56 protein-coding genes and 1 tRNA gene (2 of these 57 cut by a window edge) are annotated in these 56,330 nt (G+C 60.3%); 25 read left to right on the plus strand and 32 right to left on the minus strand.

Translation table 11 applies throughout. The features are described from left to right. Nucleotides 1–232: the 3' portion of a YdcF family protein gene (locus KQ933_RS17875; RefSeq protein WP_216756104.1), read on the plus strand. The gene continues 482 nt to the left of window position 1, outside the view; the window shows 232 of its 714 coding nt (coding positions 483–714); its start codon lies off the left edge, out of view; it ends in the stop codon at nt 230–232. An 89-nt stretch (nt 233–321) separates the two neighbouring features. Then, nucleotides 322–1,119, plus strand: a complete 798-nt coding sequence (locus KQ933_RS17880) for a 1-acyl-sn-glycerol-3-phosphate acyltransferase (RefSeq protein ID WP_216756105.1) — start codon at nt 322–324, stop codon at nt 1,117–1,119. On the opposite strand, the gene KQ933_RS17885 is transcribed toward KQ933_RS17880, so the two are convergent. Further along, complete coding sequence (locus KQ933_RS17885; protein ID WP_216756106.1) at nt 1,116–1,649, minus strand: gamma-glutamylcyclotransferase; 534 nt, start codon at nt 1,647–1,649, stop codon at nt 1,116–1,118. The genes KQ933_RS17880 and KQ933_RS17885 overlap by 4 nt on opposite strands. A 50-nt stretch (nt 1,650–1,699) precedes the next feature. Between KQ933_RS17885 and KQ933_RS17890 the strand changes: the two genes are divergently transcribed. Then, the gene (locus KQ933_RS17890; RefSeq protein WP_216756107.1) at nt 1,700–2,716 is read left to right on the plus strand and encodes a DUF2125 domain-containing protein; all 1,017 of its coding nucleotides are present in this window, start codon (nt 1,700–1,702) and stop codon (nt 2,714–2,716) included. On the opposite strand, the gene KQ933_RS17895 is transcribed toward KQ933_RS17890, so the two are convergent. From KQ933_RS17895 to KQ933_RS17910, 4 genes are all read right to left on the minus strand, one after another. Next, nucleotides 2,713–3,132, minus strand: coding sequence for a GNAT family N-acetyltransferase (locus KQ933_RS17895; protein ID WP_216756108.1), 420 nt, complete (start codon nt 3,130–3,132; stop codon nt 2,713–2,715). The genes KQ933_RS17890 and KQ933_RS17895 overlap by 4 nt on opposite strands. A gap of 2 nt (nt 3,133–3,134) precedes the next feature. After that, the gene (locus KQ933_RS17900; protein ID WP_253958332.1) at nt 3,135–4,079 is read right to left on the minus strand and encodes a prephenate/arogenate dehydrogenase family protein; all 945 of its coding nucleotides are present in this window, start codon (nt 4,077–4,079) and stop codon (nt 3,135–3,137) included. Further along, nucleotides 4,058–5,167, minus strand: coding sequence for a histidinol-phosphate transaminase (gene hisC / locus KQ933_RS17905; RefSeq protein ID WP_216756110.1), 1,110 nt, complete (start codon nt 5,165–5,167; stop codon nt 4,058–4,060). The genes KQ933_RS17900 and hisC overlap by 22 nt, the downstream gene beginning before the upstream one ends. A 134-nt stretch (nt 5,168–5,301) precedes the next feature. Then, entirely contained in the window at nt 5,302–6,078 is a 777-nt protein-coding gene (locus tag KQ933_RS17910; protein WP_216756111.1) for a class I SAM-dependent methyltransferase, read from the minus strand. A gap of 54 nt (nt 6,079–6,132) precedes the next feature. Between KQ933_RS17910 and gloB the strand changes: the two genes are divergently transcribed. Together gloB and KQ933_RS17920 are read left to right on the plus strand one after the other, a co-directional pair. Further along, nucleotides 6,133–6,903 carry a hydroxyacylglutathione hydrolase gene (gloB, locus tag KQ933_RS17915; protein WP_216756112.1) on the plus strand — a complete coding sequence of 257 codons (771 nt, stop codon included), beginning with the start codon at nt 6,133–6,135 and terminating at the stop codon, nt 6,901–6,903. A gap of 3 nt (nt 6,904–6,906) precedes the next feature. Then, nucleotides 6,907–7,344, plus strand: coding sequence for a cupin domain-containing protein (locus KQ933_RS17920; protein WP_216756113.1), 438 nt, complete (start codon nt 6,907–6,909; stop codon nt 7,342–7,344). On the opposite strand, the gene KQ933_RS17925 is transcribed toward KQ933_RS17920, so the two are convergent. Further along, on the minus strand, nt 7,341–8,234 hold the full coding sequence (locus KQ933_RS17925; protein WP_216756114.1) for a DMT family transporter: 894 nt from the start codon (nt 8,232–8,234) through the stop codon (nt 7,341–7,343). The genes KQ933_RS17920 and KQ933_RS17925 overlap by 4 nt on opposite strands. A gap of 33 nt (nt 8,235–8,267) precedes the next feature. Next, nucleotides 8,268–9,050 carry a DUF3108 domain-containing protein gene (locus KQ933_RS17930; protein WP_183734302.1) on the minus strand — a complete coding sequence of 261 codons (783 nt, stop codon included), beginning with the start codon at nt 9,048–9,050 and terminating at the stop codon, nt 8,268–8,270. Nucleotides 9,051–9,292: 242 nt separating this feature from the next. Between KQ933_RS17930 and rpmB the strand changes: the two genes are divergently transcribed. Continuing rightward, complete coding sequence (rpmB, locus tag KQ933_RS17935; protein WP_183734303.1) at nt 9,293–9,589, plus strand: 50S ribosomal protein L28; 297 nt, start codon at nt 9,293–9,295, stop codon at nt 9,587–9,589. A 137-nt stretch (nt 9,590–9,726) separates the two neighbouring features. Beyond that, nucleotides 9,727–10,362 carry a VUT family protein gene (locus tag KQ933_RS17940; RefSeq protein WP_216756115.1) on the plus strand — a complete coding sequence of 212 codons (636 nt, stop codon included), beginning with the start codon at nt 9,727–9,729 and terminating at the stop codon, nt 10,360–10,362. Between the two features lie 256 nt (nt 10,363–10,618). Here the strand turns inward: KQ933_RS17940 and KQ933_RS17945 are convergent, their stop codons facing one another. The 5 genes from KQ933_RS17945 to KQ933_RS17965 all read right to left on the minus strand — a co-directional run bounded on the left by KQ933_RS17945 (nt 10,619) and on the right by KQ933_RS17965 (nt 16,143). Beyond that, complete coding sequence (locus KQ933_RS17945) at nt 10,619–11,206, minus strand: AAA family ATPase (RefSeq protein ID WP_216758943.1); 588 nt, start codon at nt 11,204–11,206, stop codon at nt 10,619–10,621. 76 nt (nt 11,207–11,282) lie between these two features. After that, nucleotides 11,283–12,281, minus strand: a complete 999-nt coding sequence (locus tag KQ933_RS17950; RefSeq protein WP_216756116.1) for an esterase-like activity of phytase family protein — start codon at nt 12,279–12,281, stop codon at nt 11,283–11,285. 23 nt (nt 12,282–12,304) lie between these two features. Next, complete coding sequence (gene cobT / locus KQ933_RS17955) at nt 12,305–14,206, minus strand: cobaltochelatase subunit CobT (protein ID WP_216756117.1); 1,902 nt, start codon at nt 14,204–14,206, stop codon at nt 12,305–12,307. Nucleotides 14,207–14,218: 12 nt separating this feature from the next. Beyond that, nucleotides 14,219–15,211: a cobaltochelatase subunit CobS gene (gene cobS, locus KQ933_RS17960; protein WP_183806022.1), complete on the minus strand. Its 993-nt coding sequence runs from the start codon at nt 15,209–15,211 to the stop codon at nt 14,219–14,221. Between the two features lie 311 nt (nt 15,212–15,522). After that, on the minus strand, nt 15,523–16,143 hold the full coding sequence (locus tag KQ933_RS17965) for a J domain-containing protein (RefSeq protein WP_216756118.1): 621 nt from the start codon (nt 16,141–16,143) through the stop codon (nt 15,523–15,525). A gap of 102 nt (nt 16,144–16,245) precedes the next feature. On the opposite strand from KQ933_RS17965, the gene KQ933_RS17970 reads away from it, so the two are divergent. Beyond that, a complete protein-coding gene (locus KQ933_RS17970; RefSeq protein WP_216756119.1) occupies nt 16,246–16,530 on the plus strand; it encodes a BolA family transcriptional regulator in 285 nt (94 codons plus the stop codon). Nucleotides 16,531–16,533: 3 nt separating this feature from the next. On the opposite strand, the gene KQ933_RS17975 is transcribed toward KQ933_RS17970, so the two are convergent. The 4 genes from KQ933_RS17975 to KQ933_RS17990 are packed head-to-tail and all read right to left on the minus strand — an operon-like array spanning nt 16,534 to nt 20,099. Beyond that, nucleotides 16,534–17,013, minus strand: coding sequence for a DUF2938 domain-containing protein (locus KQ933_RS17975; protein ID WP_216756120.1), 480 nt, complete (start codon nt 17,011–17,013; stop codon nt 16,534–16,536). A gap of 58 nt (nt 17,014–17,071) precedes the next feature. Next, entirely contained in the window at nt 17,072–18,382 is a 1,311-nt protein-coding gene (locus KQ933_RS17980; RefSeq protein ID WP_216756121.1) for an HlyC/CorC family transporter, read from the minus strand. Further along, nucleotides 18,382–19,512 carry a 3-dehydroquinate synthase gene (aroB, locus tag KQ933_RS17985; protein WP_216756122.1) on the minus strand — a complete coding sequence of 377 codons (1,131 nt, stop codon included), beginning with the start codon at nt 19,510–19,512 and terminating at the stop codon, nt 18,382–18,384. Before aroB ends, KQ933_RS17980 begins: the two co-directional genes overlap by 1 nt. Beyond that, nucleotides 19,509–20,099: a shikimate kinase gene (locus tag KQ933_RS17990; RefSeq protein ID WP_216756123.1), complete on the minus strand. Its 591-nt coding sequence runs from the start codon at nt 20,097–20,099 to the stop codon at nt 19,509–19,511. The genes aroB and KQ933_RS17990 overlap by 4 nt, the downstream gene beginning before the upstream one ends. Before the next feature lie 148 nt (nt 20,100–20,247). Between KQ933_RS17990 and KQ933_RS17995 the strand changes: the two genes are divergently transcribed. From KQ933_RS17995 to KQ933_RS18015, 5 genes are all read left to right on the plus strand, one after another. Further along, on the plus strand, nt 20,248–20,424 hold the full coding sequence (locus KQ933_RS17995) for a hypothetical protein (protein ID WP_007822234.1): 177 nt from the start codon (nt 20,248–20,250) through the stop codon (nt 20,422–20,424). Between the two features lie 4 nt (nt 20,425–20,428). Further along, on the plus strand, nt 20,429–21,382 hold the full coding sequence (xerD, locus tag KQ933_RS18000; protein WP_216756124.1) for a site-specific tyrosine recombinase XerD: 954 nt from the start codon (nt 20,429–20,431) through the stop codon (nt 21,380–21,382). A 62-nt stretch (nt 21,383–21,444) separates the two neighbouring features. Continuing rightward, complete coding sequence (locus KQ933_RS18005; RefSeq protein WP_216756125.1) at nt 21,445–22,398, plus strand: acetyl-CoA carboxylase carboxyltransferase subunit alpha; 954 nt, start codon at nt 21,445–21,447, stop codon at nt 22,396–22,398. 194 nt (nt 22,399–22,592) lie between these two features. Beyond that, nucleotides 22,593–23,819, plus strand: coding sequence for a murein L,D-transpeptidase family protein (locus KQ933_RS18010; protein ID WP_216756126.1), 1,227 nt, complete (start codon nt 22,593–22,595; stop codon nt 23,817–23,819). 5 nt (nt 23,820–23,824) lie between these two features. Continuing rightward, the gene (locus KQ933_RS18015; RefSeq protein WP_216756127.1) at nt 23,825–24,049 is read left to right on the plus strand and encodes a sulfurtransferase TusA family protein; all 225 of its coding nucleotides are present in this window, start codon (nt 23,825–23,827) and stop codon (nt 24,047–24,049) included. A gap of 12 nt (nt 24,050–24,061) precedes the next feature. Here the strand turns inward: KQ933_RS18015 and KQ933_RS18020 are convergent, their stop codons facing one another. Then, complete coding sequence (locus KQ933_RS18020) at nt 24,062–25,219, minus strand: GTP-binding protein (RefSeq protein ID WP_216756128.1); 1,158 nt, start codon at nt 25,217–25,219, stop codon at nt 24,062–24,064. Between the two features lie 9 nt (nt 25,220–25,228). Continuing rightward, nucleotides 25,229–26,362, minus strand: a complete 1,134-nt coding sequence (locus KQ933_RS18025) for a D-alanyl-D-alanine carboxypeptidase family protein (protein WP_216756129.1) — start codon at nt 26,360–26,362, stop codon at nt 25,229–25,231. Nucleotides 26,363–26,517: 155 nt separating this feature from the next. Here KQ933_RS18025 and KQ933_RS18030 point away from each other — a divergent pair, with 155 nt between their 5' ends. From KQ933_RS18030 to KQ933_RS18040, 3 genes are all read left to right on the plus strand, one after another. Next, entirely contained in the window at nt 26,518–27,681 is a 1,164-nt protein-coding gene (locus KQ933_RS18030) for a M20 aminoacylase family protein (RefSeq protein ID WP_216756130.1), read from the plus strand. Nucleotides 27,682–27,753: 72 nt separating this feature from the next. Continuing rightward, nucleotides 27,754–27,830: transfer RNA gene (locus KQ933_RS18035), tRNA-Arg, on the plus strand. Between the two features lie 288 nt (nt 27,831–28,118). Continuing rightward, nucleotides 28,119–28,280, plus strand: coding sequence for a hypothetical protein (locus KQ933_RS18040; protein ID WP_216756131.1), 162 nt, complete (start codon nt 28,119–28,121; stop codon nt 28,278–28,280). 240 nt (nt 28,281–28,520) lie between these two features. Here KQ933_RS18040 and KQ933_RS18045 read toward each other — a convergent pair whose 3' ends face one another. Continuing rightward, nucleotides 28,521–28,811: a BON domain-containing protein gene (locus tag KQ933_RS18045; RefSeq protein ID WP_216756132.1), complete on the minus strand. Its 291-nt coding sequence runs from the start codon at nt 28,809–28,811 to the stop codon at nt 28,521–28,523. A gap of 60 nt (nt 28,812–28,871) precedes the next feature. Further along, complete coding sequence (locus KQ933_RS18050) at nt 28,872–29,519, minus strand: hypothetical protein (protein WP_216756133.1); 648 nt, start codon at nt 29,517–29,519, stop codon at nt 28,872–28,874. A gap of 378 nt (nt 29,520–29,897) precedes the next feature. Between KQ933_RS18050 and dxr the strand changes: the two genes are divergently transcribed. Then, the gene (gene dxr, locus KQ933_RS18055) at nt 29,898–31,073 is read left to right on the plus strand and encodes a 1-deoxy-D-xylulose-5-phosphate reductoisomerase (RefSeq protein WP_216756134.1); all 1,176 of its coding nucleotides are present in this window, start codon (nt 29,898–29,900) and stop codon (nt 31,071–31,073) included. Nucleotides 31,074–31,106: 33 nt separating this feature from the next. On the opposite strand, the gene hemA is transcribed toward dxr, so the two are convergent. After that, nucleotides 31,107–32,321, minus strand: a complete 1,215-nt coding sequence (gene hemA, locus KQ933_RS18060) for a 5-aminolevulinate synthase (RefSeq protein WP_216756135.1) — start codon at nt 32,319–32,321, stop codon at nt 31,107–31,109. A 344-nt stretch (nt 32,322–32,665) separates the two neighbouring features. On the opposite strand from hemA, the gene KQ933_RS18065 reads away from it, so the two are divergent. The 3 genes from KQ933_RS18065 (at nt 32,666) to KQ933_RS18075 (ending at nt 41,309) form a co-directional block, all read left to right on the plus strand. Next, the gene (locus KQ933_RS18065) at nt 32,666–32,920 is read left to right on the plus strand and encodes a YMGG-like glycine zipper-containing protein (RefSeq protein ID WP_183734325.1); all 255 of its coding nucleotides are present in this window, start codon (nt 32,666–32,668) and stop codon (nt 32,918–32,920) included. 173 nt (nt 32,921–33,093) lie between these two features. After that, entirely contained in the window at nt 33,094–35,019 is a 1,926-nt protein-coding gene (locus KQ933_RS18070) for an autotransporter assembly complex family protein (protein ID WP_216756136.1), read from the plus strand. Nucleotides 35,020–35,201: 182 nt separating this feature from the next. Beyond that, the gene (locus tag KQ933_RS18075) at nt 35,202–41,309 is read left to right on the plus strand and encodes a translocation/assembly module TamB domain-containing protein (protein ID WP_216756137.1); all 6,108 of its coding nucleotides are present in this window, start codon (nt 35,202–35,204) and stop codon (nt 41,307–41,309) included. A 23-nt stretch (nt 41,310–41,332) separates the two neighbouring features. Here the strand turns inward: KQ933_RS18075 and KQ933_RS18080 are convergent, their stop codons facing one another. Next, nucleotides 41,333–41,761: an Lrp/AsnC family transcriptional regulator gene (locus KQ933_RS18080; RefSeq protein WP_183734327.1), complete on the minus strand. Its 429-nt coding sequence runs from the start codon at nt 41,759–41,761 to the stop codon at nt 41,333–41,335. Between the two features lie 131 nt (nt 41,762–41,892). On the opposite strand from KQ933_RS18080, the gene rocF reads away from it, so the two are divergent. From rocF to KQ933_RS18100, 4 genes are all read left to right on the plus strand, one after another. Next, nucleotides 41,893–42,828, plus strand: a complete 936-nt coding sequence (gene rocF / locus KQ933_RS18085) for an arginase (RefSeq protein ID WP_216756138.1) — start codon at nt 41,893–41,895, stop codon at nt 42,826–42,828. A 13-nt stretch (nt 42,829–42,841) separates the two neighbouring features. Beyond that, the gene (rocD, locus tag KQ933_RS18090; RefSeq protein ID WP_216756139.1) at nt 42,842–44,041 is read left to right on the plus strand and encodes an ornithine--oxo-acid transaminase; all 1,200 of its coding nucleotides are present in this window, start codon (nt 42,842–42,844) and stop codon (nt 44,039–44,041) included. 80 nt (nt 44,042–44,121) lie between these two features. Beyond that, the gene (locus tag KQ933_RS18095) at nt 44,122–44,385 is read left to right on the plus strand and encodes a hypothetical protein (RefSeq protein ID WP_216756140.1); all 264 of its coding nucleotides are present in this window, start codon (nt 44,122–44,124) and stop codon (nt 44,383–44,385) included. Next, a complete protein-coding gene (locus KQ933_RS18100) occupies nt 44,385–44,861 on the plus strand; it encodes a chemotaxis protein CheW (protein WP_183734330.1) in 477 nt (158 codons plus the stop codon). Before KQ933_RS18095 ends, KQ933_RS18100 begins: the two co-directional genes overlap by 1 nt. Nucleotides 44,862–45,083: 222 nt before the next feature. Here KQ933_RS18100 and KQ933_RS18105 read toward each other — a convergent pair whose 3' ends face one another. From KQ933_RS18105 to soxR, 10 genes are all read right to left on the minus strand, one after another. Beyond that, the gene (locus KQ933_RS18105; protein ID WP_216756141.1) at nt 45,084–46,742 is read right to left on the minus strand and encodes an OFA family MFS transporter; all 1,659 of its coding nucleotides are present in this window, start codon (nt 46,740–46,742) and stop codon (nt 45,084–45,086) included. Nucleotides 46,743–46,835: 93 nt separating this feature from the next. Next, nucleotides 46,836–47,081, minus strand: a complete 246-nt coding sequence (locus tag KQ933_RS18110; RefSeq protein ID WP_216756142.1) for a formate dehydrogenase subunit delta — start codon at nt 47,079–47,081, stop codon at nt 46,836–46,838. Beyond that, a complete protein-coding gene (fdhD, locus tag KQ933_RS18115) occupies nt 47,071–47,898 on the minus strand; it encodes a formate dehydrogenase accessory sulfurtransferase FdhD (RefSeq protein ID WP_216756143.1) in 828 nt (275 codons plus the stop codon). Before fdhD ends, KQ933_RS18110 begins: the two co-directional genes overlap by 11 nt. Beyond that, nucleotides 47,898–50,777 carry a formate dehydrogenase subunit alpha gene (fdhF, locus tag KQ933_RS18120; protein WP_216756144.1) on the minus strand — a complete coding sequence of 960 codons (2,880 nt, stop codon included), beginning with the start codon at nt 50,775–50,777 and terminating at the stop codon, nt 47,898–47,900. Before fdhF ends, fdhD begins: the two co-directional genes overlap by 1 nt. A 3-nt stretch (nt 50,778–50,780) precedes the next feature. Continuing rightward, nucleotides 50,781–52,337 (minus strand): NADH-quinone oxidoreductase subunit NuoF, encoded by a 1,557-nt coding sequence (locus KQ933_RS18125; protein WP_216756145.1) that lies wholly within the window; start codon nt 52,335–52,337, stop codon nt 50,781–50,783. Next, entirely contained in the window at nt 52,334–52,813 is a 480-nt protein-coding gene (locus KQ933_RS18130) for a formate dehydrogenase subunit gamma (protein ID WP_216756146.1), read from the minus strand. Before KQ933_RS18130 ends, KQ933_RS18125 begins: the two co-directional genes overlap by 4 nt. Before the next feature lie 135 nt (nt 52,814–52,948). After that, complete coding sequence (locus KQ933_RS18135) at nt 52,949–53,842, minus strand: LysR family transcriptional regulator (RefSeq protein WP_183734337.1); 894 nt, start codon at nt 53,840–53,842, stop codon at nt 52,949–52,951. 73 nt (nt 53,843–53,915) lie between these two features. After that, a complete protein-coding gene (locus tag KQ933_RS18140; RefSeq protein WP_216756147.1) occupies nt 53,916–54,257 on the minus strand; it encodes a helix-turn-helix transcriptional regulator in 342 nt (113 codons plus the stop codon). Between the two features lie 101 nt (nt 54,258–54,358). Next, nucleotides 54,359–55,129 carry an SDR family NAD(P)-dependent oxidoreductase gene (locus KQ933_RS18145; RefSeq protein ID WP_216756148.1) on the minus strand — a complete coding sequence of 257 codons (771 nt, stop codon included), beginning with the start codon at nt 55,127–55,129 and terminating at the stop codon, nt 54,359–54,361. Between the two features lie 91 nt (nt 55,130–55,220). After that, nucleotides 55,221–55,685, minus strand: a complete 465-nt coding sequence (soxR, locus tag KQ933_RS18150; protein WP_183734340.1) for a redox-sensitive transcriptional activator SoxR — start codon at nt 55,683–55,685, stop codon at nt 55,221–55,223. Between the two features lie 81 nt (nt 55,686–55,766). Between soxR and KQ933_RS18155 the strand changes: the two genes are divergently transcribed. Beyond that, nucleotides 55,767–56,330 carry the 5' portion of an NADPH-dependent FMN reductase gene (locus tag KQ933_RS18155; RefSeq protein WP_216756149.1) on the plus strand. 12 nt of this gene lie beyond the right edge of the window, so only the first 564 of its 576 coding nucleotides appear in the window; the start codon lies at nt 55,767–55,769; its stop codon lies off the right edge, out of view.

Here is a 56,330-nt window from a genome sequence, read left to right on the forward strand (position 1 = left end):
CTACCACATGCCGCGCAGCCTCGCCGAGCTCTCCTATGTCGATCCCGACATCCAATTCATCCCCTATCCTGTCGTCAATTCCGATCTGAAGACGCGCGATTGGTTCACCGATCCGAACGCCTTGCGCGTCATGCTGGCCGAATACGCCAAACTACTGCTGGCCGGCACGCGCAACATCGTCGGCCTGCGCCATACCGGCCTGCGTTCCGCCAACTTGACCGGCCAGAGCTGAGGCTTTTATACGCTCCGGCAATCAGACGCTTTTTATGACGGACAATATCGTGTAGGCCGGTCGGCGTGACCGTGCCTCGGGAAAATTTCATGATCGCCCTGCGTTCCGTTCTGTTCAACACGATCTTCTACGCCAACCTCATCATCAGGATGATCGTGCTCTCCCCCTTCTACTTCATCGCGCCGCGCAAGCTCGCCTACAGCGTTCCCAAAAACTGGGCGCGCTCGAACCACTGGCTGATGCGGGTGATCGTCGGCACTACCTTCGAGATCGAGGGTTTGGAGAACCTGCCTGACGGCAGCTACATCATTTCCCCGAAGCATCAGTCCTTTTGGGACACTTATGCCCTGCTGCCCAACCTCGAGGACCCGGTCTATATTCTCAAGCGCGAACTGATGTGGATCCCGCTTTTCGGCTGGTACGCCAAGAGGCAGCGCATGATCCCGGTGGACCGCGGTGCGCGCGGCAAGGTGATGGTGGAGGTGCTGAAGCGCACCAAGCTGGAGCTCGCCACCGGCCGCCAGCTCATCATCTATCCCGAGGGCACACGCCGCCCACCGGGCGCTGAGCCAGTCTACAAATACGGCATCGCCCGCATGTATCGCGACCTGCAGATCCCGGTCGTGCCCATCGTCATGCATCCAGGCCTGTTCTGGCCGCGCCGCAGTGCCATGCGTTATCCCGGTCATTTCAAAGTGCGGATTCTACCACCCATCATGCCCGGCATGGACCCCGACGCCTTCTTTGCCCATCTGATCGACGTAACGGAAAGCGCCAGCGATCAGCTTCTGATCGACACGGTGGAGCGCAATCCGCATGTTCCACTGCCGCCGACCGCCGTGAAGCGGCTGGCTGAACTGCGCAAAGAGGAAGCCGCGACTGCCTAAGCTGTCGCGCGTAGTCGTGTGATTTCCTCGACCACTTGCTCCAGCCACCGGTCGCGAATACCCATCTCCTTCAGATGGGAAAGCGTATTGAAGACATAGACATCGTTCGGGCCGGACTGGCCGACCGAGACATCGACGACCCGCGCGGCAGCAAGCGCATCCAGTGCACCGGCATATTGCTCGTGGGCGCGATCGACCACATAGGCGACCGCCCGTGCGCTGCGACCATCCGAAAGCTGCAGCGGCAGATGCCGTTCCAGATAGACATTGGTGACGAGTTCGCGGGCTCGCAGATAGTCAATGACCTCGTCCCACTTGTCCGGTGCGACACGGAAAGCCATGCCTCGACAGGCGCCGCCCCTGTCGAGGCCGAGGACGAGACCGGGATTTTCACGATTGCCGCGATGAACGAAGGAACGGACGCAGAGCGAGCGCCGGTAGCCATGAATCAGGGCCTGCGACCGCTCGACGAATTCGAAGCCCGGATTCCACATCAACGAGCCGTAGCCAAATACCCAAAATTCGTCCATATCGCACGCCAGATCAAAATCAGATTTCGCTCTCACCATTGGAGAACATCATGGCAGCGTCAAGCCAATCCGGCAGCGGCCACTATAGCAGCGGCAGGAAATTCTGGTTACTGGGCGGCGCCATTCTTCTGGTGATCGCTCTCTATACGGGCGGCTGGTTCTACGCAGCTTCCGCGCTGAAAAAGACAGTGCTGACCGCCATCGCTCCCCGCGCCGATACCGGCGTCAGCGGCGAATGCTCCGATATCGAATTCCGCGGTTTCCCCTTCCGCATCGGGCTCTTCTGCTCGAAGGTGGATGTCGATGACACTGTCAACGGCATCTCCGCCACCTTCGGTGCGCTCCGCTCCGCCGCCCAGGTCTACGCCCCCGGCCACATCGTCTGGGAACTTGACGCACCGGCTGAAATCCGCACCGCGCAGGGCCTGACGGTCAATGCCCAATGGGACAATCTGCAATCGAGCCTCGCCACCAAGGCGCAGGGCATCGACCGCACCTCGACCGTCATTGACGGGCTGAAGGCCGTGGCCATTTCCTCCTTCACCGGGCAGACCGTCAATTTCGATGCCGCCCGCACCGAGATCCACCTGCGGCAGAACGGAGCGGATCTCGACGGCGCGATCTCGGTCGAAAACGCCAATGCTGTGGTCAAGGACTGGCCGCAGGTCTTCCCGAAATTCTCCGCGAGCGCCGATCTCACGCTGACGGGCAAGGCCGGGATGATCGATGGCACCGACAAACAAGGTATTCACGGTTCTCAGGGCGAGCTTCGCCGTATCGTCGCCGATCTCGGCGACGGCAAGGTGATGACCATCTCCGGCCCCTTCGCCTTCGACGAAAACGGCTTCCTTTCCGGCAAGTTCAAGCTGGAGATTGAACAGCTCGGCCCCTGGGGTGAAAGCATCAAGCAAACCTTCCCCGACATGGCCTCGACCGTCGATACGGCGACGAAGCTCCTGAAGGCGCTTGCCGGTGGTGGCGACAAAGTTTCCGTCGATCTGGTCGTCGATCACGGCAATGCAACTGTGAGCGGCTTCATTCCGCTCGGCAAGATCCCGCCGGTTTAGTCGAGCTTCTTGAGAAAGAAGACTTCCGGCACCGTCTGGATGCCGGGCAGTTCGATCGATCCGGTTTCAGAAAAACCGTTGCGGCGATGCCAGTCCTGCGGACGGCTTTCATCGCACTCGCTCGAGGTCATCAAAAGACGTGCACCGCTCTCGCGCATATCCTTTTCCCAGGCGAGAAACAGCGCCGTGCCGACACCGGACCGGCGATGACGAGCCACCACCCGGATCATTTCCATATAGGGGATCCTGCCCCAGAAGCGGGAGAAGCGCAGGAAGCCGACAATCTCACCTTGCTCGCGGGCGATCAGATATTCGCCGAGATCGATGCAACGCGAAATCCAGGCCTCGCCGACATGGCTGTCTTCGCGAAGCAGCCATTCCTTGTCCGTCTGGCCAGGCTTCGCAATCTCCACCATGACTATTTCTTCTCCAGCGGGTGCGGGCGGCCAAAGTCCGGCGCATCCACGTCCTGGCCGGCCTGGACGATCGAACGGCGGATGGCACGGGTGCGGGTGAAGAGTTCGAAAATCTTGTCGCCCTCGCCCCAGCGGATCGCCCGCTGCAGATAGGCGAGATCTTCCGAAAAACGCGCCAGCATTTCCAGGATCGCATCACGATTATGCAGGCAGACATCGCGCCACATGGTCGGGTCGGAGGCGGCCAGACGCGTGAAATCGCGGAAACCGGAGGCGGAATATTTGATAACTTCCGATTCCGTCACGGTCTCCAGATCGTCGGCCGTGCCGACAATATTGTAGGCTATGAGATGGGGCAGGTGAGAAACGATCGCGAGCACCTTGTCGTGATGCTGGGCGTCCATTTCGTCGACTCGGGAGCCGAGCGCTTCCCAGAAACTGCGCAGCGTCTTCAGCGCGGTCGGATCGGTTCCTTCGAGCGGCGTCAGGATGCACCAACGCCCCTGGAAGAGGCCGGGGAAGCCCGCATCCGGGCCAGATTTTTCCGTACCCGCAATTGGATGGCCGGCAATGAAATGCACATGGCTGGGCATGTGCGGCTGCATCTGAGCAATCACGGAAGCCTTGGTCGAACCGACGTCGGTGACGATCGCACCCGGCTTCAGATTGCCGGCGATCTCTTTCGCCACACTTTCGGAAGCGCCGACCGGCACCGATACGATGACGAGATCGGCATCCTTAACCGCTTCTTCCGAGGAGGTCGTATAGCGATCGCCAAGCTCCAGTTCTTCGGCACGCTTCAGCGTCTCGGCGCTGCGCGTCGCGATGACCACCTCATTGGCTAGGCCCAATCGCTTGATGTCATGAGCAAGCGAAGAGCCGATCAGGCCGATTCCGATCAGGGTGATGCGATTGAACTGCACTGTCATGCCTTGCGTCCCATGAATTCGCCAAGCGCCTCGATGACGCCGCGATTGGCTTCTTCCGGACCGATGCTCATGCGCAGCGAGTTCGGAAAACCATAGCCGCGAACCGCACGCAGGATGTAGCCGCGGCTCGTAAGGAACTCATCGGCATCCGTTGCCCGCTTGCCGTCGACGTCGGGGAAATGGATGAGAACGAAGTTGGCGACCGACGGCGTGACCACCAGGCCGATCGCCTCGAATGCGCTCGTCAGCTTCTCGATCCACATCTGGTTGAAGGAAACGGCCTCCTGGACAAAGGACTGGTCGCGGATCGCCACAGCACCCGCAGCGATTGCCGGCGCATTCATGTTGAAAGGCCCGCGCACACGGTTCAGCGCATCGATAATCTCGGCCGGCGCATATATCCAGCCGACACGCAGCGCCGCAAGGCCATAAACTTTCGAGAAGGTGCGCGTCATGACGACATTGGCGTTCGACGAGACGACTTCGATGCCGGCTTCGTAGTCATTGCGGCGAACATATTCCGCATAGGCTGCATCGAGCACGAGGATGACATGCTTCGGCAGGCCGGCCTGCAGGCGGCGGATCTCGCTGACGGGAATATAGGTGCCCGTCGGATTGCCGGGATTGGCTATGAAGACGATCTTCGTCTTGCCCGTCACCGCAGCAAGGATCGCATCGACATCGACCGTATGGTCCTTTTCCTTGGCCACGACAGGTGTGGCGCCGGCACCCATGATCTGGATCTTGTAGACGAGAAAGCCATGCTCGGTAATGATGCCTTCGTCCCCGGGACCGAGATAGACATGGCATAGCAGGCCGAGCAGCTCGTCGGAACCGTTGCCGCACAGGATGTTTGCCGGATTGAGGCCGTGCACCGAAGCGATCGCCTCGCGCAGCTCGTACGCCTGACCGTCGGGGTAACGTTCGAGATTGCCTGCGGAAGCCTTGAATGCTTCAATCGCCTTGGGGCTGGCGCCGAGCGGCGTCTCGTTGGAGGAGAGCTTGTAGACGCGGACGACACCCGGCGCGTGCTCCTTGCCCGGCACATAGGTAGCGATATCCAAAATACCGGGACGCGGAACGGGCTTGCTCATCTCAACGCTCATGGATCGACCTTGGAAATTGCCGGAAAGCCGGCGAAAGACTTGAGTGCAATTAAAGCGGAATGGCGATTTTGTCGAGGGCTGCAGGGCCTGGAGCGTTTCCTGGTCAGATTGCAGCATTCTGACCAGGAAATGCTCTAGCGGCTGCGCGTGGTCGGCACGCCATGCGGCGCAAGGACCGGCACAAAAACGCGGCGTGAAGCACGCGCGGCAACAGGAAGGCCCTGATAGAGCCGCTTCTGCGCCTCGACGATGATGACGCCCGAAAAAGCTGGCCACAGCGTGCGGCCGATCCGCTCGAAACCGCGGCGCAGGCGCAGCACCGCGCGCAGTTTCGATGGCGGGAAGAACAGCGCCTCGGCTGTGGCGCCTGGCGTGAAATTGGTCTCGCGCAGCAGATGGGTCAGCTGACCGCGCGAATAAGGCCGGCCCGAACCGAAAGGCGTATGCTCCATGCGCGCCCAGACACCACGGCGGTTCGGCACGACGATGATGAGCCGTCCACCCGGCGCCAGCACCCGCCAGAGTTCCTTCAGCGTCTCGCGCGGGCTTTCGGCAAATTCCAGTGAATGCACCATCAGCACCCGGTCGATGGAAGAATCCGGCAGCGGCAATTCCTCGTCGAAGATCAATGCGGTGGAGGAAAGCGAGCCGACAGGCCAGTTCACTGCCCCTTGCCCCGCCGGCATGAAAGCAAACGTGCGTTCCGTATCCGCCTGGAACCGGTCGAGGAAGGGTACGGAATAACCAATGCCCACAAGCCTCTCCTGCGGCAGGCGCACCCAGAGCGACGACAGCGCCATGGCAATCGACTGCTCGGCCATGTGTCCAAGCTCGGAATGATAGAATTGGCGAAGGTCTACGATATCGGCGTGCATTATCCCAAATGTTATCAGTGACCGGTTGGACTTCAAGGCCGGAACCTCTACATTCCCGGTCAGTTCAAGGGATAAGGGATTATTTGAGCAATGAAACCTTTGGAATTAGAAGTTTTTCTCTGCCGCAGCGACAATTTCGGCGTTCTCGTCCATGACCCGGAAACCGGGCAGACCGCTTCGATCGACGCGCCTGATGCGGCAGCCGTGGAAGCCGCAGCCGTGCGCCGCGGCTGGAACATCACCCATATCTTCACGACCCATCACCATATCGACCATGTGGAAGGCAATCTGGCGCTGAAGGAACAATACGACCTGGAGATCATCGGGCCGGTCAACGAAGCGGTGGCGATCCCCGGCCTGGACAAGACGATGGGTGATGGGGACAGCTTCCTCTTCGGCGACCACACGGTCAACGTCATCGAAACGCCCGGCCACACGGCGGGCCATATCTGCTACCACTTTGTCGACGACAAGCTGCTCTTTGCTGCCGATACGCTTTTTGCGCTCGGCTGTGGCCGCCTGTTCGAACGCCCCGCCGCCGACATGTGGCATTCGCTGCAGAAGCTTGCCGTTCTTCCGGATGAGACCGCCGTCTATTTCGGCCACGAATATACGCTCTCCAACGCCCGTTTCGCGGTCACCATCGATCCGGACAACGAGCGCCTGAAAAGCCGCGCAGCGGAAATCGAGGCATTGCGCGCCGAAGGCAAATTCACCATTCCGACGACGCTGGCGTTCGAAAAAGAAACCAATCCCTTCCTGCGCGCGGCCGATCCGGCCATCCGTCGCAACCTGCTGATGGAAGGCAAGACCAATGAAGAGGTCTTCGCCGAGATCCGCAAGCGCAAGGACAATTTCTAGAGCATGGCCGGCAAAGACCTTACCCCTGAGATCATCATCCGCGAGCTCGGGATGCAACCCCATCCCGAAGGCGGTTGGTATGTGCAGACCTTTCGCGACAAGAATGGCGGCGAACGCGGCCATTCGACGGCAATCTATTATCTGCTGGCGAAGGGCCAGCGCTCGCACTGGCACCGCGTGCATGACGCCGCAGAAGCCTGGCACTATTATGCCGGTGCGCCGTTGGCGCTGCATCGTTCCGAAGACGGCAGCCACAGCGAGACGCTGAAGCTCGGCACCGATATTGCTGGCGGCGAGCGGCCGCAGGCAATCATCCCCGCCAACTGGTGGCAATCGGCCGAGACGCTCGGCGACTATACGCTGGTCGGCTGTACGGTGGCGCCCGGCTTCGAATTCTCGAAATTCGAGATGGCGCCGCCTGACTGGAAACCCGGCGCTTAAGCTTGTTCCGCCACCGGCTGCATCTGCGGCTTGCGGCGAAACATTTCTTGCGCTGCCAGCACCGCGCCGCCGGTGATCAGCAGGCAGGCAAGCACAATACGCCAACTGGGCTCGGCAATGCCGAAGACGGCCAGGATCAGCGTTGAAAGCAGTGGCGCGGCATAACTTGCGGCGCCAAGGATCTGAATATCGCCGTTCTTGACCCCGTAATCCCATGCATAAAAGGCTGCGCCGACGGGGAAAAGGCCAAGGCCGACGACGGCAATCCATTCAAAGCCCGCCTCCGGCCAGACGGTTGTCTCAAGACCCAAATGGCAGATCAGCGAAAGCGCCGACGTCGCAAGGCAGAAGCCGGTGACGACATCAGTCGAAACGGCATCGAAACGCCGCGTCAGCAGCGAATAACCGGACCATGTGAAGGCGCAGAGAAATGCCGCGCCATAGCCGACGGCATAGGCGCCGTTGAAATCGATGCCGTTACGCCCGACGATTAGGAAGGTGCCGCAAAGACCTGCCAGAGCGCCGACGATGTGATACCAGCGCAACCTCTCGCCCGGCAGCAGCGCCGAACCGACCACTATCAGCAGCGGCCAGAGATAGGCAATCAATCCTGCCTCGACGGCCGGCGCATTCCTGAGCGCCGTGAAATAGAGGAAGTGATAGCCGAACAGACCGGCAATGCCCGTGATCCAGACCTTTGCCGGCTGCCTCAGAAGGGCGATGCGCGACGGGTTGAGGATAAGCATGAGAATGCCGGGAATGCTGCCGATGGCAAAGCAGATGGCCGAAAGCTGGAACGGCGGCATCTTGCCGGAAGCGGCCGTAAAGAGGGCCAGGAACGACCACATGAGAATGGCCGCAAAACCGATCAACGTCGCTCGAAGCTTCACCCATCCCCCTCGCGGAGACTTATGAAAGCTCCGTCAGCTGTTCACGCGGCCGTACTTCACAGCCGTGATCGTCACCGTCCCGTATTCCGTGGGAATGCGGACGTAGACCGGAGCATATACATTTGCCGCCTGCGCCTTGGCAAACCAGATTTCCATGCGGTTGCTCTTGCTGAGGTAGACGAGATCCTTACGTCCCTTCTTGTAGCCGGAGCGCGGAATGAAGCGCACGCCGCAGACGGTCGCCTTGCCCTTGAACCCATCGGTCGAGAAATCTTCATCGCCCTTCGGCGAAAGCACAAGGTCCATGCGCGTCTCACCGTCGAATATCGGCAGCTTCTGTGAACAGACATCGGTATCGCCGGTGAAGATGAGGCCCGAGATCGGGTCGAGCACGGCGCGCATATCCCCCTGCGTTACCGGAATCCATTCCTTCGGCCGGCGCGGCTCCGGTGTAGTGGTGGCCGAAACGATATTGCCGTTGCGGTAGCTGACCTCGTAGGTGCGAACCTTTTTGCCGGTCTTGTAATAGAGGACATATTTTGCCGCCTGCAGCCGGTCATTGCGTACCATCCCGGTAACGCTGGTCTTGGCCAGGATATCGGTGACGAGATCGGCAAGCCCGGCCGATTTGATGTCGCCGTCGATTTTGTAGCTGTGATCGTCTTCGATCTTGGTGAGAAAGGCCGCCCGCGCGATCGTCAGGCCGGCAAGGGCTACCCTGTACTCCGTACGGTGCTGTACTTCGCTTGCACCGGCCGGCAGGGCCAGAAGCGCCGCAAATGCCGAAACTAAAATCCGTCTGCCCAGATGAGCCATGGTGAGAGCCTTGTCCTGCCGGGCCGCTTGCGCCCTTGCACTACGGTCTATACTCCTGCCGCATTGCTAAGAAAACAGCAGCTTTTTGACAGAATTGCGGGAAAGGCCAAGGTTTTGGCTTGACGCGCGCGACCGGTCTGACTATAGAACCGCAACTTTCCAATCATGGCCTGTTGGATTGCGCAGTCGGTTGTTGCCGGACTGTCCTTCAATGGCCCGAGAAAAACAAGAATAGGTGTTCCATGTCCCGCATGTGCGAATTGACCGGCAAGGCAGTCCTGACTGGTAACAATGTCAGCCATGCCAACAACAAGACCAAGCGCCGGTTCCTCCCGAACCTGTGTCAGGTTACGCTGATCTCCGACGCGCTCGGCCAGCGTTACCGTCTTCGCGTTTCGGCTGCTGCTCTTCGTTCCGTCGAGCATCGTGGCGGCCTAGATGCCTTCCTTTTGAAAGCAAACGAAGGCGAACTTTCGATGCGCGCCCGTCTGCTGCGTCGCCAGATCGTCAAGAAGACTGCTGAAGTGGCTGCTGCCTAAGCTTCGGAAAACGTCCTTCTAAAGCTTTGAAAGGCTTGCACGGATAATACCCGGACAAGCCTTTTGCTTTGCCAGGCTGGCCATAGGTCCAGCCTGAAATTTTTACTCGAACTGGTGGCATCACCCAGGATAAAAAAATGCTGACGACCCGCTATACCCTTATCTATGTCGCGCTGATGACGCTCGTCGTCGTCGCCTCCAACTTCCTCGTTCAGTTTCCACTGAACGCGACGGTCGCCGGCATCAATCTCGCCGACATTCTCACCTGGGGCGCCTTCTCCTATCCGATCGCCTTCCTGATCACCGACCTGACGAACCGCCAGTTCGGCCCGCAGGCTGCGCGCAAGGTGGTTTTCGCCGGCTTTGTCGTTGGTGTCGCGCTTTCTTTCTTCACCGCGGTGCCGCGTATCGCGATCGCCTCCGGCTCGGCCTATCTCGCCGGCCAGCTTCTCGATATCGCCGTCTTCAACCACCTGCGCCGTCAGGCTTGGTGGCGCGCGCCGCTCGTCGGCTCGCTGATCGGCTCGGCGCTGGATACCGTGATGTTCTTTTCGCTGTCCTTCGCCGCCTTCTTCGTCTTCCTCGGCCCGAACGAGCCCTTCGCGCTGGAAAATGCGCCGATCTTCGGCATTCTCTCGACGGAAGCTCCGCGCTGGATCTCCTGGGCACTCGGCGATTTCGCGGTAAAGATGCTTGTCGGCCTGGTGATGTTGCTGCCCTATGGCGCGCTCATGAACGTGCTGCGCCCAATGCAATCCGCTCCGGCGCGGTAAACACCGTCCGCATCCGGCCTCGGATCGGAATCTTCGCATTCCCCACCTTGCTTCTCGCCTTGGATGGAGATCATTTCTGGTCGAGCGACCCAGGAAAACGCTCAGACCATGAATGTTGGGCGGGCTGGCTGCAGACCTTGCTGCAGCCAGCCCGCCCAACCAATGGCAACGCCAACCGCAGGTCTCACGACGACTACAGCATCGGCCCGAAAATCGGAATCGATTTTCGGAAAGCCTGATGCGTAGTTTCAAAGAGTTAGGGCGTCCTTTGTTCGTCCGAATGGACGCACAAAGGACGCCCTGCCATGATCGCCGGGTGGCTCAGCACCTCCGCAACGAGCTCTCCGACAGGCCGTGATGAATCGAGCCGCAAGATCGGCCTTGTCAGCGTTTTCAGCCACTCCTCATGCCCGACGAGACTTCGACGTTCCGGTCCCGCCGTATCGTAGCTCTCTGCCCATTCCATGAATTCGCGACTTTTCGCCGCCATGTCACCACCAGGCCTGATCCTGTCGCCGTAACGCTCCTCCTCGCGCTTACAGATGCGCTTCATACGCGTCGTGGGATCGATCCTCAGAAAGACCACCAGATCGTAAAGCGGCTCGAATTCCGCGCCCCATTTCATTGCCGAGCCGGAAAGCACCCAGCCGACATGAGGCAACGCTTCTTGCCTGAGCATCGCGATACGCGCCCCAACCTCGCGCGGCGTCGTAAAGGGCGGATCGGTCGGCATCCAGAAGAAATCGTCGGTATCGAGATGACGGATGCCAAGCGTTTCAGCCAGCGCCAGGCCGAGCGTGGACGTGCCGGAACCCGAGGCTCCCGTGATATGGATGTGCATGATACGCTCTCTTAAAGGGTGATATCCGCGAAGGGACGGACCGGATAGCGCAGAGTTATGACAGCCGTTCGACGGCCATTCAATCGACCAGCCGGAACTCCAGCATCAGATTGCGCTGCAGGATGGAGTGATTGTCGTCCGACACTAGAACGACATGCGTCGTGCCATCGGCTGCCTGGAAGGCATCGAACCCTTCCATATTGTCGATATTGTAATTGAAATTGCCCTCGACGAGCAACTCGCCGTTCACGATGGCGCCCGGCTTGACGTCCGCACCCTTGATGCGGCGAATGCGCATGCCGATGCCTTCGGCCATGTTGAAGCGCCGCTCCAGAAGAAGCAGGTCGCCACCCGGCAGGAAGGCACCATCAGTTACATCGAAGCTGCCATCCTTCTCGACCGTGAACTGCCCCTTCAGTGGCCCGTCCAGAATAGCCGCAAGCCGGTTGCCGTCTTCGTCGAGACTGCGCTCCGCCACGATTACGGGCGCGCCTTTCAGCGGACTCGAGGCAGGGGCCACGACAACAGTTTCAATGCCGCGGTTTGCCCGCATCTCGTCGCGGGGAATGAGGATCCCGACCGTCGACAGGGATCGCGAGTCGAGAAAACCGGGGTCCGGATAGACGTCGACGCGATGGTCCTGCTCGAAGGAGACGAGAATCCGGTCGCCATCCAACGCGAGGCCTTCCGCATCCATGTGGCCCTTGCCCTCATAGGTCCGGCCGACGCGATCCCGCATCGGCGTGATCTCGACGCCCGTAAGGCCCGACAGCCTGCCCTTGGCGTCGCGTTCGATGCTGCCGGTCAGCCAGTGCCCGGTATCGAGAACGCCGACGAAACCCTTGCCGTCAGGCCGCATGCGGATGGAGGAAAGCGAGCCGAAGAGCGAATTGCTCGACACCATCTCCAGCCCGCCGATAAATTCCAAGGGGCCGAAGCGGATTTCGTTACGGCCGATATGGAAATCCGAAATCTGCCGGCTGATGATCTTTGCGGGCTCGCCCCCACAAGCGCCAGACAACCCTGTCACGAGGCCAAGGACGACCAGGGCCGCACGAGACAGATTTCCAAACGCCATGCGGAAGTTTCCCCGAGACTGTATCAGCCCGCGCGGCGCAGGCGACCACCGCGCGGCTGTGCGGCATGATCCTCGAACAGTTCGGCAAGCTGTTCGGTCATGGCGCCGGCAAGCTCGTCCGCATCGACGATTGTCACGGCGCGGCGATAGTAACGCGTCACGTCATGACCGATGCCGATTGCCAAAAGCTCGACCGGAGAACGAGTCTCGATCTGCTCGATCACGGCGCGCAGATGCCGTTCCAGATAATTGCCCGGATTGACCGACAGCGTGGAATCATCGACCGGCGCACCATCGGAAATCATCATCAGGATACGACGCTGCTCACGGCGGGCAAGCAAGCGGTTATGCGCCCAGATCAGTGCCTCGCCGTCGATATTTTCCTTGAGCAGGCCTTCGCGCATCATCAGGCCGAGATTGGGCCGTACACGCCGCCACGGGGCATCGGCCGACTTGTAGATGATGTGACGCAGGTCGTTGAGCCGACCCGGCGTCTGCGGCTTGCCATTGGCAAGCCAGTTTTCGCGTGCCTGACCACCCTTCCACGCCTTGGTCGTGAAGCCGAGGATCTCGACCTTGACGCCGCAGCGCTCCAGCGTGCGCGCCAGGATATCGGCACAGGTGGCGGCAACCGTGATCGGTCGGCCGCGCATGGAGCCGGAATTGTCGATCAGCAGGGTCACGACCGTATCGCGGAACTGCGTATCGCGCTCCATCTTGAAGGAGAGCGGTTGCGTCGGATCGATGATGATTCGCTGCAGGCGGGCCGTATCGAGATAGCCTTCCTCGAGATCGAAATCCCAGGAACGGTTCTGCTGCGCCATCAGCTTGCGCTGCAGGCGGTTGGCGAGACGGCCGACAGCACCCTGAAGATGCGCCAGCTGCTTGTCGAGGAAAGCGCGCAGGCGTTCCAGTTCGGCGGCATCGCACAGCTCTTCGGCGGTAATGATCTCGTCGAATTCCTCTGTATAGATGTGGTAATCGACCTTTTCGTTGAAATCGGCAAACGGCGTATTCGGACGGCGGGTCTCGCCCGGTGTCTCGGAATCGTCGTCGCCTTCTTCCATCATGTCGTCGTCGGAGATTTCGGCGCCTTCGGTCTCGCCGTCCTCCATTTGCTCGTCGGCGACTTCGCTGTCCTCGACGGGGGCCGCATCGCTGCCGGCATCCTCGTCGATCTCGTCCTCGTTCTGCTCGTCGCCCGTCGGCTGATCATCCTCGTTGGACTGATCGTCGGAGTCCGGATCGCTGTCGTCATCCCCGTATTCCTCGGCCATTTCCATGGCCGAGAGCACATTGCGGATGACCTTCGAGAAGGCCTGCTGGTCGTTGATGACGCCGGAGAGATTGTCGAGTTCGCTGCCGGCCTTTTCCTGGATAAAAGAACGCCAGAGATCGAGCACCTTGCCGGCGGAAGCGGGCGGCTTCTGGCCGGTGAGCTTCTCGCGCACCATCATCGCCACAGCCTCACCGATCGGCGCGTCTTCCTGCCGCTCGATGCCGGTGAAATTCGCCTTGGCGTATTTCTCCTCGGTCATGGAGCGCAGGTTCGCGGCCACGCCCTCCATGCGCAACGCGCCGATCGATTCCACGCGCGCCTGCTCGACGGCGTCGAAGATCACGCGGGCATCCGAGCCCTGTGGCGCCATGGTGGAATGCACCTTCTCGTCATGGCAGGCGATGCGGAGCGCCATGGAATCGCCAAGGCCGCGCGTCACCGCCAGCTCATGCGCTGTCGGACGCTTGGAAAGCTCCGGCAGGCGGATTCGCTCACCCGTCATGCCCGGACGCTCGTTGGCGAAAGTGACCTCCACCTCGGCATCACCAGCGATAGCGCGTACGGAACCGGTTATTGCCCGGCGCAACGGTTCGACATCAACGGGCGCACCAGGCTTTGCTTTCGAATTGTCTCCGCGAGCTGCCATGATCGACTGGCCTCAAGCCCCCAGCACGATGTTGGCAGCGCTTTCCTTCAGCTCCACGCCAAAGGCGCGCTGATAGTGCTCGGCCACCAGCGGGCGCTCCAGTTCGTCGCACTTGTTGAGGAAAGTGACGCGGAAGGCGAAGGCGATATCGCCGAAGATCTCGGCATTCTCGGCCCAGGTGATGACGGTACGCGGGCTCATGACGGTCGAGAGGTCACCGTTCATGAACGAAGCGCGCGTCAGATCGGCAACGCGGACCATCTTGGAAACCGTATCGCGGCCTTCCTTGTCCTTGCCGAAGCTCTTCACCTTGGCGGCGATGATATTCACTTCGTGATCATGCGGCAGATAGTTCAGCGTCGAGACGATCGACCAGCGGTCCATCTGCGCCTGATTGATCTGCTGCGTGCCGTGATAGAGGCCGGTCGTATCGCCGAGGCCGATCGTGTTGGCGGTCGCAAACAGGCGGAAGGCCGGGTGAGGACGGATGACGCGGCTCTGGTCGAGCAGCGTCAGGCGGCCGGACGATTCCAGCACGCGCTGGATGACGAACATCACATCCGGGCGGCCGGCGTCGTATTCGTCGAAGACGAGCGCGACGTTGTGCTGGTAGGCCCAGGGCAGAATGCCATCCTTGAATTCGGTGACCTGCAGCCCGTCCTTGACGACGATCGCATCCTTGCCGACGAGATCGATACGGCTGACATGGCTGTCGAGGTTTATACGCACGCACGGCCAGTTGAGGCGCGCGGCGACCTGCTCGATATGCGAAGACTTGCCCGTGCCATGGTAGCCGGAGATCATCACGCGTCGGTTATGGGCAAAGCCGGCGAGGATCGCGAGCGTCGTCTCGCGGTCGAAGAGATAGTCGGTGTCGAGATCCGGAACATAGGCGTCGCCCTTGCTGTAGGCGGGAACGCGGATGTCGGAATCGATGCCGAAGACCTCCCGGACCGAAACGGTGGTGTCGGGCAGTTCGGAAATATCAAGGTCAATCTTGCTCATCATGTCTCCAAGGCGGGTGACGGCCACCCGACCACACTATCTCAGCCATTGCGCAACCATGGTGCCGCAGTCTTTGGTCCGCGTTCTTCCAAGGTCGGAACGTCGGCGATACTTCTCCGGGACTGAAACGAAACCTCGGCGGGATAATGACCGCTGGCGAGCATTCTTGAAAGAGTCCCAGACAAGAAACGCCGCGTCCGGAAGGTCGGCAGAGGCAATGTCGGGAAAACACGCAAATATATGCCGCGGTTGCCTGCGGCCTCAGCCGATGTGGACCATACCCGATTGAAGCTTAAGAGCAAGGACGGGAATTAACAAAAACCGTTCTGCTTCAATAATTGATAGGCCTGGATGACGGCGCGGAAACGCTCTTCCGAGCCGCGGTCGCCGCCATTGGCATCGGGGTGATGCTTCTTGACCAGTTCCTTGTACTTGCTCTTGATCTCCGCGGAGGTGGCGTTCGCAGCAAGTCCCATCGTATCGAAAGCCTTGGCCTCCAGCGATTTCAGCTTGCGGGCCTGCGGGAAACGCGGGCCACTGCCTTTGCCGCCACCTTCCTTCACGAAACCGAATGGGTCACGCACGCGCGAATAGGCGCCGGAGCGAACTTCGGCATGCAGCGGGCTGTTCTTGGCATCCTTGTTGACGCCGACCGTCCAGGTAGGGCGATGACCTGTTATCGCCTCCTTCTGATAGCGCGCGATCTCACCGTCCGACAGGCCGGAGAAATAGTTGTATCCCTTGTTGTAGTCCTTGACGTGTTCGAAACAGAACAAAAAGAACTGGCCTTCCGCATTGCGTCCCACAGGAGCGCGATGCGTACCTTTTTTGTCGCAGCCGTCCCACTGGCAAGTTGGAGGCGCCTGCTCGGGCTCCTGCTCTCGCCTGCGGCGCGTTCGGATGCGATCGAAATATTTGGAATCAAGTCTCATGGCGGCGCTAATTATGGGGCTGCTGACCGATGACAACAAGAATTGACAAACGGGAATGTTGCTGGCTTGGTGGGAACCTTTTTCGTGAACGCAGAAGACCTGATGATGACACTCCAAACCCGCATCGAAGAGAAGCTCAAGGAAGCCTTTGCGCCCGAACGCCTCGCGGTCATCAACGAGAGTCATCTGCATGCCGGCCATCAGCCTGACATGACGGGCACGGGTGAGACGCATATGCGCGTCCGCATCGTTTCGGAGAAGTTCACCGGCATGCCGCGACTACAACGCCATCGGGCAATTACCGACCTGCTGAAGCCCGAACTCGATGCCGGACTCCACGCTCTGGCTGTAGAGCCGGCCGCGCCCGGCGAGCCGACCCGTTGGTAGTTCTTAGCGGATGACGAGTGCCGTGGCGTAGAGCCCGAAACCGAAGACCGTGTGCGCAAGCAGATTGAGCACGCGGACCTTCATCGGATTCGGCGTCTTTGAAGCCGCCCAGCCAAGGCCGAGGCCCGGCTGCATCAGGAACCAGCCGGCACCGACGGTGACGATACCGAGAATCCAGGCAGGCAAGAAGCTCGGAGCGGCAAACCAGGCCGGGCCGACGAAGATCGCCAGCAGGATGCCGTAGAGAATGCCGACCGCATAGTGACCGATCCATCCGAGCGCCAGCTCGTTGGCATAGGGCACTGCATCAGCGATATTATCGTGAAAGACTTTGCCCTTGCCGAGGTGCCAAAACCAGCGGCCTGCCGGCGCCCAGTTCGGTGACGGCGTCACGCTGAGCTTTGCGAGCAGGATTGCCCAGATATCCATGAGGGCGGTCGCCCCGATGCCGATGGCGACGGATCGCCAGAGAATGTCGAACATGTCAGATCCTGTAGGATAAGCCGGCGCACGGAAATGCCGCCGGTAACGGAAACCTTGGTCAGGCGGGTTTGGCCTCGTCTTCCTCGGCGGGGCGGATGCGCAGTTTCGTGATGCGGTTCTTCTCCCGCTTCATGACGACGAAGCGCTTGCCGTAGAAGGTGAAGGCCTGGCGCTCTTCGGGAATGGTCATTGATTCATGAATGACGAGGCCAGCGATCGTCGTCGCTTCCTCATCCGGGAGGTTCCAGTCGAGCGCACGGTTGAGATCACGAATCGGTACGCCGCCATCGACGACGATGGAACCGTCCGCCTCCTGGCGCACGCCCTGCATGTCGATATCATGCTCGTCGGAGATATCGCCGACGATCTCTTCCAGAATATCCTCCAGCGTCACGATGCCCTGCACCTCGCCATATTCGTCGACGACGACGGCGAAATGCTGCTTGCGGCGCAGGAAAGCATTGAGCTGATCTTCGAGATTGGTGCTGTCAGGCACGAACCAGGGCTTCTGGGCGATCTTCACGATATCGAGTTGCTGCGGCTCCATGTTCGGCTCGGCGAGCGCCCGCAACAGATCCTTGGCATGCACAACGCCGATGATATTATCGATCGTACCGCGCCAGAGCGGCATGCGCGTATAAGGGCTTTCGAGGATTGCCCGGACGACCGATTCCGGCGGATCGTCCGCATTGATCGCCCGCATCGCCGTACGGTGGACCATGATGTCGGAAAGCTCAAGCTCGCCAAGATCGAGCACGCCTCCGAGACGATCACGGTCGGCCTTTACAACCGAGCCTTCGCGATGCAGCAGATCGACGGCGCCCCGCAATTCGTCATGAGCCGACAGCATCGAGACTTCGCGGGACAAATTGATCCCGAAGAAGCCGAGGATCCGGCGCACGATCGCATTGACGAACGAAGAGAGCGGACCGACGACGGCGACGAAGAGCCGCGTAGGTATTGCAACATTGAGCGCAAAACGCTCCGGCGTGGAGATCGCCCAGCTCTTCGGCAGAACCTCCGCGAAGATGACAAGGATGATGGTCATGGCAAGCGTTGCCAGCGCCACACCGGAATTGCCGAAGATCCCCAGAAATACGCTTGTCGCCAGCGACGACGACAGGATGTTGGCGAGATTGTTGCCGATCAGCAGCGCACCGATCAGCCGGTCACGACGCTCGATGAGGGTCCTGACGAGACCGGCGCGCTCATCACCATTGGCTTCCAGCGTGTGGATCCGGCTTCTCGAAACGGCAGTCAGCGCGGTCTCGGATCCCGAAAAGAACGCAGACATCAACACCAGGGCCACGATCGAAATGATCTCCGGCCAGTAGATCGATAAAAATGCCAAGGTACCCTCGACTGACATCAGGGATGTTTTTCCTTGAGAAAACTGATCACTTCGGAAGCCGGCACGTCATCGGCGACAAAGGATTGGCCGATGCCGCGCGTGAGAATGAAGGTGAGCTTGCCGCCCTTGACCTTCTTGTCCTGTGCGATCGCATCCATCAGCACCTCCGCCGGCGGCAGGGCGCCTGGAATTTCCGACACGCGGGTCGGCAGGCCGACAGCCTTCAGATGCGCCTCGACGCGGCTGGCATCATCAGGGCTCGCAAGGTTCATGCGTGCTGAAAATTCATGCGCCAGCACCATGCCGATCGAAACGCCTTCACCATGAACCAGCCGGCTGCTGTCATAGGCGGTCGCGGCCTCCAGCGCATGGCCGAACGTATGGCCGAGATTGAGCAGAGCCCGCTGGCCGTTTTCCCGCTCGTCGGCAACCACGACATTCGCCTTGGCCTGGCAGCTCACCGCGATCGCCTCGATACGCGCCGAACCGCCGGCAAAGACCGCCTGCCAATTGTTCTCCAGCCAGGCAAAGAAATCCGGCTTGTCGATGAGGCCATATTTGGCGACCTCCGCATAACCGGCGCGGAATTCGCGCTTACTCAGGGAGTTCAGGACATCCGTATCGGCGAGCACGAGATCCGGCTGATGGAAGACACCGATGAGGTTCTTGCCATGGCGACTATTGATGCCGGTCTTGCCACCGACCGACGAATCCACTTGGGCGAGCAGCGAGGTCGGCACCTGTACGAAGCGCACGCCGCGCCTGACGATGCCGGCCGCAAAACCCGAGAGGTCGCCGATGACGCCGCCGCCAAGCGCGATGACATAATCATTGCGCTCGATGCGGGCTTCCAGAACCTTGTCGCAGACATTGACCAGATGCTCGAAGCTCTTGGTCTTCTCGCCGGCCGGCAGCACGACATCAGCCGAGGCGATGCCGGCAGCATCGAGACTCGCCTTCAAGGCATCGAGATAAAGCGGCGCCACATGCTCATCAGTGATAATGGCCGCCTTGCGGCCCTTGAGCCGCGAAGCGATCTCGCCGCCGGCACTAGCGATCAGCCCTGGCCCGATCATGATATCATAGGCTCGATCGCCAAGCGGCACATGCACCTTACGGACGGCGGAAGCGGGGGTGATCGCGTTCATGATACTGCACTTTCCTTCTGGGTCTCGACCACGGCTCTCAGCACTTCATCGGCCATGACTTCCTTGCGTACGTCGCGCGAAAGCACCGTGAGATCGGCCTCGGCATAAATAGGGTATCGGGCGTTCATCAGATTTTCGAGCGTCTGCTTCGGGTTCTCGGTCTTCAGCAGCGGACGTGTGTCGCGCTTGTTGACCCGTTCCCAGAGCACATCGAGATCGGCCTTCAGCCAGACCGACAGGCCACCCTTCTTGATATGCCTGCGCGTACGAGCGTTGATGAAGGCGCCGCCGCCGGTGGACACGACGCGCGGACCGCCCTTCAGCAGACGCTTCATCACCCGTGCCTCGAGCGCCCGGAACTCTTCCTCTCCGTAAGCCGCGAAAAGCTCCGTGATCGTCATGCGCGAAACGCGCTCGATCTCGATATCGCTGTCGATGAAGGGAACGCCGAGTTGTTGCGCGACAAGACGCCCGACCGAGGATTTTCCGGCCCCCATAAGGCCAACCAGAACAAGATTGCGTGAACCGAGCGCGGCGCGAGCTCTGACTTTCAAACTGTCTGCAACGGAAACTGGCGGCTCACTCATCGGTCCATTCACACTTTGTTTGCAAACGGTATCGACAAATGCGGGTGTAGCGTCAAGTCGCGGGCAAGGGAATCACGGTCTCACTACCGCTTCTTGCACTTGCAAACATGCTTCTTATAACAGAAGCAGAGTTCTAAGGAGTAGCCGGATGCCGAGCCTGATCCGTTTCCTGTCCGTCCTGGCCGTCATCGCTGGACTGATCTATGGAGCGATGTGGGCGCTCGTCACCTTCGTCGAGCCTCAGGAGCGGGACGTCACGATCCGCATTCCTTCCGAGCGAGTGAATCCGCCCTCGACCGGCACGATCAACACCACGAAGAAGTGACGCGATGAAGGATCTCGGCCGCGTCCATGTGGAATCATTCCTTGAAATGATGAGTGCCGAGCGCGGCGCCGCGGTCAATACGTTGCAGTCCTACGAGCGCGATCTGGACGACCTTCGTTCTTTCCTGCACGGCCGCAGCATCCGCCTGACGGAGGCGGCATCGGGCGATCTCGGTGCCTATCTGGCCTCGCTATCCGCGCAGGGCTTCAAGCCCTCCTCGCAGGCCCGCCGGCTTGCCGCCATGCGACAGTTCTACAAATTCCTCTACGCCGAGGGCCTGCGCACCGACGACCCGACCGGCATTCTCGACGCGCCGAAGAAAGGCCGGGCACTTCCGAAGACGATGGGCGTCGAGGAAGTAACGAAGTTGCTGTCCCAAGCGGAGACGGAAGCTGCTGACACCGCACCCGGCCAGCTTCATCGCCTGCGCATGCTGGCGCTGTTGGAATTGCTGTACGCGACCGGCATGCGCGTCAGCGAACTCGTCTCGCTTCCCGCCCGCGTTCTCGACCAGGAAGGCCGCTTCCTGATGATCCGGGGCAAGGGAAACAAAGAGCGCCTTGTTCCACTCTCGCAATCGGCAATCGCCGCACTGAAGTCCTACGGCCGGATGCTGGCACTGGAAAACGCAGCGTCGAAAGAACCTCGGGACAGCCCCTGGCTCTTTCCGGCCGCCTCTAAGGAAGGTTACTTGCCGCGACAGGTCTTCGCGCGCGATCTCAAGAATCTGGCAATTCGAGCCGGCCTCGCACCGTCGATGATTTCGCCGCACGTCATGCGTCACGCTTTCGCCAGCCATCTTCTGGCCAATGGGGCCGATCTGCGCGTAGTGCAGGAACTCCTCGGCCATCAGGACATTTCAACGACACAAATCTATACGCATGTTCTGGAAGAACGGCTCCAACAACTCGTCCATACGCACCACCCCCTTGCAAAACAGGCGAAAAAGCACGAATAGGACCGGCGACAAGGGGCGGAACCAGGAAACTGTCCCGCGCACAAGGAACGGAAACGCACCTCATGCACAACTATCTCGACTTCGAAAAGCCGATCTCCGACCTCGAAGGTAAGATCATCGAGCTTAAGAAGCTGGCGACGGAAGACGAAAGCATCGACACCTCCGACGAAGTCGGCAGGCTCGAAGTCCGCGTCCGCGAGGCGATCGTCGAGATCTATTCGAAGCTCAACGCCTGGCAGAAGACGCAGGTCGCGCGCCACCCGCAGCGCCCGCATTTCGTCGATTATGCCAAGACGCTCTTCCAGGAATTCACGCCGCTCGCCGGTGACCGCAAGTTTTCCGAGGATGCCGCCATCCAGGCTGGTCTTGCCCGCTTTCGCGGCCAGCCGGTCGCCGTCATCGGCCAGGAAAAGGGCAACGACACCAAGAGCCGCCTGAAGCACAATTTCGGCAGTGCCCGTCCTGAAGGTTACCGCAAGGCGATCCGCATCCTCGAAATGGCGGATCGTTTCCAGCTTCCGGTCATCACTCTCGTCGATACCGCAGGCGCCTATCCGGGCGTCGGCGCAGAAGAGCGCGGTCAGGCAGAAGCCATCGCCCGTTCGACGGAGATGTGCCTCGGCGTCAAGGTGCCGCTGATCTCGATCGTCATCGGTGAAGGCGGCTCGGGCGGCGCGATTGCGATTGCCACCGGCAACCGCGTCTACATGCTCGAACATTCGATTTACAGCGTCATTTCGCCGGAAGGTGCCGCCTCGATCCTCTGGCGCGATTCCACCCGTGCCAAGGAAGCTGCGACCAACATGAAGATCACGGCCGAGGACCTGAAGGCGCTCGGCATCATCGACGGCATCATCCCCGAACCGCTTGGCGGCGCCCACCGCGATCCCGACAGCGTCATCGCCGCCACCGGCGATATAATCTCCAATGCACTTGCCGAAATGGCCTCCCGTTCCGGCGAACAACTGCGCAACGACCGCCGCCAGAAGTTCCTCGCCATGGGCCGCAATCTGTAAAATCCACAGGCTGGCTCAATCGATTGAGACCAAATCTTGGCCACAATAATGTTATCTGTAACATCAGCGCTTGCAGGAGACCTCCGCGCAAGTCATAGGCTGGTAAGGATTTATCAAGTATAAGCCGCCTATGATTCCGCGCTACGCCCGGTTTCCTTAAGCGGGTTGGGTCGCATTATTGATGGGCTGATTGAATGCGCATACATCATTTTGCCTATGTTTCGCTCATGGCGCTGGCTCTGACCGGCTGCAACGACGCATTGGAATCGGCTCAGGGCATCGACCTCTCGACCGTCAAGAACAAGGTGGAGCAGCCGCTTCCCGCCCACATCCTTGCCGACATGTCGGCAAAGGGCATGGATCGCAACTCGCCGATCATGATCCGCATCTTCAAGGAGGAAGGTGCGCTGGAAGTCTGGAAGGCGAAGACGGACAATCGGTTTGAGAAGATCGCCGGCTACAAGATCTGCGCCTGGTCCGGCAAGCTCGGCCCGAAGGTCAAGACCGGCGACCGGCAGGCGCCGGAAGGCTTCTACAACCTGAGCCGCGCCAACCTGAACCCCAATTCCAAATATTATCTGGCGATCAACACCGGTTTTCCGAACCGCTATGATGCCGTCAACGGCCGCACCGGTAGCGACCTGATGATCCACGGTGCCTGCTCATCGTCCGGCTGCTATTCGATGACCGATCAGCAGGTTCTGGAAATCTACGCCTTTGCCCGTGACGCCTTCAAGGGCGGCCAGGAAAGCGTGCAGCTTCAGGCCTTCCCCTTCCGCATGACGGCCGAGAACATGGTCAAGCACCGCCTCGATCCGAATTATGATTTCTGGAAGATGCTGAAGGTCGGCTACGACAATTTCGAAGTCACCAAGCGCCCGCCGGAAGTCAACGTCTGCGAGAAGAAATACGTCTTCAACCAGCAGGTCACGAACGGTGGCAGCTTCAATCCGGCCGGCGCCTGCCCGGCGATGTCGACGCCGCCGGCGCTGACGGCAGCGCTTGCCTCCTACGGCAAGACCTATGATGCCGAATACCAGACGGCGCTGAAGAAATACGACGGGCTTGCCTGGTACGACCCGACGGAAGCAGAACGTAAGGCTGTCGTCGCCAAGCTGCGCAAGGGCCGTGAACTCGCCTATGCTCCAACCGGCACGTCGCTTGAGGCCGGCCGTATGGTCAAGGTTGCCGAACTCGAAGACATGATGGCCAATCAGGCCGCGAAGAGCGTTGCTGCCAAGACCGCAGCGACTGCGACGCCGACGACGCAGGCTCAAGCCACAACCGTCGCTGCAGCGCTGCCGGCCAATATTCCGGTGCCGATGCAGAACCCGCTGGCCTATGCCGCGCCCGAGCCCGCGCCGCAGGAAACCGCCGACGCCACCAAGAAGCCGTTCTGGAAGTTCTGGGCCAGGAACTGATCGGCTTGGACGCCGTTCTCTACGATCTGCGCGGGCTGAAATGCCCGCTTCCCGTCATCAGGACACGCAAGAAGCTGACGACCATGCCGAGCGGCGCAACGATCCTCGTTGATACCAGCGATCCGCTTGCCGTCATCGACATCCCGCATTTCTGCAATGAAGACGGCCACGAGCTTATCAGCACGGAAAAGACCGAGCGCGGCCACCGTTTCCTGATCCGCAAGGGATAGAGCCTTTTCCGATTAGATCCGCATGCCCGGAATAGCGAGCGGATTGTCGCTGAGCGCATCCCGATCGGGCGTATCGATCCGTGGCTTGCCAAGGAAGGCGTCGAAGAGATCTTTCACGAAGGCCTCCGGCAGATCCTTGGTAATCAGCACCATGCGCGTGCGCCGATCCTCGGGATCCGGCCAGGCGGCAAGCCGCACCGGCGGGTGGAAGATGCTCTGAACGCCATGCAGCACCAGCGGGCGCTCCGGCCGGTCTGAGGTGGCAATGATCGCCTTCATGCGCAGAAGCTTTTCCCCATGCGCCGAACGCAGGAGATCGATGAACATTTCGAGCACCATCGGATCGATCGCCTTCTCCTCGATGATCGAGAAGGAACGGATCGACGCATCGTGACGATTGACGTCGTGCGGGTCCTGATGCCCGTGGCCATGATGGTGGTGGTGATGACCGTGATCATGGTCATGGGGATGATGATGTCCCTCATGCTCATGCTCATGCTCTTCCTCATCATGCAGCCAGCGGCGGACGTCGGCGATCTTCGTCGCGGGATCGTAAAGCCCGTTGATGAGCACATGTGCCGTGCCAGCTTCCTCGCTGCCAGCATCCATGAGGGATGCGCGCGGATTGAGGCCGCGCAAACGCGCCATCAGCGCATCCGTATCGCCTGCTATGCTCTTCTTTGAGACAATCAACCGGTCGGCGACAGCCGCCTGCTTGCGTGCCTCCTCGTAATTGTCGAGCGTCTGCAGGCCGTTCACGGCATCGATGACGGTCACGACGCCGTCGAGCTCGAAATTCTGCGCGATGATTGGATTACCCATGATCGCCTGCATGACGGGAGCCGGATCGGCAAGGCCGGTCGTTTCGATGACCACGCGCCTGACAGGCTTCACACGGCCCGTCTGAACAGCATCCATGAGGTTCGCCAGCGTATCGACCAGTTCCCCGCGCACGGTGCAACAGAGGCAGCCGTCGGAGAGTTCGATGATGGAGTCGCCGGAGCTTTCGACCAGCAGATGATCGATGCCGACATCGCCGAATTCATTGATGATGACGGCCGCATCCTTCATGGCAGGATCTTTGAGGATGCGGTTCAGGAGCGTCGATTTACCGGCACCGAGGAAGCCGGTCAGGATAGTGACCGGGATCTTGTCGCTGAACGTGCTCATGATGTTTCCTCAGAAGGATTTCGGCCGCGGGAGCGGAACCGGTACATTGGCGAGCACTTCGACCGCATCGCCCTTGGCAGACTTGTCGTTCTGGGCGACCGGCTGCGGATCCTGGCCCGGAATGAGGCCGGCAAACACGAATTGCGGCTCGTGATCCATCTCGTGGATATAGGGCGACTGCACCTTCATGCGGCCAACCTCGTCGCGCGTTTCGCTGCGTATCTTGGCGCCCTTGGCGCTGCAGATATCGGCTGTGATGTCGTTCACCTGGTCCTGCCCAGGACCGTAAGGCTTCAGCGAGCCCAGCGTATCATTTGCTGCAAACTGCGTGGTGAAGCCCTTCTGCAGCAGGTTGGCGGTAGCATCGGCGCGGGCCGCCAGGCTATCGGTGCCGAGAACGACGGAAACCAGCGTCCGGCCGTTGCGTGTCGCCGAGCCGATCTGGTTGAAGCCCGAAGCGCAGATAAACCCGGTCTTCATGCCATCGGCACCAGCAAAACGGCCGATCAGCATGTTGATGTTCGGAACGTTCTGCTTGCCGGTCGTAAAACCTTCCAGCGAGAAATAGCCTGCATATTGAGGGAAGTCGCGGCGCAGCGCCACCGTCAGGATCGCAAGGTCGCGAGCCGTCGTATACTGCCCCTTGCCTGGCAGGCCATTCGGATTGACGAAATGCGAATCCGACATGCCGAGCTTCGCCGCTTCGGCATTCATGCGCACGACGAAAGCCTCCTGCGTGCCGCTGACAGCCTCGGCGACGGCGACCGCGATATCGTTCGCCGACTTCACCATCAGGATCTTGAGGGCGCTGTCGAGCGTGAATTTCTGGCCCGGCTTGAAGCCCATCTTGGCCGGCGGCGCGGACGCGGCCCGCTTGCTCATGACGACGGGTGTGTCGAGGCTGATCTGGCCGGAGCGGATCGCATCGAACACCGTATAGACGGTCATCAGCTTGGTCAGCGAAGCCGGATACCACTTGCGGAAGGCTTCCTCATGCTCCAGCACGCGTCCGGTCTGCACGTCGACGAGAATATGCGGGCTGGCCTCGGCAAGTGTAACGGACGAGACAAGAACCGCTGTTGCAGTCGCTATAAAAGAAAAGGGCCGCAAAGCGGCGAACAAACGATCGTGGCGCGTCGACAAGTGCTCGTCCTTCAGGGAATTATCTCGAAACCTTCCCCTATTTAGCCTATATGGCTATGACATGGCAAAGGTCATTGACTAAGTTATTTCCAAGGCATCACGCCCTTGTGATGCTTCAGACAGGCCCCACACATTTCATTTACAGGAAGCCAAGAATGCCGATTCTGAATAGAGCCGCCGAACTTCAGGATGAAGTCGCAGAGTGGCGCCGTCACATCCATGCCCGGCCGGAACTTCTCTTCGCAGTCGAAACCACGGCCGCTTTCGTTGCTGAAAAGCTTAAGGAATTCGGCGTCGACGAAATCGTCACCGGCATCGGCCGCACCGGCGTCGTCGGCCTCATCAAGGGCAAGGGGGAGGGCAATCGTACCGTAGGCCTGCGCGCCGATATGGACGCCCTGCCGCTTACCGAGATCACCGGCAAGCCCTGGGCCTCGAAAACGCCAGGAAAAATGCATGCCTGCGGCCATGACGGCCATACCGCCATGCTGCTCGGCGCTGCGAAATACCTCGCCGAGACCCGCAACTTCAATGGCAACGTCGCCGTGATCTTCCAGCCGGCAGAAGAAGGCGGCGGTGGCGGCAACCTGATGGTCAAGGACGGCATGATGGAGCGCTTCGGCATCGAAGAGGTCTACGGCATGCACAATCTGCCGGGCCTGCCCGTCGGCCAGTTCGCCACCCGCAAAGGCCCCATCATGGCGGCAACCGACGAGTTCACCGTCACCATCAAGGGCCGCGGTGGCCATGCCGCGCAGCCGCACCGCACGATCGACCCGATCGCGACGGGCGCGCAGATCGTCACGAACCTGCAGATGATCGCCTCACGCAGCGTCGACCCGCTTCGCTCGGTCGTGGTCTCCGTCACCAAGTTCAATGCCGGTTTCGCCCATAACGTCATCCCCAATGACGCAACCATTGCCGGCACGATCCGCACGCTGGATGAAGACGTGCGCGCCCAGGCCGAAGCACGCCTGCGCCAGGTCGTCGAAGGCATCTGCGCTGCCCATGGTGCCGAAGCCGACATCAATTTCCACCGCAACTACCCCGTCACCTTCAACCATGCCGACGAGACGGAACATGCCGTTGCTATCGCCAGCGACATTGCCGGCGAAGCCAACGTCAATCCCGAAGTCGACCCGATGATGGGCGGCGAGGATTTCTCCTATATGTTGAACGCCCGCCCCGGCGCCTTCATCTTCATCGGCAACGGCGATACCGCCGGCCTGCACAACCCCGCCTACGACTTCAACGATGAGGCAATCGCCCACGGCATTTCCTATTGGGTCCGCCTCGCCGAACAACGTCTCGGCGCCTGAGACGAAACGACATTGGATATACCGAAAAGGCTTGGCTTCGCGCCAAGCCTTTTGTATGCATGGCATCCGAGTGGTCCCGTAGCTCAGCAGGATAGAGCATCAGATTCCTAATCTGGGGGTCGCGCGTTCGAATCGCGCCGGGATCACCATTCTCTCACGAAATTCAGGTCGAATCGCATGGCGCGTTTTGCGCCAGCGCCGAAAACGCCGCCACGATCCATACACCGATGAGGCCGATTGCCGCCCATACGAGACCGCGGCGAGGCGACTCGAGTGATGCGCGTTCACAGCCACGGCCCTGTCGCGCTCAAGAAAGCCAGATTCTGCTGCTGAAGGCGCCAACCCGTTTGGAGAGACTGGCCGGGTCTTTCCTTTTCTCAAGCATGCGGAACTTCAGGAATCTCTTCGCGTTAAGCGACAAAACGGGAGTATCCGCCATGCGTATTCGAATAACTCTGCTTGCGATCGGTTTCATTGTCAGCGGCCTGCTGCTGGCAATCGCCCATCAGCCGCAAGGGCCCGTTCCTGCACCGAAGACCGATCGGCTTGTCGGCGAGAAAGCCCCCGCCGGTTTTCTGCCGGAACGCTTTGCCGGCTGAAGCTGAGCGACTGCGCGCTACGACGTGGAAATACTCTTCGTCAGCCACAATCTCGCCCCCAAGTGGGCGACCTTCAATGAGAAGAGCAGCGGTTCGGCGACAAAACCACTTTCAGAAAGCTGCAGACGCAGTTGGCCAGGCGTCGTGGCATAAACCATGATGCCGAAATCATGGGCTCGATGCAGCAAGATCGCATGTTCGCGCGAACGAACTTACGAGAGGTTGATGTTCGGCTAATGGTTAATGCCGAACGTCAACCGTCGAGCCAGTGAGCAAAATGCGGTTTCGCACTGTATGAACGCCTTCAACTGTTCTTGCGATGACTGTTGCCCGTTCGATTTGGTCGACCGTACTAACGCTGCCGCTCAGAACGATCTCGTCGCCTTCGGCCGTCACCTCGACATCGGCTGCGTCAATGCCGCCGGCAACCGCCAGCGCATTGGCGACTGCGGCTTCCAGTGTTGCGCGATTGGCATATTCAGCCTCCGCTTCGGGCTGACGACCGTGAAATGTCTGTTCCTTGAAGACCATCGTTCCGTCCTCCTTGGTGTTGAAGAAGAACAAACGCGGTCGACAGGGCTTTGGTTTCGCCTACCAGCGAAGCTGATAGTTCAAATTGACATTTCCCGTCCGCCCCGCCGAAAGCGGATCGGACACAGACGCGCTCAATCCGAGGTTGGGCAAGATGTTCTGACTGACGGCGACAGTACTGGAAAAGTCGCCATTGACATTACCGATGCTGCTGCCGGCGGAAATCGATGTGCCGGTCCACGGATAGATCAGCTTGACCGCCTGGGAAGCCGACACTGTTGTCTGCTGCGCATCGACGGCGTTGTAACCGAGGCTGACCGCGCGTGTCGTCTGCATATCAAGCGAATCCGAGAGGATCCAACTGCGTGAGCGGCTGAGCATCAACGCGCCGCTGCCACGCAAAGTATCGACCTTCAGCGTCACATCCTGCTGCGCACGGCTGGCCGGCGTAACGCTCACCTTCTGCAGCTTGCCCCAAAGCATCGCCTGGCCGGAAGCCGGCAGCGGTGCCCCGCTCTTGTTGGAGGCAAGCGCGAAATCCGCACCGGCGCTCGTTTCCCATTCCATCGGCAGGCGGAACCCGACCGTCGTTTTGTAGGAACGGGCAGACACCTTCACCGGCGACCAGATTACCAGATCATCCGCAGATACCGGATTGGCCAGCGGCAGAAGCGCAAAAACAAAGCATGCAATCTTTATTTTCGTCATAATATCGCATCGTTTTGAACTGGTACGCCGATCGCGCACCGATAGGCGTAAAGCGGACCTGGAGCGCTCGCGTCGAACGCAATGAAGGACGGCGCATACACGCAATCCCGGTTCAGTCTTCGATTTTTGTTTGGCCCAGCGGCCAGTGGCATAAATTGCCAGTTGCTCGTCGGACGCATCAGCGCCCAGCGGATTTGCCTTTCGACCGTAACCGGCCGCAGCAAATAATCATCCCCGTAAGGAATGCCATCAGGATCCCATCATGGCGGGTCCATGTAAACCCCTCTGGAGTTGAAATTTGCTGCACCGCACACTTGCTGCCTCCCACGATCCCCTGTAGAGCCGATGCCGAATATGCAATTTCTTGCGAAATCGACGATGATGACGAGCAAAATCGCGCCTCGGCGCCTCAGTATCTTCGGTTCGACAGGCTCGATCGGCCAAAATACGCTTGATGTCATCGATCATCTGGGCGGCCGGGACAATTTCGAAATTTCCGTCCTGACCGGCAACGGCAATGTGGAATTGCTGGCGCAACAAGCGAAATCGTCAGGCGCGCATCTGGCCGTCATTGCCAATGACCAGCACTACGAATCGCTGAAGAGTGAGCTTTCCGGCAGCGGCATTGCGGTCGCCGCCGGCACATCCGGGCTGATGGAGGCCGCAGACCGCGAGGCGGACTGGGTGATGGCAGCCATCATCGGCACGGCCGGCCTTGCACCCACACTTGCCGCAGCACGCCGCGGCGCCGATATCGCGCTCGCCAACAAGGAATGTCTTGTTTCGGCAGGCGATTTGTTCGTCGAATCGGTGAAAAACGGCGGCGGCAAGCTGTTGCCAGTCGACAGCGAACATAATGCGATCTTCCAGGTGCTGGAGGAAAATCAGCGCCATGCCGTGGAACGTGTCATCCTGACGGCATCAGGCGGTCCCTTCCGCACCTCCTCGCTGGAGGAGATGGCCAACGTCACGGTGGAAACCGCACGCGCCCATCCGAGATGGTCTATGGGCCTGAAGATCTCCATCGACAGTGCGTCGCTATTCAACAAGGCGCTGGAGATGATCGAGGCGAAGCACCTTTTCGGCCTGCGCCCCGAGCAGGTGGAGGTGATCGTCCATCCGCAGTCGGTCATCCATTCGATGGTCGGCTATACGGATGGCTCGGTGCTGGCACAGCTGGGTGCGCCGGATATGCGCACCGCAATCGGCTATGCCCTTTCCCATCCGCGCCGGGCGAACCTGCCGATCGAGCGGCTGGATTTCGCCAAGCTCGCGCGGCTGGACTTCGAGCCTCCGGATGAAAAACGTTTCCCTGCCCTGCGGCTTGCCCGACTGGCAATGACGCGCGGCGGCGTCCAGGGCGCGGTGCTGAACGGCGCAAAGGAAGTCGCACTCGAAGCCTTCATCGAAGGCCGCCTGCCCTTCCTCGCCATGGCCGAGATCACCGAAAAAGTCATGGACGATCTCATCGATCTGCCCGCAGCCGCGACGATGGACGATGTCTTCGCTGCAGACAAAGAAGCCCGGCAGCGGGCTGCCGGGCTCATCCGATAAAGAAATTTTCCTGAAAAATCAGGCGACGTGACATCAAGCGACGTGACGGGCCAGCGCGCAGCGCGACCAGAGCGAATGCAGGGCCCCGACGAGATGCTCGATATCGGCATCCGAATGCAGCGGCGTCGGCGTGATGCGCAGGCGCTCGGTCTTCTTCGGCACCGTCGGATAGTTGATCGGCTGCACATAGACGCCAAAATTGTCGAGCAGCAGATCCGAGATCCACTTGCACTTGGCGGCATCGCCAACCATGACGGGGACGATATGGCTGGGGTTCGGCATGTGCGGAATGCCCTGTTGGTCAAGCAGCATGCGCAGCTTTCGCACGCGGTCCTGATGGCGCGCGCGCTCGAAGGGGCTTGCCTTGAGATGCCGGATCGACGCGACCGAGCCGGCAGCGAGAGCCGGCGGCAGCGACGTCGTGAAGATGAAGCCCGACGCAAAAGAGCGGATGAAATCGCAAAGCGCGGTGGAAGCCGCGATATAACCGCCCATGACGCCGAACGCCTTGGCAAGCGTGCCTTCGATGACGGTGATGCGATCCATCAAGCCTTCGCGCTCGGCAATGCCGCCACCGCGCGGACCGTACATACCGACGGCATGCACTTCATCGAGATAAGTCATCGCGCCATACTTGTCGGCGAGATCGCAGATTTCCTTGATCGGCGCGATATCGCCATCCATCGAATAGACGGATTCGAAGGCGATGAGCTTCGGTGCCTTGGGATCGGCAGCAGCCAGCTTGGCTTCGAGGTCGGCGACGTCATTGTGCTTCCAGATGACCTTCTCGCACTTGGCATAGCGGATGCCCTCGATCATCGAGGCATGGTTGAAAGCATCGGAAAAGATGATGAGGCCGGGGATTTTGGCGCCGAGCGTGCCGAGCGCTGCCCAGTTGGAAACGTAGCCGGATGTGAAGGTCAGCGCGGCTTCCTTGCCATGCAGATCGGCGAGTTCCTGCTCGAGCAGAACATGGTGGTGGTTGGTGCCAGAGATATTCCGGGTGCCTCCCGCACCCGCGCCACAGTGATCGATGGCGTCTTTCATCGCCTCGATCACCTTGGGGTGTTGGCCCATGCCGAGATAATCGTTGGAGCACCAGACGGTCACTTCCTGTTCGCCATCAGCCGTGTGGCGGGTCGCACGCGGAAAGTTACCGCGATGGCGCTCCAGGTCGGCAAAAACGCGGTAACGGCCCTCCGTGTGAAGCCCGTCCAGCTCGCTTTTGAAAAACGCTTCGAAATCCATCATATGCTCCAGTTCGTACGGCTGTTTTCTTGCTGAGACGGCAACCGTACGTCAACCCTTGGTCCCTGCTTTACCATCAACTGCGGCAAAAGGCGCAGACTTTTGAATGATTCCAGATAAAAAATATGCGAGCCGTGGTCAGCGAATTTGATCGACGTCAATTCCGGTAAAAAATTCTCGAAACTCCTGCTTTTAATCGTGGAAAGAAACCCGCGCCTTACGAAAAAAGGTTCGTCGATGGTGGACAAGCCCTTCTTGCGACATAATTTCCGGGCTAGCCTGAGAAAAAACAGGTTAGGGACGACGTCCGCCCGCTGGGGCGCCAAAAACCTCGGAGAGAAGAGATGAAAAGAGTCCTCGTATTCGCATTGATCGGCCTTTCGATCGCAAGCTGTACACCCACACAGCAAGGCGCCGGCATCGGCGCAGCGTCGGGTGCCGTTATCGGCGGCGTGGTCACCGGCGACGTGCGCGGCGCGGCAGTCGGCGCAGCGATTGGCGGCGTTTCGGGCGCGTTGATCGGCAGGGTCGCAGAGCAACCTGGCCAATGCTATTATCGGGACCGGTATGGTCGCCGCTACATTGATGATTGCCGCTGAGATCTGCAATCAGAATGGGAAAAACGGAAATCCCGGACCCTCGTCCGGGATTTTTTTGTACTAAATTAGTGCGTCAGCAGTTTAAATTGGTACACGTGACGGGATTTTGCCGCTAAGCTTATTGTCGGCTGGGCAACGCAGAGCTTCATTTTAATGTAACCCAAAAGCGGCGGATGCGGATTAGAGGGACGGGCCTGAGAACTGGTATTGCGTATCGAGCAGGCGCCATTTTGGTGGTCGCAGCGGCGACTGCATTTTCACCCATCCTCGTGAGCAAAGCTTACGCATTCAAGCTTTTTGGCATCACCATATTCGGCAAGGATGAGGATGAGAACCTGCAGGTGCCCGATCCCGTGCGCTATGACGTCGACCTCGAAGCCGGGGCAGCCGATAGCGACCTGAAGGAGTCGCTGGAGAACAGCTCTCGCCTTATCGGCGATAAGAATCGTCCGGTTTCAGGCGATCTGGGTGTCGTCGTGAAAGCCCGCGACGACCGCGACAGGCTGATCGCCACACTCTACGAAAAGGCGCGCTATGGTGGCGTGGTGACGATCACCATCGGCGGTCGCAACATTGACGACCTGCCGCCGAATCCGACCTTCGACCGCTCCAAACCCGTCCCGGTCAAGGTGGACATCGCGCCCGGCCCTGTATTTACCGTGAATGAGGTTCAGTTCGGTGGCGATGCCGCGCACCGCAATCCCGCCGACTACGATCTCGCTCCGGGTGAGCAGGCAGGTTCGCTTGCGATCATCAAGGCCGGAGATACGATCGTCGACCAATTGAAGAGCGAGGGCAGACCCTTCGCCAAACTGACCGAGCGCCGCGTGGTCGCCGACCACAGCAACAATACCGTCGATATCGTTCTCGCTGCCGAAGGCGGCCCGGTTGCCCCGATCGGCGATGTCGGCGTCACAGGCGAAAAGATGGTCAAGCCGGAATTCATCCAGCGTTATTCGCGCCTGCAGAAGGGCGAAGCCTATTCGCCGGAGGCGCTGAGGAAAGCAGGTGAACGCCTGCGCGCGCTTGGCGTCTTCTCAAGCGTCACGATCCACGGGGGCGACGCACTTGCTGCCGATGGTACTTTGCCCATGACGATCGAGGTTTCCGAAGGCAAGCGGCGTTACCTCGGCATTGGCGCGCAATATTCGACGATCGACGGTTTCGGCGTCAACGGCTACTGGGGTCATCGCAATCTGTTCGGCGGGGCCGAATCGCTGCGCATCGAAGGCGCCGTCTCACGCCTCGGCGAAGCATCCGACCTCGGCGATCTCGATTATTCCGCCGGTATCCTCTTCACGAAGCCGGGCTTCATCCATCCATCCGCTACGCTGAAGGCCGGCATCGTCGCCAAGACCGAAAATCCTGATGCTTATAATGCGAAGCTCATTACCGCCTCGCTTGGCCTCTCCTATGAATTGACGGATCAGGACACCATCTCCGCTGCCGGCGAGGTGAGCTTCGAGAATGATGACGACGCCTTCGGCAACAACAACTATCTGACCTTCACACTGCCGATCACCTACGACCGCGACGCCCGCGACGACAAATACAATCCGACGGCGGGCTACCACGCCACGCTGTCGGCAAAGCCGGGCTATGAGTTCATGAATGGCACGGTCTATTCGGCCTTCGAGGGCTCGATATCAGGCTATCTCGGCCTCGGCACCGAAGACGGCATCGTCCTTGCCGCCAAGCTCGCGGCCGGTACGCTGATCGGCGGCGACGGCGTTCAGGATATTCCCGCTACCCAGCGTTTCTTCGCCGGCGGCGGCGGTTCGGTGCGCGGCTACGGATACCAGGAAATCTCACCCTATAACGAAAACGGCGATGAGACCGGCGGCCGCTCTTATGTGACCGCCTCCTTCGAGGCGCGCGTCAAGATCACCGATACGATCGGCATCGTACCCTTCATCGATGTCGGTACGGTTTCGGACAGCATCGCGCCCGATTTCTCCGATATCAGGGCCGGTGCGGGAGCCGGTATCCGTTATGCAACACCTTTCGGCCCTCTTCGGCTTGATTTCGCCGTACCTTTGAACAAGTACGACGGTGGGACGGATTATGGAATTTATGCCGGCATAGGCCAGTCGTTCTAAAGCATGTCGCGCAAAAGTGTACAGCGGTTTTGCGACAACGACATGCGTAAAAATAAAGACCTAAAGCGCGGCAAGCGGATCTAAAAGATCGCGACGCGCTTTAGGCCATTCATTACAGGAAGGCCGATTTCACAGTGTTCCAACCTGTGAGCTGTCATGAAAACGGGATAGTGTCCGCGCTTATGAAAATGTTGGCGAAAATCATGAACTGGATGATACGGCTGCTTGGCTATGGCCTCGGTGCGGCGATCATCCTCGCGGTCATTGCGCTGGCGATCTTCGGCTTCACCTCCTTCGGCGCACGTATCATCACCGAAAATGTCGCCGCCACGCTTTCCAATCGCGACATGACGATCACAGTGCGCGAACCGGAAGCGCTGCTGACCGGCGGCTTACGCGCAGCCGAGATTACCTTGTCTGACACACGCGGCACCTTCGCGGAAATTCGCGGCATTGCCATCGACTGGAACCCCCTGGCGCTGCTAACCGGCACCTTCCACGCCAAACAGGTCTCGGTCGCCTCTATCGACATGCGCCGCCCGCCGGTGCGAACCCTGCCGTCCAAACCGGTGGCCCCGGGCGAAGAAACCAGCGGCGGTTTCCGCCTGCCGCTGAGGATCGATATCGAACATATCGCCTTGCCCAATATCTCTCTTGCCGCGCCGCTGACCGGCCGCGCCTTCTCGCTTGCCGCGACGGGCAACCTCCAGGCCGATGGCGATGGCGGCGAAGCGCTTGTTAACGTCAACCGCCATCAGGTTCCCGACGCAAAACTCTCCGCCGCCGTCGCCTTCACCCCGGCAAACGGTCATCTGCGGCTGAACGCCCAGCTTGCCGAACCGCAGGGGGGCCTGCTCGCCGGTTTCCTCGGCCTGCCCGGCAGCCCGGCCGTCAATATCGCGCTGAACGGCGAAGGGCCGATTTCCGATTGGAACGGCAAGCTGCAGGCTGCCCTCGATGGCCAGCAACGAGCTGCGCTGGAGGGCAAGCACGCGATCACCCCCGACGGCTTGCATCATCTCGACCTCAAGGGCGGTGGCGATGTCAGCTCGCTGCTTCCCATGACATTCAGGCCGCTTTTTGCTGGCCAGACGAATATCGATGTCTCCGCTACCTTCGACAATCACGGCAAGATCGATATCCAGACCGGCAATCTCGCGACCGGCAGCGTCGTCATGGCCGCATCCGGCACGCTCGATCCCGCCGGCAACAATAGCCTGAACGCCAATGTCCTCGGCACCTCCGGTCCAGTCGATTTCCGCTGGCCGCTCGCCGATGGCGAAGCGCGTTTCATGATTTCAGGCCTCAATCTGGCGATGACCGGACAGGCCCAGGCGGTGCGCATCAACGCCAGCGGATCGCTGGATTCCGCCACGATGCCGCAGGCCGATATCGGCAACGTCAAACTGACGGCCAAGAGCGATGCCTTCAATCTCGCCAATGGCGCCGGCGATATCCAGTTGCGCCTCGTTGCCGGAGACGCGACCTTCACCGAGCCCAATCTCAACCGCGCGGTTCGAGGACCTGTCACGCTCGTCGCTCCGCTTCAGATTTCGCGTAACGGTATCGGTTTCAACGGCACGACCATCGAAAGCGCCAATATCGGCGCCGATCTCAACGGCTCCTATCGCCTGGCTGACAGCATGCTGACCGGCAATGCGAAATTTACCGTGCAGCCCGCCGCCCTGCCGCCGGCTGTAGCTGGAAAGTTCGATGCGCCGATCGATCTCGAAACCCAGATTGCCGGAACGATCCCGTCCAAGGTGACGCTTTCGAACATCGTTTTGAAATCGCCGTCCATCGAGGCGGCCGGCAATGTCGCGCTCGACGACGACATACTGACGGCCGATCTCACCGGCAAACTTCCCGATATCGGCAGGCTGCTGTCAGGCACGAGCGGCGGGGCCGATTACAGCATCAAGGCGAGTGGCACCCTTCCCGCTCTTGCTCTGACCGCAAACGTGAAAGCCGCCAGCCTGCAGATGGCCGATCGTACGCTCGGCGATCTGAATATCGACCTGACCGGCACCGCCGATCCTGCCGCTCCACAGGGGAAGATTGCCGCCACCGGCACGATCGACGGGCAGCCGATCGGCATCAATGGCGATGTCAGGTCCGAAAACGGAACGATCTCCATCCCCGCGCTGACGGCCGATGTTGGCGGCAATCGCCTGTCGGGCAAACTCACGCTTTCGCCAGGCATGACGCCGGCGGGCGCACTGACATTCGACTTTCCGGATATCAGTCTGCTTGCCGCCCTCGGCGGCCAGAAGGCGGAAGGTGACCTCAAGGGGTCCATCGACATTACCGGCGATGATGGCAAGATCGCACTCAAGGTCGCCGCCAATGGCAGCGGCATCCGCCGCAACACGCTGACGATCCTCAAGCCGACAGTGGATGTTACCGTCAGCGACCTCATGGCCTTTGCGGCTAATGGCACTGTGCGTGCAGACGAGTTCGGCTTCGGGACCAACAAACTCACCGGCATCGCCCTCGACTTCGCACAGGAGCAGACCCGCACAGATTTCAATCTGGACGCGGGCTACGACGGCAATCCGCTGCAGGCGGCCGGCAACGTGCAGTCGGCAGGCGGCATGATCGACCTCAGCCTCGATCGCTTCATTGCAAAGCCGCGCAACATCCCGGTCGAACTCGCCTCACCCGCAAAGGTCAACGTCACAAACGGTGTTGCCAGCCTGACCGGCCTGACCGTCAAGACCGGCAATGGCTCGGTCGCGGTCACGGGCTCGGCCGGCGAGACACTGAAGCTCGATGCCGTCATCACCGACTTGCCCGCAAGCCTCGCCAACAGCTTCGTCCCCAATCTTGCCGCCGACGGCACGATTTCCGGAACGGTCAATGTGACCGGGACGCCGGCCGCCCCCACCGTCAATTTCAAGCTTGACTGGAAGAATGCGGCCACCAGCCATACAAAGGGCGCCAGCATCGCGCCTCTCGGCATCACGACGTCAGGCACCTTCGCCGACAAAAAGCTGAATTTCGATGGCGGCATCAGCGGCGCCGACGGCCTTTCCCTGAAGGCGGCGGGCGACGTCGGCCTCGCCGATCCGAACGGCCCGACACTCAATATCGACGCCGATATCGTCAGTCTGCCTGCAAAGATCGCCAATGGCTTCGTCCCCGATCTCGCCGCCGAAGGCACCGTTTCGGGAACGGTCAAGGCAACGGGTACGCCCGCGGCACCGGCTGCCGATTTCAAGCTGAACTGGAAAGGCGCCGCGACAAGCCAGACAAAGAACGCCGGACTTGGCGGCCTTTCGCTCAATGCATCCGGCCGGTTTGCGGATAACAAGCTCGATTTCGATACCGCACTCGCCGGCAAGGGTGGGCTATCACTGAAAGCGCGCGGCAATGTCGCCGTTACCGGAAACACAATCGACAACGTCAAGATTGACGCCGAACTTGCGAATCTTCCCGCCAATATCGCCAATAGTTTCGTGAAAGATCTCGACGCCGGTGGGATCATCTCCGGCACTGCGTCGGCATCCGGGACGCTGGCCGCACCGGCTGCGGATTTCAAACTCACCTGGCAGGACGCCGCGACGCGGCACACCAAAACCACCGGTCTGACCGGTTTGGACCTTGCGGCAACCGGGCATTTCGCCGACCAGAAACTCGATTTCGATGCCAACCTCAGCGGATCGAAAGCCCTGTCGCTAAAGGCGACAGGCAATGTCGAACTTGCGGGAACGACGGTTCGCAATCTCAAGGTCGATGCCGATCTTGCCAATCTTCCGGCCGGCCTTGCCAACGGTTTCGTTCCCGATCTCGGCGCTGAAGGCACGATTTCCGGCAAGGCATCCGCCTCCGGCTCGCTGCCGGCGCCGGCTGTCACCTTCGATCTTGCCTGGGCGAATGCGGCGACGCGCCAAACAAAAAGCAACGGCCTTAGAGATCTGTCCGCCAGGGCCACCGGCAAATATGAAAACAACAGGGTCGATTTCGATGCCAATCTCGGTAGCGGTAATGGCGCACTTTTGAAGGCGACCGGTGGCGTCACGATCGACGGCGCTGCCATTCGCGATCTCGCCGTCAACGCTGATATTGCCGGCCTGCCCGCAAACCTCGCCAACGGCTTTGTGCCCGATCTCGGGGCCGAAGGCACGATCTCCGGTACCGCTGTCACCTCGGGCACGCCGACAGAACCGGTGGTCGATTTCAAGGTCGACTGGACGAATGCGGCAACGCGCCACACCAAGACCGCTGGTCTTTCCGGTCTGGCGATTACCGCTTCGGGCAAATATGTCGGCAACCGCCTGGATTTCGACGCCAATCTGAATGGCAAAGGCGGCGTCTCACTGAAGGCCGCCGGCAATCTCGCCCTCGCCGGCACGACGATCCAAGCCATTGATGCGAAGGCCGATATCATCAATCTGCCGGCTGCCGTCGCCAATGGGTTCGTTCCGGATATTGGAGCCGGAGGCATCATTACTGCGACGGCCACGGCTTCCGGTTCGCTCGCCGCGCCATCGGCCGAGTTCAACATCGACTGGAAAAACGCCGAAACGAAACAGACTAGGACCGCTGGTCTGTCTGGCCTGACGCTCGCCGCTTCCGGCAAGCTCAGCAAGAACCGGCTGGATTTCTACGCCAATCTCAATGGCAACGGCGGTGTTTCGCTGAAGGCCGTGGGCAATCTCGATATTTCAGGCATGACCATAAAGGGCGTCAACGCTAAGGCCGATGTCACCAATCTGCCGGCTGCCGTCGCCAACGGGTTCGTTCCGAACCTTGGGGCCGAAGGCGCTATCACGGCGACAGCCACGGCCTCGGGATCGCTTCCCCTTCCCTCGGTCGATTTTAAGGTCGACTGGAAGAATGCCGAAACGAGCCAGACGAAGAGCGCAGGCCTTGCCCCGCTCACCCTCGGCGCAAGCGGCAAGCTTGCCGACAACAGGCTGACGGTCGACACCAGTCTTGCCGGCGACGGCGGATTATCGCTGAAAGGCGGCGGTACTCTCGCAATGACGGGCAACCACGCCATGTCGATGCGCTTCAACGGCAGCCTTCCCTTCGCAGTTCTCGGCGCACAACTCGCTCAGCAGGGTCTCGTCGCCGAAGGCGTCGCCAATGTGAATCTCGAGGTCGGCGGCACGACGGCGGCACCCGTCATCAACGGAACGGTCACGACGGATGGCGCAAAGCTGATCGACGTGCGCCGCAACCTCGCGCTCGAAGGCCTTGGCGCGACCATTACCTTCAACGGCCAGCAGGCCTTCATTTCTCGGCTGAACGGCAGGCTTGCAAGCGGCGGCTCGATCTCGGCGAGCGGCTCGGTCGGCATCAGCGGCAGTTTCCCCGCCGATCTTGCCATCCGCCTGGACCGCGCGGTCTATGTCGACGGCACGCTGGTTGTCGCAACGGTCGACGGTACGCTTGGCCTGAGGGGACCGCTGCTTTCCAATCCTACGCTTGATGGCAAGCTTCACATCGACAAGGCTTCGATCACCGTGCCCGAGAGGCTGCCGACATCGCTGCGTGAAATCGATATCCGCCATATCCACGCGCCCCCCGCCGTGCTTGCCCAACTCAGAGACAATGCTCAGCAGCAGCCGCGGGAAAAATCTTCGACCATTATGCTCGATATCCAGCTCGATGCGCCCTCGCAGATCTTCGTGCGCGGCCGCGGCATCGATGCAGAGGTCGGCGGCAACATTACGATCCGCGGCTCGGCTGCGGCGCCTGAAGTTGTCGGCGCCTTCACCATGCGCCGCGGCCGTCTGACGATCCTCAACCGCCGCCTCGATTTCTCCGATCGCAGCCGTATCACCTTTGCCGGTGACCTGACACCTGCCCTCGACATGGAGGCCGCCTCGACCTCGGGCTCCACGACGCTCACGGTGGATGTCGCGGGGCTTGCGACCGATCCGGCTATTACCTTCTCCTCCTCGCCTGCGCTGCCGCAGGACGAGGTGCTCGCCCAGTTGATCTTCGGGCAGTCCATGTCCCGACTGTCGCCGGTGCAGATCGCCCAGCTAGCCGATGCCGTCAGCCAGCTCGCCGGCAATCGCTCCACTTCACTCTTTGAAGGGCTACGCAACCAGCTTGGTGTCGATGACCTTGACATCAGTACCGACGAGAAGGGCAGGACCAGCGTCAGCGTCGGCCGTTACCTCAACGAACGCACCTATTTCGAGCTGCAGCAGGGCGGAGAGGCCGGCGCCAAGGCAATCATCAATCTTGATGTCGGCCGCGGCGTGAAACTGCGCGGCGCCGCCGGTGGTAATGGCGCGGGTGAAGCCGGCATCGTCTACGAGCGTGAATATTGAGGGCTTGGAAGATTGCGGGCGGCCTAGAAGCTCGCCTTGCTGGTCTTCAATAGAATATTGGTTTCGGTCGTGTTGATGCCGTCGAACAGGCGTATCCTGCGTAGTGTTTCATCGAAGGAGACGAGATCGCGGTCCTCGAGCTCAGCGACGAAATCCCATTTGCCGTTAGTGCTGTGAAGCGCGCGCACTTGCGGCAGACCGCGGAGCTGAGTGGCGACCTTATCGGCAAGCTTGCCATGGACTTCGATCATGACGATCGCCCGAACACCGGCGGACCGCGTCTCGTGACCAGTGCGGATGGTGAAGCCGGCAATGGTACCGTTTTCGACCATCCGGTCGATCCGCGAGGCAACCGTCGCCCGTGATGCGCCTGTCATCGCCGCAAGCGAGGAGACGGAGATTCGCGCATTGTGCCGAAGTGCGCTCAAAAGCTCGTTGTCGAGATCGTCCATGGTTTCATTTTGTCAAATTAGCCTTACCAATCTGCGCAATCATAATCCATTTCTGACACTTTTCTATCTATTTGCTGTCGCCGCTTTATCCCACTATCGGTCGAAACAGGCCTCACAACGGAGCCCTAGGAATGGAAGCACAATCACGATCTGTCACCCTCATCGGCGTTCCGCTTGAGGAAGGTTCCGGCCGCAGGGGCGCGGGCATGGGACCGACAGCATTGCGCATTGCGGGCGTCGACAAGGCGCTGATCGATCTTGGACATGACGTCGTTGACGTGGGCGACCTCAATGTCGTACCGGCAAGGGATCTTCCCAATCATGCTAAGGCGCACAATCTTCGCACTGTCGGTGCCTATACCCGCGCGCTTGAGGCGGCGACTTACGATGCCGCCAAGTCCGGCCGCTTCCCGCTGATCCTCGGCGGCGACCACAGCCTGTCCATGGGCAGCGTTTCCGGGATGGCACGATATGCCGCCGAAAAAGGCCGTCCGCTCTTCGTTCTCTGGCTCGATGCCCATTCGGACTTCAATTCACCTGAGACCTCGCCATCGGGCAATATTCACGGCATGCCAGTCGCCTTCTTCTGTGGTCTGGCGGAATTTGCCGAAATCCTGCCCAAGGATCGTCCGTTCGTCGATCCGAAGAAAGTCTTCCAGGTCGGCATTCGCTCAGTCGATGCCGCGGAACGCCAGGAAATTCGCAAGCACGGCGTCAATGTCTTCGACATGCGCTCACTCGATGAACAAGGCGTGGCCGTGATCCTCCGCCAGATCCTGGAAACGATCGAGAAGGCGAACGGCCTGCTGCATGTCAGCTTTGATGTCGATTTCCTCGATCCCGATTTTGCGCCCGGCGTCGGCACCACCGTTCCCGGCGGCGCCACGTTCCGCGAGGCACATCTCATCATGGAGATGCTGTCCGACAGCGGCCTTGTCTCCTCGCTCGATCTCGTCGAGCTCAACCCTTTCCTTGATGACCGCGGCAAGAGCGCCCGCATCATGGTGGAGATGACGGCAAGCCTGTTCGGCCGCCGCATCTTCGATCGTCCCACACGCGCCGCATAAGGGAGCACCGGCCATGAATACCTCGTCGAACCTCATCGCTACGGAACAGCGCCTTGGTGCCCATAACTATAAGCCGCTGGATGTGGTGTTGACGCGGGGGCAAGGTGTTCATGTCTGGGATACGGATGGCAAGCGCTACCTCGATTGCCTCTCGGCCTATTCCGCCGTCAACCAGGGCCATTGCCATCCGAAGATCCTTGCCGCCATGGTCGAGCAGGCAAGCCGCCTGACGCTCACTTCTCGTGCCTTTCGCAACAACCAACTCGCCTATCTCTACGAGGAACTGGCGGCGCTCACCGGCTCCCACAAGATCCTGCCGATGAATTCGGGCGCGGAAGCCGTCGAGACAGCCATCAAGGCGGTTCGCAAGTGGGGTTACGAGGTGAAGGGAGTGCCGGAAGGCAAGGCGGAGATCATCGTCTGCGCCAACAATTTTCACGGTCGCACGCTGAGCATCATCAGCTTCTCGACCGATCCCGACGCTCGCACCGGCTTCGGACCCTACACGCCCGGTTTTCGCATTATTCCCTTTGGCGACGCCGAAGCCTTTGCGGCCGCCATCAATGCCAACACCGTTGCAGCACTGATCGAGCCGATCCAGGGTGAAGCCGGTGTCATCATTCCACCGACCGGTTATTTCACCCGGGTACGCGGACTCTGCACAGCAAACAACGTCACGCTCATCCTCGATGAGATCCAGACCGGCCTCGGCCGCACCGGCAAGCTGCTTGCCGAAGAGCATGAAGGCATCGAAGCCGACGTCACGCTGATCGGCAAGGCGCTTTCCGGCGGCTTCTACCCGGTCTCCGCCGTGCTTTCGAATTCGGAAGTCCTGGGCGTGCTCAAGCCCGGCCAGCACGGCTCGACCTTCGGCGGCAATCCGCTCGCCTGTGCGGTTGCCCGCACGGCCCTAAAAGTGTTGACCGAAGAAGGAATGATTGAGAACGCCGAGATGATGGGCGACTATTTCCTCGAAGGTCTGCGCTCCATCCGCTCCAATATCGTCAAGGACGTGCGCGGCCGCGGCCTTATGCTGGCGGTCGAACTGGAGCCGGAGGCCGGCGGCGCCCGACAATATTGTTACGCCCTGAAGGATCGCGGTCTGCTCGCCAAGGATACGCACGACCACACGATTCGCTTCGCGCCGCCGCTGGTCATCACCAGGGAACAGGTGGATTGGGCGGTAGAGCAGATCGAAAAAACCCTCACCTGAAGTAAAGTAAAACGGCGATCGTCGAATCCCCGCTCGAACAATCGACCGGGCTCGCGGAAATCAACAAGGCCGTCAACATCATGGATCAGGGCACGCAGCAGAATGCCACCATGGTGGAAGAGACGACGGCAGCAAGCGCCCGACTTTCGTCCGAGACTGAAAACCTTCGCAATCTCGTCTCACAGTTTAGATTTGGGCAACACTCTTCCGCTAATGTCGTCGGTAACCCTAACGATGCTTCGCCAAGTGCAAAGTCATCGCGTGGTGTGAAGGCAAAGCTCGTCCGCGCCAATGGTGGCGCATCCGCTTCTGCCCTGGCTTATGACAGTTGGGAAGAATTCTAATGGCCACGATCAACTCTACTAGCTTCAGCGGCGACACGCTCGAAATCATTGCCTTCCGCCTCCACGATCAGGAATTCTGCGTGAAGACCACGACTATCCGCGAAATCCGCGGCTGGGCGCCGTCGACGCCCATCCCGCACTCCCCGGCAGACGTCATCGGTGTCATGAACCTGCGCGGTTCGGTCATCCCGATCATCGACCTCGCCTACAAGCTCGGCATGAAGGGCACTGTTGCCAACGAGCGCAGCGCCATTGTCGTCGCCGAGGTGCACAATATGGTCATCGGCATGCTGGTCGACCGCGTTTCCGACATCCTGACGATTTCTTCCAGCCAGGTGCAGCCTGTTCCGGAAGTGACGGCGTCCTTCGACCGAGCCTTCTGTGAAGGGATCATCGCTTCCGAAAACGGCATGATCTGTTTCCTGAACCTCGCAAAGATGTTCAAGGAAAACGAGACGGACGAGCTGGCGGCCTGATCGCCTCACGACACGACACGAACGAGGAACCGCCTCCACAAGGGCGGTTTTTTGTTGTTCAAGCTCAGGCGGCCCCTGAGCCGGCGTGAACCCAGCTTCGTCGAGCTTTGTAGGATGGTTCCTGCAGTGAATTTACCCTCCAAAAACCGGGCGGCAAGCACGCTTCCGCCCGGTCTCCGATCACTCCAGTCTCTCCACAACTCCCGCGAGGGAGCTTCTTTTTTAGCCGAACAATGCCAAGGTCGCCCTCAGCGTCACCCAGACGCCCCAGAGCAGCGGAATGCCAACCACCGCCCAGGCAAGCGCCGCCTTAACATCGAGACCGCCTGTACCGATGCCAAACGAACCGGTCGGCCCGGCATTGGCAGCGGCAGTCTTTGCTTGAAGGGCGGCGACCTCATTGTCTGACATGAACCATTTGTCGGCGAGCGGCCGCACAAACGCATTGGCGATCAGGCCGAGCGCCAGCATGCAGGCGAGGATATACATCGTGCCCGTATAGAGCGCCGGTCCAGGCGCCACGCCGGCAGCGATCTGCGCTTCACGGATATAGTTGACGACCACGGGACCGACGATGCCGGCAGTCGCCCACGCCGTCAGCAGACGGCCGTGAATTGCGCCGACGAACTGCGTGCCGAAGATATCCGCCAGATAAGCGGGGATAGTCGCGAAGCCGCCACCATACATCGACAGGATGATGCCGAAGGCAAGCACGAAGAGCGCCTTGTTGCCCATATCCGCGAGCGTCGGTGCGGCGGCATAGAGCACGATTCCCAGGATGAAGAAGGTGTAATAGGTATTCTTGCGGCCGATCTTGTCGGACAGAGAGGCCCAGAAGAACCGTCCGCCGATGTTGAAGAGCGACAGCAGACCGGCAAAGCCGGCAGCAATCGTCGCGATCGACGCCTTCTGACCGGCGTCAAGCTGCGCGAAACCGACATCCGGCAAGCCGATCAGCGAACCGGCGAAGATTTCCTGGAGCATCGGCGAAGCCATGCCGAGAACGCCGATACCCGCCGAGACGTTGAGGCAGAGCACCGCCCAGATGAGCCAGAACTGCTTTGTCTTGTGCGCGTCCCGCAGGTGAACATGTCTGGTGGTAATCATCGTGCTCTTGGCGGCAGGCGGGGTCCAGCCTTCCGGACGCCAGCCGGCCGGCGGAATACGGTAGCCGAATGCGCCGCCGATCATGAAAACGAAATAGATGGCCGCCATGACGATGAAGGTCTGCCAGACGCCGACGGACGTATCCGTCTTGAAGGTGTTCATCAGGAGGTTGGCCAGCGGAGCACCGATCATCGCGCCACCGCCGAAACCCATGATCGCCATGCCGGTCGCCATGCCGCGCCGGTCAGGGAACCATTTGATCAGCGTCGAAACCGGCGAGATATAGCCGAGACCGAGGCCGATGCCGCCGATCACGCCCGCACCAACCCACATCATCCAGAGCTGATGCGTGATGACGCCGAAAGCGGCGATGATAATGCCGCCGCACCAGCAGCAGGCCGAGACGACACCCGCCTTGCGCGGGCCGACACGCTCCAGCCAGCCGCCCCAGATGGCGGCGGACGAACCGAGCAGCACGAAGAACAGCGTATAGATCCAGCCAAGGTCGGCAACGCGCCAATCGCAGCTGGTGGTAAAGAGTGCCGACGCCAGCGTCAGGTCGGGGCAGACGGTGGATGCCGTAATGCCGAGGGATTTCGACAGCGGCAGCCAGAAGACGCTGAAACCATAGGCCATGCCGATGCAAAGATGGATGGCGAGCGCCGCCGGCGGCACGAGCCACCGATTGAAGCCTGGCCTTGCGATGATCCTTTCGCGATCCAGCAGGCCCACACCTGCCAGAACATCGCCTGCACTTGTATCCGCTGCAGTCATGAACGACTCCTCCTTAATTCAGACCTTGCTGTCACAGGTGCATGTGCAGGCGGGTTGATCCCCGTCTCCCCTCTTTCACGCACCGATGTTCGTTTAACGAAGCGACTGTTCTGCCGGCTCCGGTTTGTGGATCAAGGGAACGGCCTGCAGCACGAGCGCATCTAGGCCGTTGTCCTCCTTCTCCAGAATTTCGAAGAGTTGCCGCCGCATGCGCGGTTCCCAGAATTTGTTGATATGGGTCGCGACCCCCTGCGCAGCCTCACTCTCGGGCTGGGTCTTGAAGAAGGTTGCGATCTGGTTTGCCATGTAGACAAGTTTGGTCTTGGTATCATGCGACATCGGCAATGCTTCCGGGCGACAGGCGGTGCGGGTGGGTGAAAATCTCGAAATCCTCGCCGCGCACGAGGGCGACAAGCGTCATGCCGGCTTCCTCGGCAGTGCGGATGGCAAGTGCCGTCGGCGCGGAAATGGCGATCAGTACGGGCGCACCAAGGATCGCCGTCTTCTGGACCATTTCGACGGAGAGGCGGCTGGTAACGGCGACGGCGCCTGACGCGCCCATAGTGCCGGCTCTGATGACGGCTCCGCAGAGCTTGTCGAGTGCATTGTGCCGGCCGACATCCTCACGCACGGCGATCAACCCCTTGCCGGGAACATAGAAGCCAGCCCCATGAACTGCCCGCGTCTCGCGATGCAGTGGCTGGGAATCGTTGAGCAGTGCGATCGCCTGCACGATATCGGCATGCGACAGCGACAGCCCCGCCTTGGAAACGTCGGGCACCTTGCGAACTGCCTGCTCGATCGATTCGATACCGCAGAGGCCGCAGCCGACAGGTCCCGCCATGCTGCGTCGACGCCTCCTCAGCGTATCCTCGACATCATCGAGAAGCGTCACCTGGACATCGATGCCCTTCTCATCCTCGATGAGCTCGATCCCGGCGACCTGGCTGCGGTCGGTGATGATGCCTTCCGTCAGGCTGAAACCGACAGCAAAATCCTCGAGATCGGCAGGCGTGCCCATCATGACCGCATGCGAACTGCCGCCATAGGAAAAGGCGATCGGTACCTCCTCGGGCACGATACGCTCGCCCCGCGTCATGATGCCGCCCTTCCGGGCGACCTCCGTCACGGCCGTGCGGGTCGACCTTTCCGTCATTATTCGGCGGCCTCCATCTTGCCGACGACACGGCGAGACTGGCGAGCCTGTTCATCATACTCGATCTGCCAGTCGGAGGGCCCGTTGGATGGCGAGACCTGCACCGCCGTCACCTTGTATTCCGGGCAGTTCGTCGCCCAGTCGGAGAAGTCGGTTGTGATGACGTTTGCCTGCGTATCCGGATGATGGAAGGTTGTATAGACGACGCCGGGCGCCACGCGATCGGTGATCAACGCGCGAAGCGTCGTATCGCCCGAGCGGCTGCCGAGCTTTACCCAGTCGCCATCGCGGATGCCGCGCTGCTCGGCATCATGCGGGTGGATCTCCAGCCTGTCTTCGGAATGCCAGACGACATTGTCGGTGCGGCGCGTCTGCGCCCCGACATTGTACTGGCTGAGAATACGCCCGGTCGTGAGAAGCAGCGGGAAGCGCGGACCGGTGCGCTCGTCGGTCGCCACATATTCCGTACGGATGAACTTGCCCTTGCCGCGTACGAACCCGTCCACATGCATGATCGGCGAGCCGAGCGGATGCGCCTCGTTGCAGGGCCACTGAACCGAGCCCATCTTTTCGAGATAGTCGTAAGAAACCGAAGCGAAGCTCGGCGTCGTAGCGGCAATCTCGTCCATGATTTCGGACGGATGCTCATAATGCCAGTCTAGGCCCATGGCCCGGGCGAGCGTCTGCGTCACTTCCCAATCCGCATAGCCATTGCGCGGCGTCATTACCTTGCGCACACGGTTAATGCGGCGCTCGGCATTGGTGAACGTACCGTCCTTTTCCAGGAAGGTGGAACCCGGCAGGAAGACATGGGCATAATTCGCTGTTTCGTTCAGGAAGAGATCCTGCACGACGACGCATTCCATAGCGGCAAGGCCGGCGGCCACATGCTTGGTATCCGGATCGGACTGCAGAATGTCTTCACCCTGAATGTAGATCCCCTTGAAGGAACCATCGACGGCAGCATCCAGCATGTTCGGGATGCGCAAACCCGGCTCGTTGTTGATCTTCACGCCCCAGAGCTTTTCGAAGATATCGCGCGTTGCATCGTCGGAGATATGACGATAGCCCGGAAGTTCGTGTGGGAAGGAGCCCATGTCGCACGAACCCTGCACATTGTTCTGGCCGCGCAGCGGGTTCACGCCGACACCCGGACGACCGATGTTGCCGGTCGCCATTGCGAGGTTGGCGATCGCCATGACGGTCGTCGAACCCTGACTGTGTTCGGTCACGCCGAGGCCGTAATAGATGGCGCCGTTCCCGCCGGTCGCATAAAGCCGGGCAGCACCACGCACGTCTTCCGGCTTGACACCGGTGAATTTCTCGACGGCTTCAGGGCTATGCTGCGGCTCAGCCACGAAAGCTGCCCAATCTTCGAATTCCGACCAGTCGCAACGCTCGCGGATGAATTTCTCGTCGTACAGGCCTTCGGTCACGATCACATGCGCCAGCGCCGTCATAACAGCGACATTGGTGCCGGGTTTCAGCGGCAGGTGGAAGGATGCTTCGACATGCGGCGAGCGGACGATATCGATGCGGCGCGGATCGATGACAACAAGTTTGGCGCCCTGTCGCAGGCGCTTCTTCAGGCGCGAAGCGAAGACGGGGTGCCCATCGGTCGGATTGGCGCCGATTATGACGACCACATCGGACTGCTCGACGCTGTCAAAATTCTGCGTGCCGGCAGAGGTCCCGAAAGCCTGGCCGAGACCATAACCTGTCGGCGAATGGCAGACGCGGGCGCAGGTATCGACATTATTGTTGCCGAAGCCGGCGCGAACCAGCTTCTGGACAAGATAAGTCTCTTCATTGGTGCAGCGGGACGATGTGATACCGCCGATCGCTTCGCGGCCATATTGATACTGGATGCGGCGGAACTCGGAAGCGACATGTGCATAGGCCTCGTCCCACGTGACCTCACGCCAGGGATCTGTCACTTTTTCACGGATCATCGGATTGAGGATACGGTCCTTGTGCGTCGAGTAGCCGTAGGCGAAGCGGCCTTTGACGCAGGAGTGACCGCGATTGGCCTGCCCGTCCTTCCACGGCACCATGCGCACCAGTTCCTCGCCGCGCATTTCCGCCTTGAAGGAACAGCCGACGCCGCAATAGGCGCAGGTGGTAACAACCGAATGTTCCGGCTGGCCGATGCGGATGACCGATTTTTCCGTCAGCGTCGCGGTCGGACAGGCCTGTACGCAGGCGCCGCAGGATACGCATTCGGAATCAACGAAATGCTCATGCATGCCTGGTGAAACGCTCGAACTGAAACCGCGCCCTTCGATCGTCAGCGCAAAGGTGCCCTGCACCTCCTCGCAGGCGCGCACACAGCGGGAGCAGACGATGCACTTCGACGGATCAAAGGTGAAGTACGGATTGGACTCGTCCTTCGGCATCCATTTCAGATTGATCTCATCATTGTTGCGAGCCTTGACGTGGTTGTCGCCCTCATAGCCGTAACGCACGTCGCGAAGACCAACGGCGCCTGCCATATCCTGTAGTTCGCAGTCACCGTTGGCAGCGCAGGTCAGACAGTCGAGCGGATGGTCGGAGATATAGAGCTCCATGACGCCGCGGCGGATATTCTTCAGGCGCTCGGTCTGCGTATGGACGACGATGCCGGAGGCCACCGGCGTGGTGCAGGAGGCAGGCGTTCCGTTGCGTCCGTCGATCTCGATGAGACAGAGGCGGCAGGAACCGAAGGCATCGATCATATCGGTTGCGCAGAGTTTCGGCACCTCGATGCCGGCCTCCATGGAGGCGCGCATGATCGACGTTCCCTCGGGGACAGTCACCTGCCGGCCGTCGATGGTCAGCGTCACCATCGTTTCGGATTTCGAGGCCGGCGTTCCGTAATCGATTTCGTGAACAAGAGACATGGTCTATTCCGCCGCTTCTGTGAGAGGGACCGGAGCAAAATCTTCGGGAAAGTGTGTCATGGCGCTCATGACTGGATAGGGAGTGAAGCCGCCGAGCGCGCAGAGCGAACCGAATTTCATCGTATTGCAGAGATCGGCGAGCAGCTCGCGGTTCTTTTCCGGCTCGATCCCCTTCGCGATCTTGTCGGCCGTTTCGACGCCGCGTGTCGAGCCGATGCGGCAGGGCGTGCACTTGCCGCAGCTTTCCACCGCGCAGAACTCCATCGCAAAGCGAGCTTGCTTCAACATATCGGCCGTATCGTCGAAGACGACGAGGCCGGCATGGCCGATCAGCCCGTCCTTGGCAGCAAAGGCTTCATAGTCGAAAGCTGTATCGAAGAGCGCCCGCGGGAAATAGGCACCAAGCGGGCCGCCCACCTGTACCGCCTTTACCGGCCGGCCGGATGCGGTGCCGCCGCCGATATCATCGACGATATCGCCGAGCGACAGGCCGAAGGCGGTTTCATAGAGACCGCGATATTTCACATTGCCGGCGATCTGCAGCGGAATGGTGCCACGTGACCGGCCCATGCCGAAATCGCGATAGAAGGCGGCACCCTTGTCCATGATCACAGGCACAGAAGCTAGCGAGATCACGTTATTGATGACCGTCGGACAGTCAAACAGGCCCTTATGCGCCGGCAGCGGCGGCTTCGCGCGGACGACACCCCGCTTGCCTTCAAGGCTGTTCAGCAGCGCCGTCTCCTCGCCGCAGACATAGGCGCCTGCACCCGTGCGGATCTCCATGTCGAATGCCTTGCCGGAACCGAGCACCGAGGTGCCGAGAATGCCGGCCCTGCGGGCGACCCCCACCGCCTCTGTCATCGTGGCGATGGCGTGCGGGTATTCCGAGCGCGTATAGACGAAGCCCTTCGTGGCGTCGGTCGCAAGGCCTGATATCACCATGCCTTCGATGAGCACGAAGGGATCGCCTTCCATAATCATCCGGTCGGCGAAGGTACCGCTGTCGCCCTCATCTGCATTGCAGACGATATATTTGCGCGAACCCGCCGCATCGAGCACCGTTTTCCACTTGATGCCGGTCGGAAAGCCGGCACCGCCACGACCGCGAAGGCCGGAATCGGTAACTTCTTTGACGACATCGGCAGGCTGCATCGACACCGCGCGGCGAAGACCCGCAAGCCCGCCATGGGCTTCATAGTCCTCAAGCGAAAGCGGATCGGTAATGCCGCAGCGGGCAAAGGTGAGACGGGTCTGGCCTTTCAGGAACGGGAGGTCCTCGACCTCCCCGAGACAGAGCGCATGCGCGCCGCCGCCTATCAATCCCGCATCGAACAGACCGGCGACATCCTTCTCCTTGACCGGCCCATAGCCGATCCGCTTACCGGAGATCTCGACCTCGACCAGCGGTTCCAGCCAGAACATTCCGCGCGAGCCGTTGCGCACGATAGTCGCATCGAGGCCGCGGGCAGCGATCTCCTGGGTAATCGCCTTTGCCACCTTTTCGGCCCCGAGCGAGAGCGCTGCGGCATCGCGCGGAACATAAATCTTCACAGTCATCGGCGCGCCTCCTCGATGAGTTCGGTCGCCAATTCGTCATCGACCCGGCCATGCACCTCGCCATCGAACATGGCGGCCGGCGCGCAGGCACAGAGACCGAGACAGTAGACCGGCTCCAGGGTCACGCTGCCATCGAGAGTCGTCTGGTGGAAATCGATGCCGAGCAGGGTCTTGATACGTTCGGCCAATGCATCGCCACCCATCGACTGGCAGGCTTCGGCGCGACAGAGTCTCAGCACGTGCCGACCGGCAGGATGATTTCGATAATCATGGTAGAAGGTTACGACCCCGTGAACCTCGGCGCGGGAAAGATTGAGCTCGTCGGCGATGACCGGTAGGGCCTCCTGCGGCACGTAACCGAACTGGTCCTGGACCTCATGCAGAATGGGGAGCAGTGGGCCTTCGAGGGATCGAAGATCAGCGACGATCGAACGGATACGCCCGGCTATATCGCCCTCGGCGATACGTATATTCATCAGCAGCCTCCCTTCGGCTTACGCATTCCCTGAAAACCGCAAAACTCCCCATGTCATTGCGATTTCCACAGAACTGTCTCAGGGAAGCAGGGTGCAATCAATAAAGCAGTCTCGTTGCTCGATAGTTTTTTCCTATCAAAGTTCTGCGTCTTCAACGAGTGTTCTTGCTTCATGCAACAAAGCGGAGACAAGCGGCGTAAAGGGTTCACGATAGGGAGCAACCAGGCCAACGAGATGGTGCGCCTCCGGCTCGACGATTGGGATCATTCGGATCTCCACAGGAAAGCCAAATGATTTCGCGACGTTACGTGGCATGATGCTCGCCCAGCGGCCGGTCCGTACATGCGAAAAAAGCACAATCATCGAGTTGGATTCAAGCGTCGGATGCACTGTCGCACCGGCTTCGGTCAAATGTCGGTTGATGATACGCCGATTCTGCATGTCGGCCGTCAATAGGCAAAGCCGAAGATCGCCTACCTCACGCCATGTCACACTCTCGCGATCCGAGAGCGGGCTGCCGGCGGCGGTGATCAGATTGTAGCGCTCCGCATAAAGCGGGACCGAGGTGACGCGCCCAAGCGGCTCGTTTTCCAGATAGGTGATGCCGGCATCGATCTCGAGGTTTTCGAGCATGCTCAGCACCTGCAGCGAATTGCGCGAGACGATGGAGAAGGTGACGTCGGGATGCCGCTCCTGGAAGGGCGTTGTGATTCGCGACAACATGGCGAGCGCGGTCGGAATGGAAGCCAGACGCAGATGGCCCGAGAGACCTTTGCGGGCGGCGCGCATTTCCTCGCGCATGGTGCGTGTGTCGCCGACGATACGCCGCGCCCATTCGAGCACGCGCTGCCCTTCCGGCGTCAATCCTTGAAAGCGAGAGCCGCGCTGCACCAGCATGACGCCGAGTTGATCCTCGAGCTGGCGAATGGCGGCCGAAAGCGTTGGTTGGGAGACGCCACATTCCTCTGCCGCACGGCCGAAATGTTTTTCGTTGGCGAGCGCAATGAAGAATTCCAGCTTGTCGATCATCCGGCCTCCCTGCCGAATTCGAGACGAGGCCTATTTTTGCGGCTTGTCCACCGCTTCGCAAGAGCCGTGGGCTCTAACTTTTCTCGGCAACAGGAAAGAGACTGAAAAGTGATTCGAGGAAAGCCAGAACGCTTTCGTTACCTGTGCTGTAATAGACGAGCCGTCCTTCGCGCCGCGTATTGACGAGACCTTCGAGCCTCAACCGGGCAAGCTGCTGGGACACCATAGCCTGCTGTATACCCAGGATATCCTCGATTTCGCCGACCGTCTTTTCCCCTTCCGACAGGATGCAAAGGATGAGCAACCGGGTCTGATGGGCTAGCGCCTTCAGGAGATCACTCGCCTCGTGGGCTTTGTTAGCAAGCTTCTGCAAGTCCTGGCCAGTCATGCCCGGCTTCGGTTTAGGCAATGGCATTTGCTTCTCGGAAGGAGGTAATAAGGTAGATCAGTACACTATCATATTCGCAGAAGCGAATTGGTCAATTGTCATGAAGTACCAAAAAAAGTCCAACCAAATCAGCAAATAAGCTGACCACCGTTGATCTCCAGGACTTGACCTGTGATGTAGCCGGAGAGTGAAGGGGCCGCCAGGAAGAGATAGGCAGGCGCGCAATCCTCCGCTGTTCCAAGCCGCTGCAGCGGGATAGACTTACGAGTCTGCTCCAGTTTTTCGCGAGATGAATAGCGTGCATGGAAATCGGTATCGATCGTTCCGGGCGAGACGCAATTGACCCTTATACCGTCAGGCGCGAGCTCCCGGGCAAGCGCCTTCGAATAGGTCGCAACGAAAGCCTTCGATGCGGAGTAGATCGCCGAACCAGGGCTTCCGCCGGTCAGCGCCGAAATCGAAACCGTGTTGACGATGGCAGCACCTTGCGCCGCCCGCAGCGCCGGAAGCAGAGCGCGCGTCAACTCCACCACCGACGTCTGGTTGAGGCGCACGATGGTCTCGTACTCGGCATCGGTGAGCTCTCCGGCCAGAAAGCGGCCATGCATGGTACCGGCATTGTTGACCAGCACATGCAGCGCATCGAAGAATTCAAGCGCCTCCTCCGCAAACTTTGCCGCCCCGCGCGGATGCAGGAAATCTGCCGGCAGCAGCAGCGCCCGCCGCTCCGATTCGGCTGTCAGCAGAAAATCCGGCAGTTCGCGCTCCCCATCACGCCCGATATGAACGAGTACGCGCGCCCCGCAATCCAGAAACTGTCGGGCAATTTCCAGGCCGATACCGCGGCCGCCCCCCGTGACGACGACATTGCGGTTCTCGAACAGTTTGGGATGAAACACGAAGCTCTCCTCCTTGCGAGCGGCCGGTCCCGCTGCTTGCACTACCAGGGCCTAACATATGCGGCCATCAGCCAAAAGAAAGCCCGAAGGTCTAAGCACCCGGGTCCAGAAGCCGCGCACCGGCGCCTTGCCTGCCGAGAACGTCGAAGGGATTGCGCAATGGACAGGCGTCGATGGAGAGGCAGCCACAGCCAATACAGCTCGTCAGATGGTCGCGCAGCAGGCTCAGCCGCTTGATGCGGGCATCGAGATCATCTTTCCAGAGCGCCGACAGCCTCTGCCAATCCTCGACTGTCGGCGTACGGCTCTGCGGCAGGGTTTCGAACGCAGTCTGGATTTCGGCAAGCGGGATGCCGACGCGTTGCGCCACCTTGATGATGCCGAGACGCCGTAGTACGTCGCGGCCGTAGCGGCGCTGGTTGCCGCGGGTGCGGATGCTGGAGATCAGCCCCTTCGTCTCATAGAAATGAAGGGCAGAAACAGCAAGCCCGCTTCGCTCTGCCACCTCGCCCACCGTCAGGAGCTTGCTCAACGAGAATGTCGAATTCTGCTGCATGGCCTATTGACCTCAATGTTAGTTGAGGTTTTATAGACTGCGCTCCCGAGGCCGTAAAGGCGATACGAGAAGGAGCAATGCATGCAGAAACCCATGAGGCTTGCCGTCATCTATGGCAGCACGCGTGAGGGCCGCATCTGCGACAGGGTGGTGAAATGGCTCGAAAGAGAGCTGGCCCGCTTTCCGCAATTCAAGATCGACATCATCGATCCGCTGGCATTTTCGTTGCCGCGAGAGCATGCGCCGCATCATCCGGAGGCAAGACGGCTCACGGACAGGCTTCACCAGGCCGATGGCTTCATCCTCGTCACCCCGGAATATAACCACAGTTTCACCGCCTCACTGAAGTTCCTCATCGATCTCTTCATCGAGCCCTGGCACGGCAAGCCGATTGCCTTTGTCTGCTATGGCGGTGTCTCCGCCGGATTACGGGCAGTTGAACAGCTCCGCCTCGTCTTCGCCGAACTCCATGCCGTCACGATCTGCGACGCCGTGAGCTTCAACTCCCCCTGGCGTCGTTTCGACAATGAAGGCTGGCTGCAGGATCCGCAGGATGCGTTGCGCCGGCTCTCGCGAATGATGGCCCAGTTGCAATGGTGGACTGAAGCGCTGATCACCGCCCGCAGCGACACTCCTTATGCCGGT

It is taken from the genome of Rhizobium sp. WYJ-E13 (assembly GCF_018987265.1).
Classification (GTDB): domain Bacteria; phylum Pseudomonadota; class Alphaproteobacteria; order Rhizobiales; family Rhizobiaceae; genus Rhizobium.

Excerpts from the sequence above, each read along its gene's own strand:
- KQ933_RS17880 (WP_216756105.1), top strand. The coding sequence starts at position 322 with ATGATCGCCCTGCGTTCCGTTCTGTTCAACACGATCTTCTACGCCAAC.
- KQ933_RS17885 (WP_216756106.1), bottom strand. The coding sequence starts at position 1,649 with ATGGACGAATTTTGGGTATTTGGCTACGGCTCGTTGATGTGGAATCCG.
- KQ933_RS17890 (WP_216756107.1), top strand. The coding sequence starts at position 1,700 with ATGGCAGCGTCAAGCCAATCCGGCAGCGGCCACTATAGCAGCGGCAGG.
- KQ933_RS17895 (WP_216756108.1), bottom strand. The coding sequence starts at position 3,132 with ATGGTGGAGATTGCGAAGCCTGGCCAGACGGACAAGGAATGGCTGCTT.
- hisC (WP_216756110.1), bottom strand. The coding sequence starts at position 5,167 with ATGAGCGTTGAGATGAGCAAGCCCGTTCCGCGTCCCGGTATTTTGGAT.
- gloB (WP_216756112.1), top strand. The coding sequence starts at position 6,133 with ATGAAACCTTTGGAATTAGAAGTTTTTCTCTGCCGCAGCGACAATTTC.
- KQ933_RS17920 (WP_216756113.1), top strand. The coding sequence starts at position 6,907 with ATGGCCGGCAAAGACCTTACCCCTGAGATCATCATCCGCGAGCTCGGG.
- KQ933_RS17930 (WP_183734302.1), bottom strand. The coding sequence starts at position 9,050 with ATGGCTCATCTGGGCAGACGGATTTTAGTTTCGGCATTTGCGGCGCTT.
- rpmB (WP_183734303.1), top strand. The coding sequence starts at position 9,293 with ATGTCCCGCATGTGCGAATTGACCGGCAAGGCAGTCCTGACTGGTAAC.
- KQ933_RS17940 (WP_216756115.1), top strand. The coding sequence starts at position 9,727 with ATGCTGACGACCCGCTATACCCTTATCTATGTCGCGCTGATGACGCTC.
- KQ933_RS17950 (WP_216756116.1), bottom strand. The coding sequence starts at position 12,281 with ATGGCGTTTGGAAATCTGTCTCGTGCGGCCCTGGTCGTCCTTGGCCTC.
- cobT (WP_216756117.1), bottom strand. The coding sequence starts at position 14,206 with ATGGCAGCTCGCGGAGACAATTCGAAAGCAAAGCCTGGTGCGCCCGTT.
- cobS (WP_183806022.1), bottom strand. The coding sequence starts at position 15,211 with ATGAGCAAGATTGACCTTGATATTTCCGAACTGCCCGACACCACCGTT.
- KQ933_RS17965 (WP_216756118.1), bottom strand. The coding sequence starts at position 16,143 with ATGAGACTTGATTCCAAATATTTCGATCGCATCCGAACGCGCCGCAGG.
- KQ933_RS17970 (WP_216756119.1), top strand. The coding sequence starts at position 16,246 with ATGATGACACTCCAAACCCGCATCGAAGAGAAGCTCAAGGAAGCCTTT.
- KQ933_RS17975 (WP_216756120.1), bottom strand. The coding sequence starts at position 17,013 with ATGTTCGACATTCTCTGGCGATCCGTCGCCATCGGCATCGGGGCGACC.
- KQ933_RS17980 (WP_216756121.1), bottom strand. The coding sequence starts at position 18,382 with ATGTCAGTCGAGGGTACCTTGGCATTTTTATCGATCTACTGGCCGGAG.
- aroB (WP_216756122.1), bottom strand. The coding sequence starts at position 19,512 with ATGAACGCGATCACCCCCGCTTCCGCCGTCCGTAAGGTGCATGTGCCG.
- KQ933_RS17990 (WP_216756123.1), bottom strand. The coding sequence starts at position 20,099 with ATGAGTGAGCCGCCAGTTTCCGTTGCAGACAGTTTGAAAGTCAGAGCT.
- KQ933_RS17995 (WP_007822234.1), top strand. The coding sequence starts at position 20,248 with ATGCCGAGCCTGATCCGTTTCCTGTCCGTCCTGGCCGTCATCGCTGGA.
- xerD (WP_216756124.1), top strand. The coding sequence starts at position 20,429 with ATGAAGGATCTCGGCCGCGTCCATGTGGAATCATTCCTTGAAATGATG.
- KQ933_RS18005 (WP_216756125.1), top strand. The coding sequence starts at position 21,445 with ATGCACAACTATCTCGACTTCGAAAAGCCGATCTCCGACCTCGAAGGT.
- KQ933_RS18010 (WP_216756126.1), top strand. The coding sequence starts at position 22,593 with ATGCGCATACATCATTTTGCCTATGTTTCGCTCATGGCGCTGGCTCTG.
- KQ933_RS18020 (WP_216756128.1), bottom strand. The coding sequence starts at position 25,219 with ATGAGCACGTTCAGCGACAAGATCCCGGTCACTATCCTGACCGGCTTC.
- KQ933_RS18030 (WP_216756130.1), top strand. The coding sequence starts at position 26,518 with ATGCCGATTCTGAATAGAGCCGCCGAACTTCAGGATGAAGTCGCAGAG.
- KQ933_RS18040 (WP_216756131.1), top strand. The coding sequence starts at position 28,119 with ATGCGTATTCGAATAACTCTGCTTGCGATCGGTTTCATTGTCAGCGGC.
- KQ933_RS18045 (WP_216756132.1), bottom strand. The coding sequence starts at position 28,811 with ATGGTCTTCAAGGAACAGACATTTCACGGTCGTCAGCCCGAAGCGGAG.
- KQ933_RS18050 (WP_216756133.1), bottom strand. The coding sequence starts at position 29,519 with ATGACGAAAATAAAGATTGCATGCTTTGTTTTTGCGCTTCTGCCGCTG.
- dxr (WP_216756134.1), top strand. The coding sequence starts at position 29,898 with ATGATGACGAGCAAAATCGCGCCTCGGCGCCTCAGTATCTTCGGTTCG.
- hemA (WP_216756135.1), bottom strand. The coding sequence starts at position 32,321 with ATGGATTTCGAAGCGTTTTTCAAAAGCGAGCTGGACGGGCTTCACACG.
- KQ933_RS18065 (WP_183734325.1), top strand. The coding sequence starts at position 32,666 with ATGAAAAGAGTCCTCGTATTCGCATTGATCGGCCTTTCGATCGCAAGC.
- KQ933_RS18070 (WP_216756136.1), top strand. The coding sequence starts at position 33,094 with ATGCGGATTAGAGGGACGGGCCTGAGAACTGGTATTGCGTATCGAGCA.
- KQ933_RS18075 (WP_216756137.1), top strand. The coding sequence starts at position 35,202 with ATGAAAATGTTGGCGAAAATCATGAACTGGATGATACGGCTGCTTGGC.
- KQ933_RS18080 (WP_183734327.1), bottom strand. The coding sequence starts at position 41,761 with ATGGACGATCTCGACAACGAGCTTTTGAGCGCACTTCGGCACAATGCG.
- rocF (WP_216756138.1), top strand. The coding sequence starts at position 41,893 with ATGGAAGCACAATCACGATCTGTCACCCTCATCGGCGTTCCGCTTGAG.
- rocD (WP_216756139.1), top strand. The coding sequence starts at position 42,842 with ATGAATACCTCGTCGAACCTCATCGCTACGGAACAGCGCCTTGGTGCC.
- KQ933_RS18095 (WP_216756140.1), top strand. The coding sequence starts at position 44,122 with ATGGATCAGGGCACGCAGCAGAATGCCACCATGGTGGAAGAGACGACG.
- KQ933_RS18100 (WP_183734330.1), top strand. The coding sequence starts at position 44,385 with ATGGCCACGATCAACTCTACTAGCTTCAGCGGCGACACGCTCGAAATC.
- KQ933_RS18105 (WP_216756141.1), bottom strand. The coding sequence starts at position 46,742 with ATGACTGCAGCGGATACAAGTGCAGGCGATGTTCTGGCAGGTGTGGGC.
- KQ933_RS18110 (WP_216756142.1), bottom strand. The coding sequence starts at position 47,081 with ATGTCGCATGATACCAAGACCAAACTTGTCTACATGGCAAACCAGATC.
- fdhD (WP_216756143.1), bottom strand. The coding sequence starts at position 47,898 with ATGACGGAAAGGTCGACCCGCACGGCCGTGACGGAGGTCGCCCGGAAG.
- fdhF (WP_216756144.1), bottom strand. The coding sequence starts at position 50,777 with ATGTCTCTTGTTCACGAAATCGATTACGGAACGCCGGCCTCGAAATCC.
- KQ933_RS18125 (WP_216756145.1), bottom strand. The coding sequence starts at position 52,337 with ATGACTGTGAAGATTTATGTTCCGCGCGATGCCGCAGCGCTCTCGCTC.
- KQ933_RS18130 (WP_216756146.1), bottom strand. The coding sequence starts at position 52,813 with ATGAATATACGTATCGCCGAGGGCGATATAGCCGGGCGTATCCGTTCG.
- KQ933_RS18135 (WP_183734337.1), bottom strand. The coding sequence starts at position 53,842 with ATGATCGACAAGCTGGAATTCTTCATTGCGCTCGCCAACGAAAAACAT.
- KQ933_RS18140 (WP_216756147.1), bottom strand. The coding sequence starts at position 54,257 with ATGCCATTGCCTAAACCGAAGCCGGGCATGACTGGCCAGGACTTGCAG.
- soxR (WP_183734340.1), bottom strand. The coding sequence starts at position 55,685 with ATGCAGCAGAATTCGACATTCTCGTTGAGCAAGCTCCTGACGGTGGGC.